Genomic DNA, 57,671 nt, shown 5'->3' with positions numbered 1-57,671 from the left:
TTCGCATCTACGAAGACCTTCACGCCGTGGCTTTCAAATACTTCGTCAGCCGTATCCAGTTCGTCAACATATTCAAGTTTGTACGCCATACCGGAACAGCCGGTAGTGCGCACACCCAAGCGCAGACCAATCCCCTTACCACGCTTTTGGAGGTAGCGTTCAATGTGCTGCGCCGCTTTCGGAGATAAGGTAATTGCCATTGTGCTTAACCTGTATGTTTGTCTTTGTAATCTTGAACTGCCGCCTTGATGGCGTCTTCAGCCAGAATAGAGCAGTGAATTTTCACCGGCGGCAGTGCCAGCTCTTCGGCGATTTGCTTATTGCGAATGTCCAGCGCCTGATCCAGCGTCTTGCCTTTTACCCATTCGGTAACCAGCGAGCTGGAGGCAATTGCAGAGCCGCAGCCATAGGTTTTGAAGCGTGCGTCTTCAATCACACCTTCCTTGTTGACTTTGATCTGCAGCTTCATTACATCGCCACAGGCCGGAGCGCCAACCATGCCGGTACCAATAGACTCGTCGCCTTTCTCGAACGAGCCTACGTTACGAGGATTTTCATAGTGATCAAGAACTTTGTTGCTGTATGCCATGATAATTTCTCCTGAAACTGTTAATGCGCTGCCCACTGAACACTGTTCAGATCGATGCCTTCCTTGGCCATTTCCCACAAGGGAGACATATCGCGCAGTTTGTCGACCCGGGACTTGATGAGTTCGACAGCGTAATCGATTTCTTCTTCGGTTGTGAAGCGGCCGATGGTAAACCGGATGGAACTGTGCGCCAATTCGTCATTGCGGCCCAGCGCACGCAGTACGTAAGATGGCTCAAGGCTGGCAGAGGTACAGGCAGAACCACTGGATACGGCCAGTTCCTTGATTGCCATGATAAGCGACTCACCTTCTACATAGTTGAAGCTGACGTTCAGATTATGCGGCACGCGCTTTTCCATATCGCCGTTCAGATACACTTCTTCGATCGTGCACAACCCGTTCCACAAGCGATCGCGCAGCGCCCGGATACGTTCGTTTTCGGTATGGCCCTTTTCCTTGGCCAGACGGAACGCTTCACCCATGCCCACGATCTGATGGGTTGCGAGCGTTCCGGAACGGAATCCCCGCTCATGACCGCCGCCATGGATTTGCGCTTCAATACGAATGCGCGGTTTACGACGAATGTACAGGGCGCCGATACCTTTGGGGCCGTTTGTTTTGTGCGCTGAAAAGGACATCAGGTCCACTTTCAGCGTGGCCAGATCAATATCTACCTTGCCGGTGGCCTGGGCTGCATCCACGTGAAAAATAATGCCCTTTTCACGGCACAGCTCGCCAATGGCTGGAATATCCTGGATGACGCCGATTTCGTTGTTCACGAACATGACTGAAATCAGTATGGTATCGGGGCGGATGGCCGCCTTTAGAACGTCCATATCGATCAGACCGTTGTCCTGAACGTTCAGGTAGGTCACCTCAAACCCCTGGCGCTCCAGTTCCCGCATGGTATCGAGCACAGCCTTGTGCTCGGTTTTCACCGTAATCAGATGCTTGCCACGTTCTTTGTAGAAATTGGCTGCGCCCTTGATCGCCAGGTTATTTGATTCGGTTGCGCCAGAAGTCCACACGATTTCACGTGGATCGGCGTTGACCAGATCAGCCACCTGCTTTCTGGCGTTTTCAACGGCCTCTTCGGCTGTCCAGCCAAAAGAGTGACTGCGCGAGGCGGGGTTGCCAAACTCTTCATAAAGCCATGGCACCATTTTCTCAACTACCTCAGGATCTACCGGGGTGGTCGCTGAATAGTCCAGATAAACGGGTAATTTAAGCATTCTATACTCCACTGATTAAGCGATAACAGATGCCAGGGCATCAGGTGTCTTTTTCATTTGTACAACCGGGGAATCGGTCTGGTGCTCAAGCTGGCGCATGCGCTGCTGATCGACCAGATCCTGCAGGGAAACTGAGTCCAGATAATCCACAACAGTACGATTTAACCGGGTCCACAGGTCATGCGTCATGCATTTGCCGCTAAGCGACCCGTTCTTACCGGTCGAACAGTCTGTCTTGCTGCCACAGCTGGTGGCGTCAATGGGCTCGTCAACCGCGAAAATAATATCTGCAATGGTGATTTCGCGAGCGAACTTGGCCAGGGTGTAACCCCCTCCGGGTCCGCGCACACTGTCGACCAGTTCGTGACGACGCAACTTGCCGAACAGCTGCTCCAGATAAGACAGGGAAATATTCTGCCGCTGGCTGATTGCCGCAAGGGTAATAGGCCCGCCATTCTGGCGCAGGGCGAGATCAATCATGGCGGTAACAGCGAAACGACCTTTTGTAGTAAGACGCATAGCGAATCCTTTGCCAATAAACCTAGTAATTTACTCAAGTATAGCAAAATCCCTAGTAAATTACTAGGGATTAATGCGATGCAATAAAAAGGTGTTGCGAAATGCCCTTCAAGAGGGGAAACGCCGGCTGGGGAGTCAATAGACAGAAGGACAACAGATTGAAACTGTTTTTTCCCGTCGATAAGTAACCGGGCATAAAACCGGGGATGACAGATTGCCTGCCTATCCCCTGGACCGATGCAGGCTGCCCTGCCCGGTCCGACGCTGAGCGCCATGCACATGCCAGCCCTTGAGCGCGACATGAGCGCTTTGGTTGCGCCTTAGGCTGCTTCAGGACATTGTTGGCCATTCCTGCCCACTTCTGCCCACTTTAATAGCAGCATTATGGCCCTGAATGGCCGATTTAGCTGCCACTTGAAGCCGCCTTAAGCTGCCTGATATTGCTTGACGCGTTTGCTGATGATCTCGAACACGCCCTGACAGGCGTCTTCCAGATAGTCGAGCATGCGCGTGAAGCTGTCCAGACCGCCATAATAGGGATCCGGCACCGTTGCCTCTTCGTAGTCGTTCGCAAATCGCATTAGCAGCATCAGCTTGTGCTGTTGCGGCTTTGGACAAATTTGCTGCAGATACGACAGATTATCCCAATCCATTGCAAGAATCAGATCGAACTCCTTGAAATCATTGGGAGTGACCTGCCGGGCGCGGCATTGGGAAATATCGTAGCCGCGCTTTCTCGACACCAATTGGGCGCGACCGTCCGGAGGATCACCAATATGGTAGTCCTGAGTTCCGGCCGAATCTGTCGTAATGGAGTCTTGCAAGCCTGCCTCTTCGACAAGGCGACGAAAGACCCCCTCCGCAGCGGGAGAGCGACAAATATTGCCCATGCATACAAAAAGAACTTTAGTGACCATAGCCATATAGTGTGATGGAAAACCCTAAGAAAGGCAAGAGTTATTTACGTTTCAATACGAGTTATATAGAGATTTTTTCTTAAAAATCAAGATGCTAAGACCCGTGATTCGAACCGTACGACGATACTTAAATCATACACGCTTTAAATTCAAGTGAAAATAGCCAAAAGCCAAATATTTAGTGCACAGCACAACTTTCATGCAATCTACGCACCAAAAAAGTGCATCGGCGAAAAACGTTGTTGCAATGCACACAAACGGCCGGTATCGCCTGCTTGCGGCGACGCCAGTTGCGCTAAATTCAGGCGTTTGCGTTGACGCTCGGATTGAATATGGGCGCCGTCAGTGCCAGGGACGTGAGCCTGGCCTGCACGTCATAAATGCGCGACGTAATCATCAGTTCATTGACACCAGTAGCCTCAATAAAGCGCTCTATTCCATGCTGTACAGTGGCCGGCGATCCAACCATGGAATAAGCCAGCTTCTGCTCGACACCGGCCTTTTCCATGGGCGTGACCAGTGCATCGATATTGTCTACCGGTGGCGGCATTTTGCCCGGCTTGCCCCGGAACAGCTGCACCGAAGCCAGTTGCATGGAAGTGTAGTGAAACCGGGCCTCTTCGTCCGTATCAGCAGCAATGACATTGATACAGGCCACCGCATACGGCTTGTCCAGGTAGGCTGACGGCTGGAACATAGTCCGGTAGACCGACAGCGCGGGCATCAGATCGGTAGGTGCAAAATGCGATGCAAAGGCAAAGGGCAGACCCAGGTGCGCGGCCAGCTGGGCGCTATACAAGCTGGAGCCCAGCAGCCATAAGGGAACGCGCAATCCGGTACCCGGTACCGCCTGCACTGCCTGCCCTGGCCGCGCATCTTCAAAATAAGCCCGCAACTCCTGAACATCTTCAGGAAAACGCTCTGCGGCAGCATGGATGTCGCGCCGCAATGCACGGGCCGTTGTCATATCCGTACCGGGCGCACGCCCAAGTCCCAGATCGATACGATCGGGATACAGCGAGGCCAGCGTGCCAAATTGCTCGGCAATCACCAGCGGCGAATGATTCGGCAGCATGACACCGCCCGACCCGACCCGGATCGATTGCGTGCCGCCCGCAATAAACCCGAGCGCAACCGAGGTCGCCGCGCTGGCAATCCCCGGCATATTATGGTGTTCGGCCATCCAGAAGCGGCGATAGCCCAGCTTTTCAGCGGTCTGCGCCAGCGCCAGGGAATGATGCAATGCTTCGCGGGTAGTTTCGCCTTCGTTGACGGGAGATAAATCTAATACTGAAAATGGAATCACAACGGCCTCGCAAAATTCTGACAGCAGGCGCCTTTGACGGGCCTGAAGGTATAAGCGCAGACGATCAGCACGCTACGCGCCTGGCAAGCGACGCAAATAAACAGCACGCGGCTGGCCGCGCCGATCTGCACGGAAAAATAGTTGACTAAGCAATAGTAATACAGGCAAGGACCCAATGCGAGAAAAACCCTGCCCTTAGCATGACTGTCCGCTACATGCCCGATGGCAGTGTTCGCAAAAACGCCTCATCTTCGTTGGTCAGCCAGCCCTTTTGCCGGGCCGCCTCGATCAGATCAGGCCGACGAGCTGCGGTGAGCGCAAGCGAGGCCTCTCGCCTGAAGCGCGCAATATTTTTGTGGTGACCCGAGGCCAGTACCGACGGTACCGGTATGCCATTAAATAGCTCTGGGCGTGTGTAGTGAGGGCTGTCCAGCAGACCAGACAGTGACGGCTGGAAAGAGTCCTGGATTGCCGAATCAGCCGTATGCAGCACATCGGGCAGCAACCTGACAACGGCATCCATGATTGCCATGGCGGCAATTTCCCCACCCGAGAGCACAAAATCACCCAAAGACAGTTCGTCGTCTACATACTGGTCGATAAAGCGCTGATCAATGCCTTCGTAGCGACCACAAAGCAGAATCGCACCCGGCGTGGCCGCAAGCGATTGGGCTACCTCCTGGTCAAAACGACGCCCTACGGGGCTCATCAGAATGACAGGCAAAGGCGATACACCCTGAGCCTGCTGATGCGAGCGCGCTGCCATCAAAGCATGCTCGAGCGGCTGACTGAGCATAACCATACCCGGCCCACCGCCATAGGGGCGATCATCGACCGTATGATGTACGTCTGTGGTGTAGTTTCTGGGGTTCCAGGTATTGACCGACCAGATACCCTGCCGATGCGCCCTGCCCGTGACGCCCGAATCGCTCACTGCCGTGAACAATTCAGGAAACAGGGTAATCACATCAAACCGCATCAAAAATCCAGTGGGAAGCGGGTAACGATGCGGCGAGCCGCTACATCCACCTGCGGCACGTGTTCGCTGACAAAAGGCACCAGCCATTCCTGAACACGCCCCTTGGCGTCAAGAAGCGGCGCCGGCTCGCCCTGGGCGTCGGCCTGATGCCGCGCAACCCGCAGCACGCCGTGCGCGCCATTATCCATCACCTCCAGGACAATACCTGCAAGTTGGCCGTCATCTTCAAGATAGACCCGACTGCCGATCAGATCGACCCAGTAATATTCATCGTCTGGCGCCGAAGGAAACAGGCTGCGGGAAGCAAAAATCGATGTGCCTTTCATGGCTTCGGCCTGATCGCGATCAGTAACACCCTCCAGGGCCGCCACCAGATCGGAGCCCTGCTCCCGCACCCGCTGCACGCCAATAGGCGTATGCGCAGACAACAGTGCGCCGTTACGTGGCGATACACGCGCCAGCCACCACTGATCAATATCCAGCAGCGCGCTGCGCTCGTCTGAATAGGGCTGGATTTTTACCATACCCTTGACGCCATAGGCAGACACAATTCGGCCAAGCTCGACCAGATCCTCGGGTAGCGTGCTCATTCCAGCTCCAGGCAATGAAAATTCAAATGATGATAAAACAAAAAAGGGCGCCACAAAAAAGGACGCCAGACCAGAGACGCTCGCAGGCTGACTTCAGCCACAAACGCGACCATCAGGCGGTTTATTGGACATCCCACTGGACGATCTAATAGACGATCCTATGGAGACAACCCATTGAACGGCTCATTGAATAGCCTGCTGGGCGATCTGTCGGACGGTTCATCAGACGAGCTGTCGGATCGGTTTATTTTACTCTAAACCGGTCTGCCCAATAGCTACAGCGCAAATGGCAAAGCCCCGGCATGAAGCCAGGGCCAGAGCCAGTACTTTTACCCGTTTGATACAGGCGCAAGCAACGCCGACGCTTGATTCAGAAGCAAACCTTAAGCAAAATCTGCTTTTGAATAAAGCTGCTTTGAACGCTTTGAATTTAAGCGTTGGCTACTTTTGCCGAGTGCTCTTTAACCAGACGAGCAACAGCAGGAGACAGCTGAGCGCCGTTATCAACCCAGTATGTAACGCGGTCAGATGCGATGCGCAGGGCTTCTGTGCCTTCTTTGGCTACAGGATTGTAAAAGCCGACGCGCTCAATGAAACGACCGTCACGACGGTTGCGCGAATCGGCAGCAACCAGATTATAGAACGGACGTTTTTTTGAGCCACCGCGGGCAAGACGAATAACCACCATAGGTAGACCTTTGTGAATGAGTTCAGGAATTCTTAAAACAGAAGATGATAGCACCAATTGCCACCACCTGCCAAGAAAATTCCGCGAATTGATCTGAAAAACCGAATTAAAACAACAGACTTAGCGTCTCTGAAGGTAATGGACAGCACCCGTCTCCGTCTCTTCCTGAGACAAAAGCGGGTTGTGCGTCTGTTTGGAAAACGCCTGAAAATCACGGATCGCATTGCGATCTGTCGTAATGATTTTCAACACTTGGCCGCTTTGTATGGTCGCCAGCGCCTTTTTTGCACGCAAGATAGGCAGCGGGCAAGTCAATCCCGACGCATCAACCACCTGAACAAATGCAACATCTTCTGACATAGCTATTTTCCTAAGATTAGCCAGCGCCCGCCCTGCAAACGATTACAGGGCGCGGGCGCCGCCGGATCCTCTGCGGCTGTTTACAGCCGCGATTCCACCCATTGCTGAACGCCGGCCACCGCACCCGGCAAGGCCGCAGCATCAGTGCCACCGCCCATCGCCATATCGGGCCGACCACCACCTTTGCCGCCGATTTGCGCAGACACATGGGATACCAGATCCCCAGCCTTCACTTTACCTGTCAGATCCTGCGTGACACCGGCAGCCACACTGACTTTACCATCGCTTTCAGTGGCCAGCAGCACAATGGCGCTTTTGAGGGTGTTCTTCAGATTATCAATGAGACCGCGCAGCGACTTGGGGTCGGCATTCGGAATGACCAGGGCCAATAGCTGCACGCCCTTGACCTGCACAGCCTGGGACGACAAATCGGCGCTGGACGCGGCCGCCAGCTTGGCCTTGAGGCGATCCATTTCTTTTTCCGCCGCACGCAGTTGTTCCTGCTGCAACCGGGTTCTTTCCACCAGATCGGCAGGATTGCTCTTGAGGATGGCAGCGGCCTGCTGAACCGAAGCATTCAGGTTCTGCACCCAGCCAAAGGCGTTGTGCCCAGTGATGGCTTCCACACGCCGCACGCCCTCACCCACACCACTCTCGGATACAATTTTGAACAGGCCAATATCGCCGGTGCGCGCCACGTGCGTGCCACCGCACAACTCGCGCGAAAAACCGATATCCAGAACTCTTACGCTGTCGCCATATTTCTCGCCGAACAGCGCCATGGCTCCGTCCGCCACTGCCTCATCAAAGGACATCACGCGCGCAGCCACATCATTGTTGGCCAACACCTCGTTATTCACGATCGCCTCTACATCCCGGATTTGCACAGCAGTAACCGGCGAGCCGTGAGAAAAGTCAAAGCGGGTTTTATCGGGATCAACCAGCGAACCGCGCTGCTGCACATGCTCGCCCAGCACTTGCTTGAGCGCCTTGTGCAACAAGTGCGTGGCCGAGTGGTTGCGCACGGTGGCAGCACGCCTGCCGGTGTCTACCTGAGCCTGAACCTGGTCCCCAACCTTGAGACTGCCCAGACTGACCGTACCGTGATGGCCAAATACATTAGCCTGGATTTTTTGTGTATCTACAACATCAAAAGCCGAGCCGAAGCCGGTAAGAACCCCGCTGTCGCCGACCTGACCGCCGGATTCGGCATAAAACGGCGTATTGTCCAGCACAACAATGGCATCCTGACCTTCCTGGACTGCATCGACCATCGTGCCATCCACATAAAGTGCCTGTACGGTTGCGGTGGTTTGCAAATGCTCATAGCCTTCGAAGCGGGTTTGCACCCCCTCGTACTGCAGGTTCGCCGCCATCTTGAACTTGCCGCTGGCCTTGGCCTGGGCCTTCTGGCGCGCCATGGCCTCATCGTAACCCGCCTGATCAACGCCGAAACCGCGCTCACGACACACGTCGGCGGTCAGATCAAATGGAAAACCGAATGTGTCGTACAAGCGGAAGGCCGTCTGGCCATCAAGCACGCCATCCTTGCCCAGCGCAGCCAGCTCATCGTTCAGGATACGCATCCCGTTGACCAGGGTTTCCTGGAAGCGCACTTCCTCCTGACGGATCACGGAAGCCACGCGCTCAGCCGATTTGGCCAATTCAGGATAGGCCTCGCCCATCTGCTGGACCAGATCAGTCACTAACTGATGGAAAAACGGTGTTGTCTTGCCCAGCTGATGGCCGTGACGCAGGGCGCGGCGAACAATACGGCGCAACACATAGCCGCGGCCAACATTCCCGGGAATGACGCCATCTACAATCATAAAACTGCAGGCACGGATATGGTCGGCAATAACCTTGAGCGAATTGTTGGACAGGTCGCTGGTGCCGGTCTCACGTGCCGCAGCCTTGATCAGGCTTTGGAAGAGATCAATTTCGTAATTGGAATGAACATGCTGCAAAACTGCAGCGATACGCTCCAGCCCCATGCCGGTATCAACACAGGGGCGCGGCAGCGGCGTCATATTGCCCTGCTGGTCGCGCTCAAACTGCATGAACACCAGGTTCCAGACCTCGATATAACGGTCGCCGTCCTCGTCGGGCGATCCCGGTGGGCCGCCCCAGACATCGGGTCCGTGGTCATAGAAAATTTCCGAACACGGACCGCAAGGGCCGGTATCGGCCATCTGCCAGAAATTGTCGGACGCATAGCGTGCGCCCTTGTTGTCGCCAATACGGATAATACGCTCTGCCGGAACGCCGATTTCCTTGAGCCAGATATCATAGGCTTCGTCGTCTTCCTGGTAGACCGTTACCCACAGTTTGTCGGCCGGCAGGCCATAGACCGTGGTCAGCAATTCCCAGGCGTAGCGGATGGCATCCTGCTTGAAATAATCGCCAAAGCTGAAGTTGCCCAGCATTTCGAAAAACGTATGATGTCTGGCGGTATAGCCGACATTTTCCAGGTCATTGTGCTTGCCGCCGGCACGCAGGCAACGCTGCGAGGTGGTGGCACGCGAATATGGCCGCGCCTCCTTGCCAGTGAATACATCCTTGAACTGCACCATACCGGAGTTGGTGAACAGCAAAGTGGGGTCGTTTCCCGGCACCAATGAAGAAGACGGCACAATGGTGTGGCCCTTCGATTCAAAAAAGTGCAGGAATTTCTGGCGGATGTCAGCGACTTTCATTGTAAGAAATGGAAGAAAAATTTGGTAACCCGTTATTATAAGATGACTTTCGACAATTGCGCGTGTCGGCACTGCAAATGCCAAAGTAATGTGTCGCTTCCTGGCCTCTGTCGCCCGCAGCACACAGAATATGAGCCACTTTGATCTGCTGCACGGTGCGTTTGTCAGGCAATCGCCTGGTACGGATGAACAAAAATTCGAACACGACGCAAGCAAAGCACATCGTGAAGCCAGGCACTTTCGCCATGCCGTATGCACACCAACCCGCTCTGTCACCGTAAAATTGGTGTATTTAATCGTTGTATTTCAAGCGCATTGGTCTGAAACACACCAGCCTGAAGAGCACCCCACCGACAGGCGCTTGCCTGTTCTGCTTATCACTTTTTCTTTTCGTGCGAAGCGCAGCAGCAATTGGCCAAAGCCACTGATGCCCGTTTGTTGAAAATCAGTGGCAGATCCCGCTCATATGGCTACACGGACACACGGGCATGTGGCCATATGAACAAAAGCCGGTGCGTCGCAGCGACACACCGGCTTCAGCTCATTACCACTTACTGCGTCAGTTATGAATGGCGTCCGCTTCCGATGTAAACGAATCGGCAAAAAACTCATCCTCGGGCAATCCGCAAAGGCCCGTGTATTCGGTGCGGGCGCTGTTGACCACGATGGGCGCGCCGCAGGCATACACCTGGTGTCCGGACAGGTCAGGATAATCCTGAATCACTGCCTTGTGCACAAAGCCGATTCTGCCCGTCCACGCATCTTGCTCCGTGGCGTCAGAAATGACCGGAACGTACGTGAAAAAAGGCAGATCGCGCGCCCACTGCAGGGCCAGATCGTTCATATACAGATCCTGCGGGCGGCGCCCGCCCCAGTAAAGCGTGACCGGACGGGTAATGCCTTTGGCAATAATGTGCTCCATCATCGCCTTGATGGGTGCAAACCCGGTGCCACTAGCCAGGAAAATAATCGGCTTATCGCTGTCGTCGCGCAAGAAGAACGAGCCCAGTGGGCCTTCGACTCGCAAAATTTCACGCACCTTCATTTGCGTTGCACCGGCACCAAAAACATGGTCTGTGAACACACCTCCGGGCAGATGACGAATATGCAGCTCAACGGGTTCAGTGCCATTAGGCGCGGTCGCCATGGAAAAGCTGCGCCGTTTGCCGTCCTTCAGAATGAACTCAATATATTGTCCGGCATAGTATCGAAACGGCTCAGTGGCGGGCAACTGCAAACTCATGGTCATCACATCATCGGCTTTTTTGTCCAGCGCCATGACCCGGGCAGGCATCTTGCGAATTTGAATGTCACTGGCCATCCGAACTTCGCGCACCTCGATATCCATATCGCTGGTTGCGTGCGCCTGACAGAAAAGCGTATAGCCGGCGCTGATATCTTCGGCCGACAGAATCTGCGCCGGAGCCGGACCGGCTTCAAATGTACCGTTAATCACTTTACCTTTGCAGGTGGAGCAGGAACCGCTGCGACAACTATAGGGCAGCACGTAGCCCGCGCTCAGGGCGGCATCCAGAATAGTCTGCCCTTCTGCTGTTTCAAATTGGTGGTTGCTGGGATGCACCGTCACTTTATATCCCACGACTCTACTCCTTGTTTGCTGCCATGACCGGCAACAGTGTAATGTTTTTCATGCGCACCACGAACAGGCGCCCCTTGCGGGCACGTTTGCCAATGTACTCGGCCAGTGCCTGCAGCGATAGCGTGTCCTCGGTCTGTTTGTTGCGATAGATGCCCGACACCACGATGCCGCCCTCGCCCACGGGGATGATCTGGGCCAGACTATCGTTGGCATCAAGCGTCATCAATTGGGTTCCGCGGCCGCCGCCAGCAAGCGATTTCACATCACCCAGGTCAACGATCAAAATTTTCCCTTTGGCGGTATACATCGCCAGATGGGTACTATTATTGAACAGTGGTATGGGGCGCAGTAAATGCTGCTCGGCCTCGACGGTGACAAACTGCTTGCCTGCTTTCTGACGGCTGATCATATCCGATAGTTTTGCGGTAAAGCCCAGTCCGTTGCTCTGCATGAGCAACCAGCGACTGTCCGCAGCGCCCGCGATAAACTGGGTAACCTGGGTGCCGCGCTCCAGATCGACCATGCTGGTGATGGGCTGGCCATCTCCCCGCGCCGACGGAAGCGTGGACACTGCTACGGAATAGACGCGGCCATTGCTGCCAAGCGCTATCAAAGTATCGGTACTCTGACATTCATAGGCCGCGTACATGCGATCGCCGGTCTTGAAGCCAAACTGCGTGTGGTCATGGCCATGGCCTTGACGCGAACGCAACCAGCCTTTTTCCGACACGATGACGGTAACCGGTTCCTGCACGATACGGGTTTCCAGTACAGCCCTTTCAGCCTCCTGGATGATTGTGCGGCGCGGGTCACCATACTTTTTCGCATCGGCTTCAATTTCCTTGCCGATCATCCGCTTGAGCGCAGACGGGTTGTCCAGCAGTTCCTGCAGTTTCTTCTCGTCATCACGCTTGTCGTTGAGTTCCTGTTCAATCTTGAACCCTTCGAGTTTTGCCAACTGGCGCAGCCGCATCTCGAGAATATCTTCAGCCTGCCTTTCTGTCAGCGAGAAGCGCGCCATCAGCGCCGCGCGCGGCTCGTCGGACTCGCGTATGGTCTGGATCACTTCATCCACGTTCAGATACACCAGCATGCGGCCTTCCAGCACATGGATGCGATCTATGACCTTATCCAGGCGGTGTCGCGTGCGGCGCGTAACTGTTTGGGTACGGAACTGCAGCCACTCTTCAAGCACGGTACGCAAATTGCGTTGCCGCGGACGACCGTCAATGCCGATGCAGACCAGATTGACCGATACCGTGCCTTCCATGCTGGTCTGCGCCAGCAGCAGATTGACAAATTCGTTGCGATCAATGCGCGAGGACTTGGGCTCGAAAACCAGTCGTACTGACGCTTCCCGTCCGGACTCATCGCGCACGGCATCAAGCATGCCCAACATGGCAGACTTGTTTGCCTGCTGATCGGGCGTCAGCGCTTTCTTGCCTGTTCGCACCTTGGGATTGGTGATTTCCTCAATTTCCTCCAGCACTTTCTGGCCCGAGGTATTGGGTGGCAGTTCCGTGATAACCAGTTGCCACTGGCCACGCGCCATTTCTTCAAACTCCCAGCGCGCCCGCGCCTTGAGCGAGCCACGACCTGACGAATAGATGGCCGCAATATCGCTGGCCGGCGTAATGATCTGGGCCCCGCCGGGAAAATCCGGGCCGGGGATCAGCGTATACAGCTCTTCATCGCTCATGCGCGGATGACGCAGCAGACCCAGGGCTGCTGCCGCCACTTCCTGCAGATTGTGCGAAGGGATTTCAGTTGCCATTCCCACAGCAATACCCGAGGCGCCATTGAGCAACATGACAGGCAGACGTGCAGGCAGCATTTGCGGCTCCTGCTGGCTGCCATCATAATTGGGAACGAAATCTACCGTGCCCTCGTCAATTTCACCCAACAGCACATCGGCAATGGGCGTCAGACGCGCTTCGGTATATCGCATTGCTGCGGCGCCATCGCCGTCACGCGAGCCAAAATTGCCCTGGCCGTCGATCAGCGGATAGCGCAAGCTGAAATCCTGGGCCATCCGCACCAATGCATCATAGGCAGCCTGGTCGCCATGCGGGTGAAACTTACCCAGCACATCGCCGACAACCCTGGCCGACTTGACCGGCTTGGCACCGGCGCGCAGGCCCATTTCGCTCATGGAATACAAAATGCGTCGCTGCACAGGCTTTTGTCCGTCACCCACGTCGGGCAAGGCGCGTCCGCGCACGACAGATACCGCATAGTCCAGATACGCCTGCTCGGCATACAAACCCAGGGTGATGGTTTCGTCTTCGGGAGGCGCTGCTTCAAACAGGTCCGTCTGGTCTTGATCACTCATTACACATCCACTTCCGCTAAATTACCTTTGTCTTCGAGCCAACTGCGTCGCTGCGCAGACTCACCTTTACCCATCAGCATATTGAACATTTTTTTCGTCTCTTCGGACGTCAGTTCGCCATACCCCACGGGCAGCAAACGCCGGGTGTCCGGATTCATCGTCGTTTCCCACAGCTGTTCGGCGCTCATCTCGCCCAGGCCTTTAAAACGGCTGATGCTCAGGCTGGCAGGTTTAACGCCATCCTTCTGCACCAATTTATCCTGGACAGCCTCAAGTTCCGATTCATCCAGACAATACAGCTTGCGCGCCGGGCGCTTGCCCTGGGCCGGAACATCTACCCTGAACAGCGGCGGCTTGGCAATAAACACAAAGCCGTTTTCCACCAGCCTGGGGAAATGACGATAGAACAGCGTGAGCAGCAGCACCTGAATATGCGAGCCGTCAACGTCGGCATCGGAAAGGATGCAGATACGCCGATAGCGCAGCCCGGAAAGATCGGGATTGTCATTGGCACCATGCGGGTCTACGCCAATGGCAACGGCAATGTCGTGAATCTCATTGTTGGCAAACAGACGATCTTTTTCCACTTCCCATGCATTGAGCACCTTGCCTCGCAGCGGCAGGATCGCCTGAAATTCCTTGTTGCGGCCCATTTTTGCAGAGCCTCCTGCAGAGTCACCCTCGACAAGAAACACTTCAGTGCGGGTACTGTCAGACGATTCACAATCGGTCAGCTTGCCCGGCAGGACTGCAACACCGGAGCTCTTGCGTTTCTCAACTTTCTGCGCGGAACGCGTACGTACCTGCGCCTGGCGAATCGCCAGTTCGGCCAGTTTTCTGCCGGCTTCCACGTTACTGTTCAGACGCAATTCAAACGAGGTTTTGGCAAAGCCGCCAACCAGCCTGACGGCATCGCGGTTGTTCAGCCGCTCTTTGATCTGCCCCTGAAACTGCGGATCCAGCACCTTGGCCGAGAGCACGAAACTGGCCCGGGAAAATACGTCTTCGGGCAGCAGCTTGATGCCTTTAGGCAGCAGATTGTGCATCTCGATGAAACTCTTGAGCGCCGTGTACAGCCCTTCGCGCAAGCCGGCTTCGTGTGTGCCGCCAGCCGAGGTGGGAATCAGGTTGACATAGGATTCACGCACCACCTGCCCTTCGGCAGTCCAGGCCACGGCCCATTCGGCGCCCTCGCCATCGGCAAAATACTCATGCGACTTATCTGCATACTGGCTATCGGCAAACACCGGCACCAGCAACTCTTCCCCCGCCAGCGATTCGGTCAGATAGCCGGTAAGCCCGCGTTCATAAAGCCATTTTTTCTGTTCACCGTTTTTTTCATTATTCAGGATAACAGTGACACCGGGCATGAGCACGGCCTTGCTGCGCAGCAAACGCAGCAGCTCGTTCATAGGAATTTGGGCGGTGTCAAAATATTTGGGATCTGGCCAGATGCGCACCCGTGTCCCGGTTTTCTTACGTGGTACGGCATCACCCAGTCGGGTCAGCGGGGCCTCTACTATCCCGCCATTGGCAAATACCAATTGGTATTCACTACTGTCGCGCCAGACGGTCACTTCCATTCGGGTTGACAGGGCATTGGTCACGGACACCCCGACACCATGCAGGCCGCCCGAGAATGCGTAAGCGCCACCGGCTTTCTTGTCGAACTTGCCGCCGGCATGCAGCCGGGTAAAGACAATTTCAACAACCGGCGCTTTCTCCTCGGGATGCAGACCGACGGGAATGCCTCGTCCGTCATCTTCGACCGTTACACTGCTGTCCGAATTGACCGTAACGGTAATTTGTCTGCCAAAACCCGCAAGGGATTCATCGGCAGCGTTGTCGATAACTTCCTGAATAATATGCAACGGATTTTCCGTGCGGGTGTACATGCCCGGGCGTTCGCGCACGGGCTCCAGGCCCTTGAGGACCCGGATTGATGCTTCGTCATAGCTTTGCTTGGCGGCCACGTGTTTCTCAATACTGTTCAAAAAAACAGACATTTTACGTGCTCAAAGCGTTTTTTGTCGCCTAATAATCACGCTTTTCGACAATCTTTATCGATAAATGGTATTCTTACATTTAACTACAGACGCATTTGGCTGCTGTTTGCCTTTCAGGAGTATCCTTTCCTTGACTGGCCCGGCTTCATACGCCGGCTTCGGAATTCAAACTGAAAAATCCATTCCGTTGCAGCTCACATCAAACCTATCCGCTTTGATCGACCTCAAATCGAGGCATTCCAAATACGTTATATTCCATTTCCGATTATTCTTGACCATTGTCACCTGAAACATTATGAGCGATCTGATCAAACACGCAACCGAGAAAACATTTGAAGCCGAAGTGCTCAAGTCGGAGCTGCCGGTGCTGGTAGACTACTGGGCCCCCTGGTGTGGCCCGTGCAAGGCGATTGCTCCGCTATTGGAAGAGGCATCCCGCGACTACGAAGGCCGTATCCAGGTAGTCAAGGTCGACGTCCAGGACCACCCGGAAGTGGCTGCCAAGTTCGGCATTCGTGGTATCCCAACGCTGATGCTCTTCAAAAACGGCGAAGCTGTGGCAACCAAAGTCGGTGCAGTCAACAAAACCCAGCTTACCGGGTTCATTGACGAATCCATTTAAGTTATTTTTTTCGCGCGGGCTCATTCGTCAGCCCGCCGCCATGACTCTTATTTCAATCCTTATCTATCCTTACTAATAAATAATGCACCTTAATGAATTAAAGGCACTGCATGTGTCGCAGCTGCTCGAAATGGCTGCTGGCCTGGAAATCGAAAACGCCAACCGCTTCCGCAAGCAGGAATTGATGTTCGCCATCATGAAGCGTCGCGCAAAAATGGGGGAACAAATCTTCGGCGATGGCGTGCTGGAAGTACTGCCTGATGGCTTTGGCTTTCTTCGCTCCCCCGAAACATCCTACCTTGCCAGCACCGACGACATCTACATTTCCCCTTCGCAAATCCGCCGCTTCAATCTTCACACAGGTGATTCGATCGAAGGTGAAGTACGTGTACCCAAGGATGGCGAACGCTATTTCGCCCTGGTCAAAGTGGAAAACGTCAATGGCGTATCTCCGGAACTGATGAAACATCGCATCATGTTCGAGAATCTGACGCCCCTGCACCCGGACGATCCCCTGATTCTTGAACGCGATATCAAAAGCGAAGAAAACAACACCGGCCGTATCCTGGATATCTTTTCGCCCATCGGCAAAGGCCAGCGCGCCCTGATCGTGGCCAGCCCCAAATCGGGTAAAACGGTCATGATGCAGCATATTGCGCATTCCATTACCACCAACTACCCCGATGCCACGCTGATCGTCCTGCTGGTTGATGAACGCCCCGAGGAAGTGACCGAGATGACCCGCACCGTGCGCGGTGAAGTGGTCGCCTCTACCTTCGATGAGCCCGCCACCCGTCACGTACAGGTTGCAGAAATGGTTATCGAGAAAGCCAAACGCCTGGTCGAATTGAAAAAAGACGTGGTCATTGTGCTGGACTCCATTACCCGCCTGGCCCGCGCCTACAATACCGTCGTGCCTTCCTCTGGCAAGGTCCTGACCGGTGGTGTCGACGCCAATGCGCTGCAACGCCCCAAACGGTTCTTTGGCGCAGCCCGAAACATCGAAGAAGGTGGTTCCCTGACGATTATCGGCACTGCCCTGATTGAAACCGGCAGCCGCATGGATGAAGTCATCTATGAAGAATTCAAGGGCACCGGTAACTGCGAAGTTCATCTTGAACGCCGCCTGGCAGAAAAACGGATTTATCCTGCCATCAATCTGAACAAATCAGGCACCCGCCGTGAAGAGCTGTTGATGAAGCCCGAGAAGCTGCAACGCGTCTGGGTACTGCGTAAATTCATTCACGATATGGACGAAGTCGAGTCAATGGAATTCATTCTGGACAAGATCAAATCCACGAAGAACAATGACCAGTTCTTCGATATGATGAAGAAATAAAAACAGCCGCATTCCAGATTGAAAAAAATACCTTCCATTGCGAAGGTATTTTTTTTGGTCATTCGCGCAGAAACGACACTCCTGACATGACCCCCAGCGCTGATCAATTGCTTGGGTCGGAATTTGCGAAATTTTGCTCGCCAGATTTTATGATTTAAGCGTATGCTATGCGCAGCATGAGCGCTCGATCATGCCTGTTTTTTTTCGTTGAAAAGGAATAAAAAATGAAAACAATCAGCAAGTCCGCATTTTTTGCAGTCGTTGCCTCAACGCTTTTCTGCTCGGCAGCCATGGCACAGACGGCAACACCCGCAAAAAAAGAAAACAGTCAGCAAAATCGCATGACTACCTGCAATGCAGACGCCAAGACCAAAAGCCTGCAAGGTGACGCTCGCAAAACCTTCATGAAGACCTGCCTGAGTGGAGACAGCACAACCAAAGATGGCAAACCCCTGACCAGCTCACAGCAGCGCATGGCAGACTGCAACAAGGATGCCAAAACTAAATCACTGACCGGCGATGCGCGCAAAACATTCATGAGCAGTTGCCTGAAAAAGTCCTGACACCAAACCTTGACCGCAAGCACAGCGGCAGCGCTCATCATGGGCGCATGCCGTTTTTTAGATAAAAAAAAGCGACCAACAATGCTATTGTCGAGTCGCCCAGAGAGAGTAATCATGATGGAGAGACTTTGAAAAAACTCCATCGAATGTTTTAGCGTCGCATGCCCAGAGGAATGCGTGCAGAATTTATTGTGGCATTTTTTGCTGTTGCTGATCCAGCATGTCCAGCGCCTGTTTGCAGCTGGACTCCAACTGAGCCTGATCCTTGATGGCAGCCATTTGCGAGCGCTGCTCATCAATCATCTGCTTCATCTGCTCAGCAGATCCACCTGCCTTCACAACCATGTCCTCGGCTTTTTTGAAGTAGTCCTGGCAAGTTTGCGGCAGGTTGCTGTCAGTGCTGGCAGCCGAATCGGCTGCAGGAGCCGGAGTATCACCCGTACCGGATGAAGACTCAGCACCCGGCGCCGCACTCGAATTGGCAGGTGCGGTTGAGGATTCTGCCGGAGCAGCCGGCTCAGGAGCCGGTGCGGAAGTGGCAGGCGCTTCGGAGGTCGCCGCAGGCGTTTCGGGTGCCGTGGAATCGGCGCCCTTGTCGCAACCGGCCAGGCCGAACAATCCTGCCACCACAGCAGCCAGAATCGCGGAACGTGTCGTATTCAGATTCATGCGTTCCCTTTCAATTATTGTGGCTGGCTGCCGCCAGAAGCCGGTGCCTCGGTAGCGGGCGCTGGTGTTGTTCCAGAATCAGCAGGTGCTGCAGGTTCAGCAGCAGGTGCCGGCGTAGCCGGTGCTTCCGATGATGCCGCTGGCGTTTCCGGCGCAGACGAATCTGCACCCTTGTCACATCCGGCCAATCCCAACAAGCCTGCCAGCGTTGCCGCCAGGGCTACAGAGCGTATTGTATGAAGTTTCATGATATCTCCCGTCTTATTGTGGCTGACTGCCAGAAGCAGGCGCTTCGCCAGAAGGCGCAGGTGTCGTGCCGGATTCGGCAGGTGCTGCCGGGTCAGCAGCAGGGGCCGCCGGCTCAGCCGCCGGAGCCGGTGCTGCCGGCGCTTCAGACGTTGTACCCGGTGCTTTGGGTTCAGTCTCATCGCCACCGTTGTCGCATCCGGCCAGACCTACCAAGCCAGCGAATACCGCCGTCAAAACCATTGATCGTGTCGTATTGAATTTCATGACTTAACCTCTTTATTTGAATTGCGAAATCAGTACAAACCATTATTCGCACTTTCACGCTAAAGGTCATTACAGAACGACTATAAAGTGCTTGTATTTGTAACAAATGCAATTTTTTCGGGCAGCGGTCAATTTGGCTATCTGCTTGATTTGGCTTGCAAAAGGCTGAATGCTGCAGTTTGCTGGTGTCTTAATATTTAACGTTTTGCACCGGCATCAGGCAACCTGATTGTGTGCAGATGCGACTGAAAATGGCTTTGAGAGACGCATCTGCATTCGTAAAAAAGACGTCATTCGTCCCTTGCCGCGCGTTTTTTGCGGCAGGAACGAACGCAAAGACGATCAAACAATACGTACGTTCAACTGGCCCAGCCCGTCCACTTTGCCGACCAACTCATCACCAACAGTGACCGCGCCAACGCCTTCGGGCGTACCGGAGAAAATCAGATCGCCAGGCTGCAGTTCGAACAATCCCGACAAATAGGCAATGGATTCAGGAATGGACCAGATCAGCGATGCAATCGTGCTGCTCTGACGAGTCTGCCCATTGACATCCAGCGAGATTGCAGCCGAGTCGATGCCCGTAACCGTTGCGGCCGGATGTACGGGGCCGATCGGGCCCGACAGATCGAATGCCTTGCCCACTTCCCAGGGTCTGCCCTGCTTCTTGGCCTCGCCCTGCAAATCGCGACGGGTCATGTCCAGGCCCAGCGCGTAACCGAAAACCATTTGCGCGGCCTCCTCTACCGACACGTCCTTGCCCCCTTTGCCAATAGCGACGACCAACTCCATTTCATAATGCAGGTTGGCGGTTTTGGACGGATACGGCATTTGCCCTGTCTGCCCGTCGGCGATAGGCAGTAACGCATCCGCTGGCTTGCAGAAAAAGAAAGGGTCCTCACGACCGGTAAAGCCCATTTCCTTTGCATGCTCGGCGTAATTGCGTCCTACACAGTAAACACGACGCACCGGAAAGCGTGCATCGCTACCGGCAATGGCAAGGGAAACAATCTCGGGGGCGGCAAATACATATGTCATAGCAGTCTCTTAAATAGTCTTGGTTATCGTTGATCAATAAAACGTTGCGGCAGGCTGGCGTAGATGCCTTTGTGCGCGCCATCAAAAAAAGGGCCCGGTCGTGTACTGCCGTGCCCTTTTTAAAAGTGGTTGGAAACCAGCGGATTATTTACCTTTCTGGAATCGCTCGATACTGCTGGTGATCTCTGCATGCGCCGCGTCGATCCCTTCCCAGCCTTTGACCTTGACCCACTTGCCTTTTTCAAGATCTTTGTAATGCTCAAAAAAGTGCTGGATGCGCTGCAGATCCTGCTCAGGCAAATCAGTATGTGCCTTCAGGGTGCTATAGGGAGGGTACAGCTTGTCGACCGGGCGGGCCAGCAATTTGGCGTCACCGCCGGCTTCGTCATCCATTTGCAACACGCCCAGGGCGCGGCATTTGATAACCGATCCGACAGCAATGGGAAACGGCGTAATGACCAGCACATCGACCGGATCACCATCATCAGACAGCGTGTCTGGAATATAGCCATAGTTGCACGGGTAGTGCATGGCCGTCATCATGAAGCGATCTACAAACACCGCGCCGGTGTCTTTATCCACTTCGTATTTAACCGGATCGGCATTCATCGGAATTTCAATTACAACATTGAATTCTTCCGGCGTCTTGGAACCGGCCGGGACATTTTTCAAGCTCATAGTCAACTCTTCTGGTTACTGTGGTTACGATTGTCGTGCTTAGGATTTTTCATTCAATTCATCCGTCCTGATACCGGGGATGGGTGCACTGTCGAAGTACTCATCATCGGCTTCCGGCCGTTTGGCATAGATCGTTTTTTCGGATGGTTCATCTGCACGCTCCTGCTCGATTTGCTGTTCGGCACGCTTGCGGTCAGGCGGGCCGTCCGGATCCATCCGCGTATCGGCTGCCGGCAGGTATTTTTCTCCTGTCACTGTGGGCAGCATGGAGATGGAGGCCGAGGCAAAACGCCAGTGCTTGACTGCTTCGGCTGGCTTGCCCAGGCGGTCGTAGAGCGCACCAAGCAAGGTGTGCGTGCGCGGATCTTCACGCAGCTTGAGGCTGCGTGTCAGATAGCGTTCGGCCTGCCCCCACAACTGCGCGGCCAGGCATAAGAAACCGAGCGCATTGAGCAGATCAGGATTGTTTTCATCTTTCTCAAGCCATTGCTGCGCCTTGGTCAGGCGTGCATTAACCTGTTCGGCTGGACACTGGACATAAGCGTTGAGCAGCCGGGAGTCAATATGTTCCCGCAGCGATGCTTCCAGTATCTGCCCGGCAGTATCGGGATGGCCAGCGGCCTGCGCTTTCTCGGCAGCAGCCAGCGCGATTAGCGGCATGGCCTTTTCAGCCGTGCTGAATGACTTCCAGGTATTGGCCCAACTGTCGCGGGTGGTCGCTTTCATGACTGCCGCACCAGCATGCTCAATAAGACGCTGGCCCTCGAAACTATCGATGGTTCCTTTCCTGTTCAGCACACGCGCTACCTGCAACAATTTATCCTGGTTACCAATTTGCTTGTAACCGCGCAGCAGCAGTTTCTGGATATGGTCCTGATTAGCACCTCCGGCCTTCGCCAATGGCTCGAGTAATGCCAGCGCCTGTTTGGATTCGCCCTGCTCCAGCAGCATTTCGGCACGGATGGTGGCGGCCGCATCCTGCATCCTGGGGTTGCCCTGCGCCTTGGACTGCGCGGTCAGAAGCAACGCATCCCTTTCGGCATAGCGCGACTGGTTGTGCGCCGCCTTGGCCGCCGCCAGACTGGCGAGCGCCTGCCTGCCACTGTCACGACTGCGATTGAGCAGACGGGTCAAATCCTTCTCTGCCGGGCTGCTTCGCCCTTCCAGCAATTCAACCCAACCCCGTTCCAGCAGATCATAGTCCTTGCGGGTGTGCCGGCGCTGATTCCAGTTACGCCATCGCGTTGGCGCGTCCATCAGCACACCGATAAATCGAAAAATCAGGTAAAAAATGAAAAAGGCAATGACGATGAAGACCAGGCCGGCAGCCAGCGACACCGTGCGGCGCTCATCGCCGGTCACAACCATGAAATAGCCGCTGGAATCACGCAGCAAGAGCGCGGCAGCAACAGCGACAGCAAATAGGACAAGTACTTTCAAACTGGTTCGCATGCATTACTCCTGTCCGGGATTCATGGATTTAAGCTGCTTGCGGGTTTCCTGGACCGCCTTCACGCTCTGCGTAATTGGCGGCAACTGCTGCCTGACACCAGCCTGAAGCAGTTGCTGAAGCTGGGTCAGCACCTGTTGCGTCTCAACAGAATCCTGATTGAAACTTTGTCTGATGCCCTTGACGACGGTTTCAAGCGATGAAGTCCAAATGCCCTGCTGTCCATTGAGCAACGCCTGCTGGGCAAAATGCAAATGTTGCTTCAGATTTGCCCGCAACTGGGCAGCCTGATCGACCGTGAGCAACACCTGATTTGGATCGGCCAGTTTTTCCACTCTCACAATTCCGCCAAGGTCAGAGCGCAAGCCTTCCCAGGCAGCAACCGGCCAGGTTTTTACTTCGTTCCAGGCACGCTCATACCAAACATCAGAGGAGGCGACCGCGTTCGTATCGTTCGCGCCTGCCGCTGGGGCAGCCACATCCGAAGACTCTCCCGCCATGGGTTTGGCGCCCGCCTGATCAGGGGTCAGCATCGGCAGTGCATCAATTTTTACAGACAATGCCGCTACTTGAGCAAATTGCGCATCCACGCCAATCGTCGGCGCGGACTTCAGGGTAACGATATCGGCTGCCAAAGCGCCGCGTAACCCTGCCAGCACCGGTGCATCGGCCTGATCGATAGCCTTGATTGCCGTCTCCAGCGAAGCCATGGCATTTTCAACGTTGCCGGCAATGGCAAGCTCATTCTGCGCCATAGTAATCAGGCGACTTACATCATTGACCACAAACAGCGCTGTCTCGTCCCGCGAGGCTTGCAGACGGGTCGATTGCAATTGCTGAAGTTGCTTCTGTGACGACTCCAGCTGATCGCGCAACGCAATGATCTGCGCCGACTGGCGATCAAGCTGATCGCGAATGTCCGCTGGCAAGGAGCCGTTAAAACCACCCGTGCCCGAACCCGCCGTTGACGGGGTAGCGGACGCTTGCGGTGTATCTACAGTCGTTGCCGGCGTACCTGCTGCGGATGTGGCCGTAGCAGCCGCCTCTTGTGCAGAAGCATCGGTTGACGCATCACCGGATGACTTGTCACTGCTCGTAGTCCCTGCCGATTGCGCGGTTGAGTTATCGGTAGCCTCAGCTCCCGTCTGGGCTGACTCGCTATTGGTTGCTGCCGGGCCCACGGGCGTACTGCTTGTACTGCCACTGGCCTTATCCTGAGCGCTCGAGGCGGGATCGGCAGCCGATACCCCCTCGCCTGCACCATCGGCACCGACCTGGGTATCACCATTTGTCGTGGCGGGCGTTTTGCCGGCACTCTGGGCCGACTCGGCATCGCTCGCCGTGTCTGATTGTGAAGAACTTGATGAATCTGATGAATCAGCAGTTGTATCTGCGGCAGGCGTCTGGCCAGGTTGCTCGGTGGCGGACGCCGGCGCCTCTGCAGGTGAGCCCGAAGGTTCACTCGCAGTCTGACTGTTGCTTTCGGGCTCTGATTGATTGTTCTGGGCATAGTAATAACCGCCAGCAGCAATGGCAGCGACAACCACAAGCGCCCCGATCAAGGGCCCTTTCGTACCTTTGCCGTTGCTCTCGTCCTTGCCTTTATCAATGGGAGGAATGGCGCCGCCTGCAGCGCCAGAACCGGACTTGCCTGCGCTTGCAATGTCGGCATGACCTGCACGTGCTGTCGTTTTCTCGGCCGTGCTTTTCTCGTTTGCCAGTTCCACATCCGTCACTGTATCCGACGCTGCGCTGCCTGGCTGCGCATGCGGGCCGGCCGCTCCCGGTTTTTTTTCATTTTCCGTATTTCGCGCGTCGTCCTGTTTTTTTTCCATGTTTTTCAATTCCTTACTATCCAGAAAACCAATACACCGCTTGGCGATACGTTCGTGAAAGATCTGTACATTGTAGTGGATTACAGCAGGCTTTTATTCCGAGATTGTAACGGTGTGGAAAATTGCATCTTCCTGCGGCAAGGCCTGTACGATGCGTAGTGTGCTGGCGTTCCCTGCTGGCAGTTTTTGCTGCCAGGCCTGCTTAAGACTATCGACCTGCCCAGCATGGGTGACCACGAAGGTCGTGGACCCGGCAAGCGGATCCGGATTTATTTGCGCCGTAGCCAGATTGTCGACAAACGCGTCTATTCCCTGTGGGCTGGTCAGTACCACATATTTTTTTTCTGCCGGATCGGCAAACAGGCTGCTCATCTGGCGCTGTTGCTGGGCATCCCACTGTTTGGCATCCCGTTTATATAGGGGCAGGCGCGTGACAGCAAGCGACAGGTCCTGCAATTGCCGGCCAAGCCCTGGGTTGCCGGCGATGCCGCATACAATCAACACGGACTGCAGGCTGGCAAAAACGGCACTGGCCTTCAATCTGGTCAGAAAACCAGTGGAATCGTAAGACTGATTGTCGGCAGGACACAGGATCTGCTGTTGCGCAACCCCCTGGCGCAGCAGCGCCTGTACGGTCCCTGGGCCTACGCAGCCGGCACGCTGAGCTTGTGGCCATTGCATGCCGTGCTCAGTTAGCACATCAAAAAAGCAATCAACAGCAAAGCCGCTGACAAAAAACACCAAATTGAATGTGGCTGGATCAGGAACCGGGCCTGTAACGGCGATACGCTGCAACGTCAGGGCCGGCAGCGCGACAACGCGCAACCCTGCCTGCTCAAAGCGCAGTTGCAGTGCCTGATTTTTTCCTTGTGGTCGCGTAAGAATGACCGTTGCGCGCGGATGATGCACGACCTGGGCTCACACCTTGTCGGCGTCGTTCTGTGATGCCTCGTGCAGTGCCGCCAGTATCTCGTCGGCCCCCTGCTCCCGAAGCGCTTGCGCCACCTCGATGCCCAACTGGTCGGCGCCTTCGGCACTGGATGTCCGAGTACTGCGCAATACACGCGAGCCGTCGGGCGTCGCCACCAGCGCATTAAGCGTGACCGCATTGTCTGTCAGAGTAGCGTAGGCAGCAATCGGCACCTGGCAGGATCCGCCCAGCGTCCTGGATACAGCACGTTCGGCGGTAACACAGGCGGTGGTTGCCGGGTTGGCCAGACCAGCCAGCATTTCCAGCAACTGCGCGCGTCCTTCCAGCGCCTCAATACCCAGCGCTCCCTGTCCTGCGGCAGGCAGACTCTCGGAGACCTCCAGCCGCGATGCAATCCGCTCACCCAGTCCCAGACGCTGCAAGCCTGCAGTAGCCAGTACGATAGCATCGTAGTCGCCGTTATCCAATTTGGACAGGCGGGTGTCCAGATTGCCGCGCAGGGGTTTGACCACCAGATGCGGATAGGCTGCCCGAATCTGCGATTCACGGCGCAGGCTGGATGTTCCCACTACAGCGCCGGGGGGTAGCTCGCTGAGCTGATGATAGGTCGTCGATACAAAGGCGTCGGTCGGATCAGCCCGCTCCAGGATCGCAGCCAACACAAAGGGAGACTGCAGATCAACCGGCACATCTTTGAGCGAATGCACGGCCAGATCTGCCCTACCGTCTAGCAGCGCAGTTTCCAATTCCTTGATAAACAACCCCTTGCCACCTATCTTTGACAACGTACGATCCAGAATCTGATCGCCTTTTGTGGTCAGTTCCAGAAGTTCGACCTGCAACTGCGGGTAATGGGCCAGGAGCAGTTCCCTAACGTGATGCGCCTGCCAAAGGGCAAGGCGGCTGGCACGGGTTGCGATGGTCAGTTTTTTAAGTTCGGTCACGCGGGGTTCCTGCTAAATAAATTTAAAATCACGAATCAGGGGCAAACGCGGGCAATGAGGGCCAAGATAAAGATTACGGCCTGGCTGACACCCGCACAACACAGGCATGGATGTCAAACCTTTGCCCACGCCCCTTTACTATCGCAAATAGTTAATGGCTACGGTAACGACTATACCGATCACTGCCAGAATAAGCAGACCTTGCAAGATGCTGCGTTTGGGTTTTTCTTCCATGGTGTCAGACCTTCATACGAGTGGCAGACCTGGCGTCTGCGAACATGCAAAACAACAAACCCCGCCGGGGCACAAAGCCTGGCGGGGTTGCCTACCGAAGCAACCGGATCAGGACAGCATCCGGATTGTCTCGGACTATCTGTGAGTTCGGGTTAGTGCGTTTCAGTTACCTGCGACTTGCCCTTGCGGGAAGCCAGCCATTTACCCAGACCAACAACCAGAATTATGCCAACGACTTCTACTGCAATCTTAACAGTTTGCGGTGCCGGTCCGCCATTGAAGAATGTTCTTTCAGTAAATACGTCAGTAATCAACATGCCGCCGGCCAGCCAACCCAGCAGACCTGCACCCAGCGTAATCACCAGCGGATACTTGTCGATCAGTTTGAGCACCAAGGTGCTACCCCAGATAATAATTGGCACGCTGACAATCAGACCGAAGGCCACATAGGCTACTTCATGCCCTGGCGTGGTTTTCTGCGCAGCAGCGGCAATGGCAATGACATTGTCCAGGCTCATGACAAAGTCGGCAATCAGGATGGTTTTGACCGCAGTCCAGACCGAAGTGCCACCGGCAACATTGCCATGCTCATCTTCCTCGGGAATCAGCAATTTGATGCCGATCCAGATCAGCAGCGCGCCGCCAACGATTTTCAGATAAGGAATTTCCAGCAGCTTCAGTGCGAAAGCGATCAGAATCACCCGCATAATGATGGCGCCGAAAGTGCCCCAAAGAATGCCCTTCATGCGTTGCGCTTTTTCCAGATTGCGGCATGCCAAGGCAATGATGACGGCGTTGTCACCACCTAAAAGTATGTCAATGAGAATAATCTGGAATATTGCGGTCCAGCTCAGGGTCTGAAAAAACTCAAGCATAATGAAAGATCACCTCTGTTAGATTTGTATGATATGCAAGTGGGCCAGGCGTTTGTCGAATGCCCTCTGATGTGCCGGCACCTGCATCGTATCGCACCGCGCATTGGACGCGCAGCAACACAACGGACGCAACCTGCTCGACCATCCGAGCCGCTACGGTTCGGTGTGATTGGCGAGACGGTATAAAAAAAGGGCACTTGCGCGCCCTTTCCTGCTCCAGACTGCGAGCAATTATAAAACAGAGTATTCAGTATGACGTCAGTTTTTTTGTACGAGTCACAAAAATTTTGCCCAGCACAACAACCAGAAGCGCACCTGCAATACCCATGGCAATGGCCAATTGATGGTGCGTCAGGTGCGCCAGCGACGCCCAGCTCTCGGTACGAGGCTCAATCACAGGGTCGCCGACAAACATCTCACCAGCAATATAACCGAGCAGCGCCGCGCCCAGCCATACGATAAGCGGAAATTTTTCAATCACGCTCAGCAGCAAGGTACTGCCGAAAATGACTAGAGGAATACTTAGCGCGAGACCGATAATAAGTAGCGTGGTATCGCCATGGGCCGCAGCAGCAACTGCAACCACGTTATCCAGGCTCATTACCAGGTCGGCAACCAGGATGGTGCGAATCGCGCTCATCAATGTAGCGTGGGACTTTTCATGCCCGCCTTGCTCGTCGTCCGAATTGACCAGCGATACCCCGATATAGACCAGCAGCACCGCACCGATAATTTTCAGGTAAGGAAGCATTAGCAGTTTGGCTGCGACCAGCGTGAGAATGATCCGCATCACGATGGCTGCACCAGAGCCGATCGCAATTGCCTTTTTCTGCTGATTTTCCGGCAACGTTCGGGCCGCCAGTGCGATTACAACCGCGTTGTCACCCGAAAGCAAAATATTTACCCAGACGATTTCCAGCAGGGCGAGCCAGAACGCCGAAGAACCTATATCCATAGTGAACCTTCCAAAGAGACTTAAAAATGAGAAAATGTTGTCTGTGTTATCACCCGCGATAGTGCTTCGGGTACCTTTTTATTCGTGCCATCATTCTATGAATCTTTGCTTACAGCGCCCTGACTTGAGAACACACCACAAAAGAAAACGCCCCTGAAATCACAAAAACACACTTGTGATTTTCAGGGGCGTTTCAGCAGTTATCGCCTGAATTGAGCGATAAGCTACGACGAACTTACAGTACTGACTTGAGCAACTTGCCCATTTCAGATGGATTACGCGTGGTGCGAATACCGCAAGCTTCCATGATTTCCAGCTTGGCATCTGCCGTATCGGCGCCGCCGGAGATCAGCGCGCCGGCATGACCCATGCGTTTTCCAGGAGGTGCAGTGACACCCGCGATAAAGCCAACAATCGGCTTTGTCATATTATCTTTGGCCCATTCAGCGGCGTTGACTTCGTCAGGTCCGCCAATCTCGCCAATCATGACCACTGCGTCTGTTTCAGGATCTTCATTGAACATTTTGAGGATATCAATGTGCTTGAGTCCGTTAATCGGGTCGCCACCAATACCGACGGCACTGGACTGACCCAGACCCAGCTCGGTCAACTGCGCAACGGCTTCGTACGTGAGTGTGCCTGAGCGGCTGACTACGCCGATGCGGCCTTTTTTGCAGATGTGAGCTGGCATAATGCCAATCTTGAGTTCATCGGGCGTGATCAGGCCAGGGCAGTTAGGCCCCAGCAGCAGCGTTTTCTTGTTTTCCTGGCGCATACGGTTGCGAACGGCCAGCATATCACGAACAGGAATACCTTCGGTAATGCAGATAACCAGATCCAGGTCTGCCTCTACCGCTTCCCAGATCGCATCGGCAGCCCCTGCCGGTGGAACATAGATAACAGACACGTTGGCGCCAGTTTGCGCCTTTGCATCCTTGACCGAAGCGTAAATAGGCACGCCTTCGAAATCTTCGCCTGCGCGCTTGGGATTGACGCCAGCAACAAAGGCTTCTTTACCATTGGCGTAATCGCGGCACATACGTGTGTGGAACTGACCGGTTTTGCCGGTAATACCCTGAGTGATGACTTTGGAGTCTTTATTGATCAGAATTGACATGAAAAATTCCTTGCTTACTTAACGGCGGCTACGACTTTGGTCGCGGCTTCAGCCATGGTATCGGCGCTGATGATTGGCAGTCCGGACTCGGCGAGCATTTTTTTGCCCATCTCTTCATTGGTACCCTTCATGCGTACAACCAGAGGGACCGAGAGGTTAACGGCCTTGCAGGCTGCGATGACGCCTTCGGCGATAACATCGCAGCGCATAATGCCGCCAAAAATGTTCACAAGAATCGCTTTGACTTCCTTGTTTTTGAGCATGATCTTGAATGCTTCGGTGACCTTTTCAGCGGTCGCACCACCACCCACATCCAGGAAGTTGGCGGGCTCTCCACCAAACAGCTTGATCGTATCCATGGTGGCCATGGCCAGGCCGGCACCATTTACCAGGCAACCGATGTTGCCATCCAGTTGAATGTAGGCCAGGTCAAACTTGCTGGCTTCGATTTCAGCAGGATCTTCTTCGTCCAGATCGCGATACTCAACGATCTCAGGGTGACGGAACAATGCATTCGAGTCAAAGTTGAATTTGGCATCAAGTGCGACGATATCGCCTGAACCGGTCAGGATCAGCGGGTTGATTTCAGCCAGGGAAGAGTCGGTATCCCAATATGCCTTGTACAGTTTCTGGAATTCGACGCCAGCCTTCTCGACCGACGCTTCGGGTACGCCAATACCACGCGCCAGTTCCCGCGCTTCGTCATCTGTAAAGCCCTGGGCCGGATCAACAAACACTTTCAGGATTTTTTCCGGTGTTTTTTCGGCCACTTCTTCAACGTCCATGCCGCCTTCGCTGGATGCCATGACGCATACGCGCTGGCTATTGCGATCGGTCACAATGCCAACGTAATATTCTTTCTTGATATCCGCGCCTTCTTCAACCAGCAGACGGTTCACTTTCTGACCCGCAGCACCGGTCTGATGGGTAACCAATTGCATACCCAGGATTTCGGAAGCCAGCTGGCGCACTTCATCAATGGACTTTGCCAGTTTCACGCCACCGCCCTTGCCGCGGCCACCTGCATGAATCTGCGCCTTGACAACCCAAACCGGGCCACCGAGCTTCTCTGCGGCGGCAACCGCCTCATCTACGGAAAATGCGGGGATGCCGCGAGGCACCGTCACGCCGAATTTTTTCAGCAGCTCTTTGCCTTGATACTCATGGATCTTCATGTATTACCTATTAGCGTAGGATAAAAAAACAAATGCTCAGCGTTGCGCGAGCACACGAATTGAGACTGTTTGAAGCCTGTACAACAATCATGACTGCCTGACCCTGCGTTTACCACCCTCTTGCGGGTTGACATACCACTCTGGATAAAACTCCCGGACCACCGGGGAAGTGAGCGCCAGCGCGTGACACCCTTCCAGCTGGAAGGGCTTTTTCCCGGTTTGCTCAGCCTGTTCGCGGCGCTGCGCCGACAAACTCTGTACAAACACCGTAGGCAGCAGCACAACCAGCTCAGACATATGCGTACAGCCATCGACACGACCGAAGCGGTCACGTACCGCCGCCCGGAATTGACGCAGCAGATGCAGCCCGACCAGACCACGGTATGCCTCCTCAATGGCCATACAGGCCGAATCGTAAGGTGCTGCCTGATATTTGGCCCGAACATCGGTAATCATCCCCTCTGGTGTAACCAGCAGAATGATCGTCATATCGTGCACCGGGTCGCCTGCCAGATGCATTGCACCAAGTTTGGTAGGAAAGTCGTAAGCTTTGACATCGACCAGATGCGCTTCAAGCTCCCAGAGAGAATCCTCCCGGAGATAGGCATCCATAGTGATACGACGGGTGTGAATTGGCTTGCGCGCCGAAGAACCCAGAGACATGTTCGAACGATAGAGGAGTAATTGGTCAGTAAACCGATAAAGTATAGCGTACTCCCTTGCGCGCTCGCCCACAAAAAGGCCGTATATGCGAAATTTTGCTGCAAAGCAAAAATAGTATAAAGCGCAGCCCAACACACTCGGACAAGAACAAACGGCGCCAGGCAAAAAAAACACGGAGTGGCGGCAAGCCGCAATCTCCGTGGAAAAGGTTGGTAAACAGTACGCGTTCAAATCACAACGCGGTATTCATTTGACAACGCGATATGCTTTTAAACCGCGGCGCGCAATGCCTGGGCGGCATTAACCATCTCAATCAGCGCGCTGCGCGTCTCGGGCCACTGGCGGGTTTTCAGACCGCAATCGGGATTGACCCATAGTTGCTTGCGATTTAAGCGATTGGCCGCCTTGTTCATTAACTGGATCATCCACTCCCGATCCGGGACGTTGGGTGAGTGAATATCATAAACGCCGGGTCCGATATCGTTTGGATAGTTGAAGCGTTCAAATGCTTCGAGCAGCTCCATGTTCGAACGGGAGGTTTCAATCGTAATCACATCGGCATCCATTGCGGCAATGGACTCGATAATGTCGTTAAACTCCGAGTAACACATATGCGTGTGGATCTGCGTTGTGTCCTGTACGCCCGAAGTGCTCACCCTGAAGCAATCGACCGCCCAATCCAGATAGGCTTGCCAGTCTGCCTTGCGTAGCGGCAGTCCCTCGCGAAAGGCGGGTTCATCAATCTGAATAACGCGGATGCCGGCTTTTTCCAGATCCTGGACCTCGTCGCGCAGTGCCAACGCCAATTGCAGGCACGTTGCCTGGCGCGGCTGATCGTCACGCACAAAAGACCATTGCAGCACCGTGACCGGACCCGTCAGCATTCCTTTCATGGGCTTGTCGGTCAGCGACTGGGCAAAAGCGGTCCACTCTACCGTCATGGGAATCAGACGAGCGACATCCCCGTAAATGATGGGCGGTTTAACGCAACGGGAGCCGTAGCTCTGCACCCAGCCATTCTGTGTGAAAGCGAAACCGGCCAGCAGCTCGCCGAAGTACTCCACCATGTCGTTGCGCTCGGGTTCCCCATGAACCAGGACATCCAGCCCCGCTTCTTCCTGGAACCGGACCACTTCGCGAATTTCCTGGCGAATGGCTTCCTCATATTTGGTATCGCTCAGCGCGCCAGCCTTCCAGTCGCGACGAACCTTGCGGATTTCCGGCGTTTGCGGAAAGGAACCAATGGTGGTTGTGGGAAAATCGGGCAGGCCCAGCGCCTCGCGCTGTTTAACAATGCGTTCGGCAAAGGGGGTACGCTCGCGCGCAACTGACGCCGCAGCAGCCACGCGTTCGATCACAGCTGGGTTATGAATCCTGCGCGATACTTTACGATCGGACAGCGCAGCACGCTGCCGGGCAAGCGCAGCATCCTGCGCGTCGGTGACCGCGCCGTTCAATGTTGCAGCCAGCAGGCTCAGCTCATCAAGCTTCTGTACAGCAAAAGACAGCCAGCTTTTGATTTCTTCATCCAACTGGGTTTCTTCGGCCAGATCTACCGGTACATGCAGCAGCGATGATGCCGGCGCCAGCCACAGCTGTTCGCCCAGTTGCGCCAATGCCGGACCGAGCAAAGCGGCTGCCTGATCCAGATCGGTACGCCATACATCCCGGCCACTAATGATACCGGCTGACAGTACGCGGTCGGCGGGCCAGCCAGGCAGCACACGAGCGAGTTGCTGCGGTCCGCGAACCAGGTCTAAGTGTACCCCTGCCACGGCGAGCGAGGATACCAGTTCCATATTGTCGGCAACATCGCCAAAATAGGTTGCCAGCAGAATTTTCACTGGCGTTGTGGCCAACTCCGCATACACCTGCCGGTAGACATCTTGCCAGGCCGGTGGCAGATCCAGCACCAGCGCCGACTCGTCCACCTGCACCCATTGCACGCCCAGTTCAGCCAAGCGAGTCAGCACTTGCTTGTAAACTTGCAGAAGTTGCGGAACCAGCGCCAATTTACGCTCGTCTTCTACACTGGAAAACGATTCGCCCTTGCTCAGCCACAGATAGGTCAGCGGGCCAGGTATAACCGGCTTGACCTTGTAGCCTGATGCCTGAGCCTGGGCAACTTGATCAAACAGGCTCGAGCGCGCCAGATAAAATTGCTGGTCGGCAGCCAGCTCCGGAACAATGTAGTGGTAATTGGTATCGAACCATTTGGTCATTTCACATGCGGCTGCCGGTTCACCGCTGGGGGCACGGCCACGCGCCATTCTGAACAGCGTATCCAGATCGACAGGTGCATTCTTCGGATGGTTAAAGCGTGGCGGCACAACGCCCAGCGTGGTTGACCACTCAAGTATATGGTCATACCAGGCGAAATCGCCCACCGTCACGAAAGCATTACCCGCAGCTTGCTGAATTGCCCAGTGACGTTCGCGCAACTGCCTGCCCGTCTCGATCAATTCCGCTTCGGTCGACTGCCCCGCCCAATACGCCTCCAGCGCCTTTTTCAATTCCCGTTTTACGCCAATGCGTGGAAAACCCAGGTTATGTGTCAATGCCATATGTAATCTCTTTTAATAGTATTGCACAGCCACTTCCGTTTCCGATTCCAGAGCGAAGCGGCCTCGCAGGTGAGCTGATTCAGTTAGTAGGTAGATTGTGCCGCGCCTGGAAAATGAAGACAGCTCAAATTCATTAATATAATATTAGAAAAATTCATAATCAAATATAACTCATTGATTCTTAACGTTATTTTTCATACTGATATGCTTATAAGTAATGAGGTCACTGCGAAAGGCGCCGGATGGACGCTTTCTTGATACCATGCAGGTATAAATGAAAAATTCTCACGCAAGCACTCTTTACCATGATTGAAATTAAACATCTTGAAACGCTGACGGCTATCCGTGAAGCAGGCAACCTGCAGGATGCCGCCGAACGCCTGTCGGTGACGCAGTCGGCGCTTTCGCACCAGATCCGCGAACTGGAAAGCAGGCTCAATCTGAATCTTCTGAATCGCCGCACGCGCCCTGCCCGCTTCACCACGGCTGCATTGCGTCTGTTGACGCTGGCCGACGACGTCCTGCCGCGTATACGCAGCGCCGAGCGCGAAATGCAGAAGCTGGCAGCGGGCAGCACGGGCCGCTTGTACCTGGCCATAGAATGCCATTCCTGTTTCCAATGGCTGATGCCCACGCTGGATGCATTTCGGTTGCAATGGCAGGATATTTCACTGGATCTGTCCGCTGCCTTTTCCTTCGCACCCATTCCCGCCCTGATGCGCGGTGATCTGGATCTGGTCATCACCTCTGATCCCGTACCGAATGACTCGGTAGAGTATGTGGCGCTATTTAAGTATGAACTCGTACTGGCAGTGGCAGCAGACAATCCACTGGCCCGCAAGCGCTTTATCAAGCCGGCAGATCTGAGCAACCAGGTCCTGATTACCTACCCCGTGGAAGAAGAACGACTGGATATCTTCACTGCGTTCCTGGATCCTGCGGGCGTAGAACCAGCCTCCATACGCAAGTCGGAATTAACGCCGATGATTATCCAGCTGGTCAACAGCAATCGCGGCGTGGCAGCGTTACCGAACTGGGCGCTCACCGAATATCAAACGCAGGACTGGCTCAAAATCGTACATTTGGGAGAAGCGCCCGGAATCTGGCGCACGTTGTATGCCGCCATCCGCACGGAAGACTGCCAGACCCCCTATGTTCAGGCGTTTGTGGAGCTGGCCAGGGAAATCTCGTTCAAGCATCTGTCAGGCATTCGTATGGCTTCGTGAAGGCCCGGACAGTCCATAGTTGTTAAATGCATACGCAAATGAATTTGTGGGTTGCAATCCTTGGCACCATGGATATATATTTCCCTTAGGGAAAAAATATTGCTATGCGCAAAAACATCAATTTTTTCTATGTTGCAGCGTTTCGCAATACTTTCTGTTTAATTCTTTAAAAGGCAGGAGCAGAGGGAAATGGCCGTCGGCAGTCAACATTCAGCATCGGTGGATCATCTGAGCAAACTTGCTGCAACGGCAGGTGTAACGATCAACGGAGATGCACCGTGGGACCTTCGTCTCACAGATAACAGAGCAGCAGATCGCATTCTTGCCCAGGGAAGCATGGGCCTGGGTGAAAGTTATATGGACGGTCAATGGGAATGCGACCAGATTGATGAAATGATTACCCGCCTGCTTAGGCATCGCATCGATGACAAAGTCAGAACCGCCGCGACCTTCTGGCATGTGCTGCGTGCCCGTTTTGTGAACAACCAGACCCGCTCCAAAGCCTGGGAAGTGGGCGAGAAGCACTATGACCTGGGCAACGAGTTTTTCCGGGATATGCTCGATACGCGCATGACCTACACATGCGGCTACTGGGATAATGCCAGCACACTGGATGAGGCGCAGGAAGCCAAACTTGATCTGGTATGCCAGAAACTGGGACTCAAGCCAGGCATGACCGTGCTGGATATCGGATGTGGCTGGGGCAGCTTTATGCGCTTTGCCGCGGAACGTTACGGCGTGCACTGCACCGGCATCACTATTTCCAAAGAGCAGGCCGAATATGGACAAAAAATGTGCGAAGGCCTGCCGGTACAGTTTTTATTGCAGGACTATCGTGACCTGACCGGACAATATGATCGCATTGTCAGCCTGGGCATGTTTGAGCACGTCGGGCGCAAGAATTACCGTACGTACTTTGAAGCGGCCCGCAAGAACCTGAAAGAAGACGGGCTATTTCTTATGCACTCCATCGGCGGGAAGATTCGCGATCACGATCCCGATCCGTGGATTCACAAATATATTTTCCCCAACGGGGAAATTCCTGTGATTGGCCAGGTTGCTGACCATACGCAAGGGCTGTTTCTGATTGAAGATCTGCACAATTTTGGCGCCGATTACGACAAAACGCTCATGGCTTGGCATGCCAATTTTGAAAAACATTGGGACAAGCACGCATCGCAATATTCCGATCGCTTCTATCGCATGTGGAGATATTACTTGCTCATTTGTGCCGGCTCATTCCGCGCGCGCGACAACCAGCTATGGCAGTTTGTCCTGTCGCCCAACGGAGTGCCTGGTGGTTATCGACGACCCAAACTCTAGACGCAACACCAACGGCTAGTGACAAAAGCCCGTGGATGTGTGGTTGGCACAAAATCCCGGGACGCCGCTATGGCCATTGTCTGACTGCGGCCGCTTGGTTTATTTGATTTTGGTTGTTTGATTGTGTGTATTTGATTACGACTGTCTGATTACGACTGTCTGATTGCCGTTATTTGATCACACTTTGACCGTGGCTATTTGAATGCTGCTTTGAATGCTGCTACTTGTATGCTGCTATTTGAATGCGGCCATTTACTGGAGCTATTTAACTACCGCTATCTGACCGCATTGAGCATGCAAGTTAATCGTCTGACGGCGCACGGATGATCTTTCTTACAATATCTGCGGAGAAGCCGCGGCTAAGCAGAAAGCGCATTTGTTTGGCATATTCCTGGGGAGTGGCATAGGCCTCTCCCTTGAATTTTTTTTCCCAGACCACTTTGGCACGCTCGTATTCGGAGCCATGTAAATTGTGAAGCGCAGCATTGACATCATCTTCAGAAAGGTGATGTTGCCGCAATTTCGCGGCAATACGCATTGCCCCCCATTTTTGCGAAGCGACATTCGCCGTCGCCTGTAGAAAACGACTGTCAGATTGCCAGTTTTCTTTCTTCAGGCGCAGCATTACCGCATCAAGCTCTTCCGGGCTTTCGGCGTGAGGGGCGAGTTTTTTTCTAAGCTCGTATTCCGAATGCTCGCGCCTGGACAGATACGAAATACCACGGGCAAGCAAACTACGACCCTGGCCGCGCCTGCCCTGCCCTTGGGAAAAATCACTCATCAGCTTCCGCGGCTTGAGCAACATCTTCCGGATCGGCGACAAACTCCTGGGCGCGCGCGATAACACCCATATTCTCGCGTACCCGGTTTTCAATTTCCACAGCCATTTCCTTGTGCTCTTTCAGGTAATCGCGGACATTGTCCTTGCCCTGACCAATGCGAGTGCCGCTGTAGCTATACCAGGCGCCTGCCTTGTCTACAACACCGGCCTGCACGCCCAGATCGATCATCTCGCCCTCGCGCGAAATACCGGCGCCGTACATAATATCGAACTCTGCCTGCTTGAACGGCGGTGCAACCTTGTTCTTGACCACCTTGACACGCGTTTCATTGCCGACAACCTCATCGCCTTTCTTGATAGACCCAATACGGCGGATATCCAGGCGAACCGATGCATAAAATTTAAGCGCGTTACCACCCGTTGTGGTTTCTGGGCTACCGAACATGACGCCAATTTTCATTCGAATCTGGTTAATGAAGATAACCATGCAATTGGTACGCTTGATGGATGCGGTCAGCTTACGCAACGCCTGGCTCATAAGACGCGCCTGCAAACCGGGCAGGCTGTCGCCCATATCCCCTTCGATTTCTGCGCGAGGCACCAGTGCGGCAACCGAGTCAATAACAATCAGGTCGACGGATCCGGAGCGCACCAGCGCATCGGTAATTTCCAATGCCTGTTCACCGGTGTCGGGCTGGGAAATAAGCAGATCTGCCAGATTGACGCCCAGTTTGGAGGCGTACTGTACGTCCAGCGCATGCTCGGCGTCGATAAACGCGCAGGTGCCACCGATTTTCTGCATTTCTGCAATGACCTGAAGCGTCAGCGTGGTCTTACCAGAAGATTCCGGCCCGTAAATTTCCACAACACGGCCACGCGGCAACCCACCTACGCCCAGCGCAATGTCGAGCCCGAGAGAACCAGTGGAGACGACCTGGATGTCGTGCGAAACTTCGTTATCGCCGTAGCGCATAACAGAGCCTTTGCCGAACTGCTTTTCGATTTGAGAGAGTGCTGCGCTGAGTGCCTTGGCGCGGTCGGCGCGTGCGGCTTTGGATTGCTTGTCGTCCATGGAGGGTCCTTGTGACTAAATAGAGAAACCTGATATCGCAATATATAGACAAACTGCTTATGAATAAAGACGTGAATACCGTAAGTACAGTATTTTGACACAGGCTGGCCTGGCTATAAACCGCTATGCCAACCAATGGGCCAACCCGCAAACCGCCCCTAACTGCTGATCATGGAAACGCACTGTGCAAGGAAGATAAATGTCTTGTTTTCACACTCACCTGCCTCATACATGTACCTGATCAAAGCGATCCATCACAAATAACCCATACAGATTATTCATTAGAGATCTTCTATTAGAGACCTTCCATTACAGATCATCCTTTAAAGACCACCCTTACGGATCCCTTTACAGATCATTCATTACAAGATTCGTACATATTGTGATAATCGGATATTATCGCATTAAATTATACTGTATATTTAGCCAGTATAATCATATTATCTGCATTTTTTTATGAGTTGTTAGTTCTTTACCAATCCGATTCAGGACATTGTCAGAGCATACGCATTATATTTCGTTCCTGATGATGACGAAATGACAAGTTTCAATCCCCTTTTGAAGTTTCGTCAGCATTGTCAGTGCTACACCCCGTAAGTTTTACGTAGCACTGAAACCCGTATTAACCTGCCTTCGGGCAGGTTTTTTTTGACCTGTTCCAACACATCGGCAAACCATCTGTCGCCAGATGCAACAGGCCTGCGGCAAAAGCAGACGACGCTCGCACCGGCTGCCCGGCCTCATACAAACAGCCCCTCGCCTATTATATCGAATGGCGTAAAGTTTTCGGCGGCAAGGCAGGCACCCGGCGCATGTGCGACAACGATAGCCGGTACAATAAATACTTTTGGCGTAAAAGTATGTGGTTTAAGAATCTGAGTGTTTACCGGCTGGCTGCCGACTGGAAACCCACGCAGGAAGAGCTTGAAGACAAGCTGGCAAAAGCCGCTTTCGTTCCGGGCAATAAATCTGATATGAACAGCATGGGGTGGGTGCCTGCTCGGGAAAACGGTATGCTCGCTCACGCGCTTAGCGGCCAGTACCTGCTGTCGCTACGCATTGAAAAGAAACTGCTGCCCGCTACCGTCATTAATCAGTTTACCCGTGTCCGCGCACAGGAAATCGAAGAGCAGCAAGGATACAAACCTGGCCGCAAGCAAATGCGTGAAATCAAGGAGCAGGTGACCGACACCCTGCTGCCTAAGGCATTCAGCATATTCCGTGATACCCGCGTATGGATCGACACCCAGAATCATTGGCTGGTCATCGACGCCGCCTCGGCAACCAAGGCCGACGAAGTGATTGGTGCACTGGCCAAAGTCATTGATCCGCTGCCGCTCAAAAGCCTGTACACCGAACAGTCACCCGCGGCCGCCATGACCGAATGGCTGCTTGCTGACGAAGCGCCTGCGATGTTCTCGGTCGACCAGGATACAGAGCTGCAATCATCTTCAGAGAACAAGGCGACTATTCGTTACGTTCGCCAGAGCCCCGAAAAGGAAGATGTGCAAAAGCATATCCAGTCAGGCAAGCAATGCACCAAGCTGGCGCTGACCTGGTCGGATCGTATTTCATTTGTATTGAGCGACAATCTAATCATCAAACGTATTGCGCCGCTGGACATCCTCAAGGAAAATCAGGATATGTCAGCCATGGATGAAGAAGAACGCTTCGATGCCGATATGACGCTCATGACCGCCGAGCTGGCTGGGCTGCTGGGTGCGCTGGTCGAAGCATTGGGTGGCGAAAAACAGACTGCCAAATAAACACCGCAGTTTGACAAAAGGGGCCCACAAAGCCCCTTTTTTGACAACCACTTTTAGCGTGCTATTGGTCATATTGAAACGGCGGCAGTTCAGCTATGTGGCAGCCTGAATATTTGGTAACAGGTAGCATTGGCAAGCCGCAGTCCGCCACTTGCCTTGCCGCTGGCCCAGTTGCCCCATCCCGATCGCCGACCGAGCTATCGGCTGCTTACTGCAGATTGATCGTGATGGTATAAGGTACCGGCGTCGCTTTGTGAGCAATGGCAGCCTGTTCCTGACGTGACTCCATGTCGGTCTTGAACAGAACCCGCAATTCGTAAAGTCCTTCAGACGGAATAATATATTCGGTATCGCGCTGCAACGAATAAGCTTCCTGGCCAAACAGCGCCAGATCAATGGAAGCATCCCCCTTCAAATTGACTTTCAGTTTCTGATCTTTGAAAGCACGGAACTGATAGGAAGAATACCCTGCCCCCAGAATATACCCGGTGTACATAATGGCATGCTCGTTAAGCGGAAAGCGAACGCTCTGCGTCATATTGGTGAGCGAATTGATGAGCGCTTCGTTATGCTTTTGCTCAGCCTCCTGCTTGGCGGGAACCGGCTGTGCAACAGTCTCGACGACCTGCTGCTCGATATATCCGACAATAATGACACTCAAAACCGTCACCAGGGCAATGAGCGCAATGAATTGTTTACTGAAAGAGTTCACACGCATTTTTTGTCAGATCAAACTTGTTGAAAAACGGACTGTATCATAACCTGATTTATAGGCAGCTTAAACCGCCACCGTGGCCCGAATGAAATATTGATTATGGTTGCTTATAAAGGTATTGCTGCACCGGTAGCTGTCAGCGCAACAGCACCATTTCCTTAAGACGAGTCAGTTGATCCCGGGCCGCCGCCGCCTGTTCGAACTCCAGATTGCGGGCGTGATCCTGCATCTGTTTTTCCAGCCGGCGAATCTCTTTGGCCAGCGCCTTTTCATCCACCAGCAGCGACTCAAGACGGATATCTTCGGCAGTGAGTGCCTCGGGAGCATCCTGGATTACACCGTCGATCATTTCGCGTACCGACTTGCGCACGCCTTGCGGCACAATACCGTTCTCAGTGTTGAACGCAATCTGCAGATTGCGACGCTTTTCGGTCTCATCCATGGCGCGGCGCATGGAGTCGGTAATGCGATCGGCATACAGGATGGCCCGGCCGTTCAAATTCCGTGCTGCACGCCCAATGGTCTGGATCAGACTGCGTTCGGAACGCAGAAAGCCTTCCTTATCGGCGTCCAGAATAGCCACCAGAGAGACCTCGGGAATATCCAGTCCTTCGCGCAGCAGGTTGATGCCCACCAGAATATCGAAATGGCCCAGGCGCAGATCGCGAATAATTTCAACCCGCTCGACCGTATCGATATCCGAATGCAGATAACGCACTTTCATGCCACTTTCGGTCAGGTAATCGGTCAGATCCTCTGCCATGCGCTTGGTCAGTGTGGTTACCAGCACCCGATCGCCGACCGCAATACGCAACTTGGCCTCACCCAGCAGATCATCCACCTGGGTGAGCGCCGGACGCACCTCGACCATGGGATCGACCAGGCCAGTGGGTCGCACCACCTGTCGCACTATATTGTCGGAATGCTCATTTTCATAATCTGCAGGCGTGGCCGAGACAAATACACTTTGCCGGACACGCTGTTCGAACTCTTCCATCTTCAGCGGCCGGTTGTCCATCGCCGACGGCAGACGAAAACCAAACTGCACCAGGGTCTCCTTGCGCGACCTATCGCCGCGATACATGGCGCGCAACTGCCCCATCATCCAGTGGCTCTCGTCAAAGAACATGAGCGCGTCTTGTGGCAGATAATCGATCAGCGTCGGAGGTGGATCGCCGGGCGCCGCGCCAGACAAATGGCGGGAGTAGTTTTCGATCCCCTTGCAAAAACCCAGCTCCTGCAACATTTCGATGTCGAACCGGGTGCGCTGTTCGATGCGCTGGGCCTCAACCAGCTGGTTATTGTCCACAAAGAATTTGGTGCGATCGCGCAGCTCTTCCTTGATGGTTTCAATGGCCCGCAACACCGTATCGCGCGGGGTCACATAATGTGAACTCGGATAGACGGTAAACCGGGGAACGCGCTGGCGGATTTTACCGGTCAGCGGGTCAAACAGATCAATACTCTCGAGCTCGTCATCAAACAGGCTCAGCCTGACTGCCAGCTCGGCACTCTCTGCCGGGAAAATGTCAATCACTTCACCGCGCACACGGAACGTGCCCCGCGTGAAATCAATATCATTGCGCTCGTACTGCATGGACACCAGGCGCGCCAGGATCTCCTGACGCGGCGTGCGATCACCGGTGCGAAGCACCAGCACCATGGCGTGGTAATCTCCCGGGTTACCAATACCGTAAATGCAGGAGACCGTACCGACAATAATGGTGTCGCGCCGCTCCAGCAGGCTTTTGGTTGCCGACAGACGCATCTGTTCTATATGTTCGTTAATGGACGAGTCTTTTTCAATGAACAGATCGCGCGTGGGCACATAGGCTTCGGGCTGATAGTAATCGTAGTAAGACACAAAATATTCCACCGCATTGCGCGGGAAAAATTCCCGAAACTCCGAATACAACTGGGCTGCCAGTGTCTTGTTCGGGGCCAGCACCAGCGCCGGACGACCCATGCGGGCGATAACATTGGCCATAGTGAAGGTTTTGCCCGACCCGGTGACGCCAAGCAGCGTCTGGTACATCAGGCCGTCTTCGATCCCTTGGGTCAGGGCGTCGATTGCGGCGGGCTGGTCGCCCGCAGGCGGATAAGGCTGGTATAGCTGAAACGGGCTGTCGGCAAATTCGATAAATCCGGCTTCGCTCATAGATTGTGCATCCAGGGGTTAATTTGGCACTGATTTAGGCGTACAATCATTCATTATCCACCTTATTTGACCTTCCCTGCAACCTTACTTCTGTATATAACGATGACCACTCTTTTCAATGCCGTCGAGCTCGCCCCCCGTGATCCCATTCTGGGTTTGAATGAACAGTACAACGCTGATACCCGTGATACCAAGGTAAATCTGGGTGTAGGCGTGTATTACGATGACAACGGCAAGATTCCACTGCTCAAGGCAGTTCAGGAAGCCGAAAATCAGCGCGTCCAGGCGCACGCGGCACGCGGCTACCTGCCTATTGAAGGCATCGTCAATTACAACAAGGGAGCGCAGGAACTGCTCTTCGGCAAGGAATCAGCCGTCATTACCGAAGGCCGCACCCTCACCTTTCAGGCACTGGGCGGTACAGGCGCACTGAAAATTGGCGCCGACTTCCTGAAGCAGCTGCAACCGGATGCAACCGTTTATATCAGCGACCCAAGTTGGGAAAACCACCGTGCGCTGTTCGAACGTGCCGGTTTCAACGTGCAAACCTATAGCTATTATGATGCGGCTACTCACGGCCTGAATTTTGACGGATTCGCGGCCGCGGTCAAAGCCATGCCGCAAGGGTCCATCATCGTGCTGCATGCCTGCTGCCATAACCCAACCGGTGTCGACCCGACCCTGGAGCAATGGCAGCAGATCGCCACCCTGGTCAAAGAGCGCAACCTGGTGCCCTTCCTTGACATCGCTTATCAGGGTTTTGGCGAAGGCTTGCAGGAAGACGCAGCCGTGGTGCGCCTGTTCGCCGATCTTGGCATGTCCATGTTCATCAGCTCCTCCTTCTCCAAATCCTTCTCTTTGTATGGCGAACGTGTGGGCGCGCTCACAGTCGTGACAACCAGCAAGGATGAAGCCACGCGTGTCCTGAGTCAGATCAAGCGGGTTATCCGCACCAACTATTCCAACCCGCCTACCCATGGCGGAATGGTGGTGGCGCAGATCCTGAACACGCCGGAATTGTTCGCCCAGTGGGAAAGCGAACTGGCGCAGATGCGCGAACGCATTCGCGATATGCGCAAGCAGCTCACTGACAAACTGAATGCCGCTGGTGTCAAACAGGACTTCAGTTTTGTTATGTCCCAGCGCGGCATGTTCTCCTATTCGGGCCTGACCAAAGAGCAAGTAGAGCGTCTGCGCAACGAGCATGGCATCTATGCCGTCAACAGCGGCCGGATCTGCGTTGCTGCGCTCAATAGCCGCAATATTGACAGCGTGGTAAAGGCGATCGCCGCCGTACTGTAATCAGTGGCTACGCAAATCCGCGGCCTGCGGGCAATTTGTCAATGAAAACGCTTGCCAACCGCCGGTGAATGCGTCAGAATACGGACTGTATATACATACAGTCCGTTTTTTTATCTGTCTCTTTCATTCCGGGGAATCATGAGCCTGAAACTTACCGCGCGCCAGCAGGAAATTTTGAATCTGATCAAAGCCGCCGTGGACCGTACCGGCTTTCCGCCAACCCGTGCAGAGATTGCCGCGGCGCTGGGATTCAAATCGCCCAATGCTGCGGAAGATCATTTGCGCGCGCTTGCTCGCAAAGGGGCTATTACGCTTACAGCGGGGGCCTCGCGCGGTATCCGTCTTGTCGAAGATGCCGAATCAGCAGCAGGCGCGTCGTCAGGCAGCACCTCAGCCAGTGTCGGCGTTTCTCTGGCAGACAGTTTGCGTCAGCTGATACTACCCGTGGTTGGCAAGGTGGCAGCCGGTAACCCCATCCTGGCCACAGAACATATCCATCGCGAACTCTCGGTTGACCCGTCCCTCTTCGAACAGCAGCCCGATTATCTGCTCACCGTCAAGGGGCAGAGTATGCAAAACATCGGCATCATGGATGGCGATCTGCTCGCCGTCAAACGCTCGCCAGACGCCCGCAATGGCCAAATCGTCGTTGCCCGCATTGATGATGAGGTAACAGTCAAGCGCTTTAACCGCCGGGGTCGTGTTGTCGAACTGCTGCCGGAAAACGACGATTTTTCCCCCATTATTGTCTCAGACGAAAATGATTTTGCCATCGAAGGGATTGCAGTCGGGCTGATCAGGCCGCATAATCTGCACTGATTCCCTTTCGGTGCCGCTATGAATGCCTGGCAGTATTTCAAAAAAGACTTCTCCACGTCGGCGGCCATTGCAGGACTGATTACCGTCCTGGTTTCCCTGACCGGGCCGGTAGCCATTATTATTCAGGCGGCCAAGGCTGGCGGGCTCAGCCAGATGCAACTTACCAGCTGGATCTGGGCCATGTCCATCACCAGCGGCGTATGCGGCCTCTGGCTCAGCATCCGCTATCGCACGCCCATCGTCTGCGCTTTTTCCACCGGCGGTGCGGCGCTGCTTATCGATGCCCTTCCCCAATATTCCTACAACGATATTGTTGGCGCGTATATATTTGCCGCACTCCTGGTTGTGTTGCTGGGCATCAGCGGCCTGTTTTCCCGCCTGATGCAGCATGTACCCCGCAGTATTGTCTCGGGCATGCTGGCCGGCATCCTGTTTGCATTTGGCGCTCATCTGTTTGTATCGCTGCAACAGGCCCCGACGCTGGTGCTGCCGATCATTCTGGCGTACCTGGTCACCAAGCGCGTCATACCGCGCTATGCGGTACTGGCGGCACTGCTTACCGGTATCGCGGTGTGTGTCGCGCTGGGGCAGCTGAACACGCAGGTGCTCAGCTTCAGCCTCGTGGTCCCTGAGTTTACGATACCGGGCCTGTCAGTACCGGCGCTTGTCGGTGTCGGTATTCCACTGGCCTTTGTCGCACTGGCCTCGCAATACGCACCGGGCGTTGCCGTCCTGCAGTCCAGCGGATATCACCATACGCCGATCTCACCGCTTATTACCACCACTGGCATCTCGACCGTTCTGTTTGCCCCTTTCGGCCTGCACGGCACCACGCTGGCCGCGATCACCGCTGCAATATGTACCGGCCCGGAATGCCATCCTGATCCGCAACGACGTTATGTGGCAGGTATTGTGTGCGGCGTATTCTATATATTTTTCGGTTTGTTTGCGACCGTGGTGACCACGCTATTTATTGCCATACCGGAAACATTTGTTGCCTCTCTGGCCGGCCTGGCTTTGCTGGGCGCCCTCTCCTCGGGACTGGCCGGCGCCATGGCTGAGGAATCAGAACGTGAGGCCGGCGTCATCACGTTTCTGATGACCGCATCCGGCGTCTCGTTCTTTGGCGTCGGCTCGGCATTCTGGGGCCTGATTGCCGGCGTGGCTGCCTATGCCATTCTGGTGTGGCGGCGTAAACCGCGCAAGGCAGCGGCATAATGCGACCAGCTTATAACCCGGATATTGGCTGCTTTTTGGGTAGTGGCCGCTTTCTCATTACATCAATTGGGCACGGCACTGGTTATACTGGGTTGTGTAACGCGCCGCCCGCTCCCTGACAATTTCGGCCGTACGCATGAGCCAGGCTTTCGCCTGATAGCTTTGGTTGCGATAGCCACTCCAACCCTCATGATAATTCAAATACTGTCCGTAGGCATCCCATTTGGACGTGCCGTTAAGCACCTGCGCCTTGGACATATACCAACCCATGAAATCCAGTGCATCTTCAAAGCTGTCGCGGCTGGCACTCTGGCCGGTTTCGCGCTCGTAATCGCCCCACACCTCGTCTTTGGCCTGCGCATATCCATAGGCTGAACTGACCCGCCCCCAGGGAATAAACCACAGCAAATAGTTTTTGGGAGGCTTCGCATCGTGTCGATACGACGATTCCTGGTACATCATGGCAAAGGGCACCGGGATGGGCACGCCCCATTTGTTCTGCATGGCCAGCGCCGCAGTGCGCCACTGCGGTTTTTCCTGAAATATCGCGCACAGATCTTCCGCATTTTTCGGCGGCGCTGTAGCGCAACCAGCCAGTGTTACAACACCGGCCAGCATGCCGATTGTAAATATTGTTTTCAATTGCAGCATGGGTTAATTACCTTAATCGCCTATTTGCAAATATTGTAAAGAATATATTCTTGAATCGGAAAAAAATCATCTAGAATGGGCATCATCCTAATTTAGGGTTAGGCACCATTATGGCTTATCTGAACCGCTCCGGTATTTACTTCAATACCTTTATCATCATTCTGATTGCGGTCTCGCTCGCATTCCTGAGAATGCTCGTACCCTTTTACGGCGCAATCTTCTGGGCAATTGTCCTGGCTGTACTGTTTCGTCCACTGCAACTGTGGATACTGGAACGCATGCCTGGCAGAAACACCAGTGTATCGATCATCACACTTATTATCTGCCTGCTGATTGCCATCATTCCACTGATACTGATCTCCATCTCGCTGATCAACGAATCGCTGTTGTTCTATCAGCGTATAGAATCAGGCCAATTTAATATCGCCGAATACATCCGGCAGGTATCAGATGCACTGCCCACATCGGTCCGTGATTTTCTGGCCAGGTTCGAAATTTATAACCTGTCTTCACTTTATGCCAAAATTTCATCTGGCATGATGCAGGGCAGTAAGTATCTGGCCACGCAGGCCCTCGATATTGGCCAGAACTTCTTCGCATTCCTGGTTGAATTCTGCATTATGCTGTATTTGCTGTTTTTCCTGCTCAAGGATGGACCGGCGCTCACAAGCCGTATCAAAAACCTGATTCCACTGACCGACGATCACAAACAGTTTCTGTTCCAGAAATTCAATACAGTGGTGCGGGCAACAGTCAAGGGCAATGTGGTCATCGCGGCGGTGCAGGGTGTACTCGGCGGTATGATTTTCTGGATCCTGGGAATTCAGGGCGCGCTGCTGTGGGGCGTGATCATGGGCTTCCTGTCTCTGCTGCCCGCCGTGGGTGCGGCCATTGTCTGGCTGCCCGTTGCCGTGTACTTTTTGATTACAGGTCACTTGTGGAATGGCATTATCCTGGTGCTGTTCGGCTTTTTGGTCATCGGCCTGTCGGACAATATTCTTCGCCCGTTGCTGGTGGGAAAAGACACGAAAATGCCGGATTATCTGGTTCTGATTTCCACGCTCGGGGGCCTTTCCCTGTTTGGCCTGACCGGCTTTGTGATCGGCCCGCTGATTGCCGCCATGTTCATCGCCATTTGGGATTTGTTTCCTGCAGCGGTCAATCTGAACGATAAAAACAAGGCGGTACCAGCAACACACCGCCGCCCGCCCCCACCTGCAAAATAGCTGGAATTGTTTCTTAACATACTGTTTTTATTAGTAAATTAATGCCGCAGCTGAAATTTTGGTTGCGGCATTCTTTGTCTGTATAATGGATTTTCCAACTCACTACAGACGGAGGTCCTCGGTATGTTCCCTGAATATCGTGATTTAATATCCCGGCTCAAAGAAGAAGACGCCAATTTCAAGCGCCTTTTCAAAAAGCATAATGATCTGGACCAGGAATTACAGAATCTTGAAACACAGGATTTCAGTGAAAAACATACTGAAATCGAGAAAAAGAAAAAAGAAAAACTACAGCTCAAGGATCAGCTCTACAGCATGCTGAAGGAAAGAGCGGCCACCTGATCCGCAACATCACGAAACGGGGTGCAACGCCCCGTTTTCGGTACAGTCGTAAAATAGGCAGCAAACACTGGCCGCATCAAGCACCGATATTATTGGCAAATCTATATTGGTAAATTCTCATTAACGAATATTCACTGCCGAATTCCTCTTTCCGAAGATCTGCTTACGAACATTCATGACCAATGGCGCTGGAGCGTTTTTCTGCGCTATTGGCTTGGCTTGGCTTGGCTTGGCTTGGCAGTATGGTATCTGACAGAACACCCAATGCGCTACGGCTACATTGATTCCCCTGACCCACCCTCACCGAATGGGCGACCAACGCATGGTTGTATATTGTGAAATGTGCTGCGTACTGATGTAAGAATGCTGGGCGTGCTTTGTACATGATCGGGCTTGAGCCCACGGTGCAGCCCCTTGCACCACTATGCTCCAGCTTGCCCCGCTGGAAAGGGTTGCGTTCGCATCGCCACCGGTTACCGGCGTTCTGTCAATCCTGCAAACTCACCTGCCAGTTTGCCTCCTGAATTCGCGCATCAAGCTCGCGTAACGACCTGGCCAGCAAGTCTGCCTGTTTCTGTATGCTTGCCACATCAATAGTGCTTTTAAACCGCACCTCTGAACGAGTAACAACCGATCGTGAGATCGTGCCCGCTTGCGCCAGCTCAATATAGGTCGCGTGACGCTGCTTAAGAACATCACGCTCTGCCAATGCCTCTGTCATGGTTTTACCCGCGACATTTGTCACCGAATTGGTTTGATTGATACGTCGAATCAGTTGTACCAGCTCGGCGCAAAGCGCATCGTACTGCGCCAACAGCATATGGGGTTCTTCAGCCGGCGACTCTCCTTCCTGCACAGCAGCATTACGCAACAGACGCGCCTTGAGCTGCGCCAGACGCGTCTGGCTATCGGCTCGTAACGCCAGGGCTTCGGCCAGTTTCATCTTTCATGTTCCTCTTGTACAACCTGTATAACCTTACGAATCGCACCCGCAAGCGGCAGATGGCTCACCCGACAGGTGGCAAAAAAATTCTAGCACAATATGCCTTCTCTTGACCACTAACCTGGAGTCAGGCACTTTGCCAACAGCAAGGATGCCAGTGGCATATACGCGTTACGGATCTGGATGGACGACAGAAGCGACCACCGTCGCTCCTACAATGATGAACATCGGACAGACAGTGACTCCACGCCGTACGCAAAATCTACCCGGCGCCACATTACAGCGGGAATTGCGGTGTTGATTGGCGATCAAACTGCATGTAAGGCCTTTCCCGATAAAAATACTCTCACTGGCCGTTTATTGCCCTTGTTGCCGGTTGCTCCTCACGATACGTGCATCTGCGAGCATAGGCAATGATTAAAGCGTTTATTTAGATGCGTGCGCATCTGAGGCGGGCATAGATGCAGCGGCTACAAACATACACAGTGTGTTGCTTGGTATTGCTTTTTGATGCTGTGGGCAATGTTCGTAACTGATTTTTTGAACTGTATTTTTACAGGATCGTTTATGCAGCCAGCTCGCTACGAGCTTATGCAGCTTATCTTGGAATAGTTGATTTTTTTGATAAAGCGGCCAATGTTGGCGCTGAAAAATACAGAGAAGTAGTACCTGTAAAATAACTGGAAATTACTGCTAATAAATATGACCGTTTTCATAACAATCATAAAAAAGCAGTGGTGCCCAAGGGGGGACTCGAACCCCCACACCCGAAGGCACATGGACCTGAACCATGCGCGTCTACCAATTCCGCCACCTGGGCAAAACAGAAAACTGTCGTTTACTGTTGAAGAGCTAAGACAAGGATTATATAGACTCCCCAAAAAAAACACCAGTGGGTGCCCCCGCTTTCTTGAAAAAACTTACGAAAAAGCGTGGATTGTTGTAAAAATACTTCAGGCCAGACGCAGCACCTGCCTGGATACGCCTTGAAACGGCACAAATCCCAAGCACCCGCCTGCGTACCCGAGCTCGTAGCAAGCTTCACTTTCTCATGCTGGCACAGAGCACGCGCATGGTCCTGAAAGCAATAGCATATGTCATATAATCAATGATGACACGCAGCGCCCGTTAACAGCGCGCCCTGCACTTCTTTTTCACTGCTCAACCTTTTTTTCTTTTGCCAACATGACAACCCTTTCCAACGCTTCTCGGTTCCTGCAGCGATTCATCGCAGCTGCCATTAGTACCACAATCATCCCCCTGGCTGCAGCTGCTGAGTTTCCCGAAAAGGCCATCCGGCTGTCGGTCGGTTATCCTGCTGGTGGCCTGAGCGATGTAGTTGCGCGCAAACTTGCTGAGAAAGTTGCCGATACGCTCAAGGTGCCGGTCATCGTGGAGAACCGCCCTGGCGCCGGCGGCACGATCAATATCGCCGAAGTCTCCCGAGCCAAGCCTGACGGCTATACACTGGCCTTTTCAGCCACCAGCCCGCTGACATTGACGCCGTACTTCTCCAAAGTCAATTACGCTCCAGAGAAAGCCGTCACATCGGTGATCGGCATCATGTATTCTCCAGTCGTTCTGTTGGGAACGCAAACGCTGCAGGCCAGCGATTTCAACGGCTTCATCAAGACAGCAAAACAGGCGCCAGGCAAGCTGCGTTGGGCAACGTCAGGGATGGGCACAATCGGGCATATCATGTTCGGCCAGATCTCTCACGACGCAGGGCTGGACATGAACCTGATTCCCTATAAAGGTGGCAGCCAGCAAATGAACGATGCGCTGGGGGGACAATTCGAAGTGTTCTCCACCAATGTTTCCGCTACCTTGATAGAAAACATCAAGGCAGGCAAACTGCATGCGCTGGCGATTGGCGCCGAGCAACGCATCGAGGGCCTGCCCGAGACGCCCACATTCACAGAACTGGGGCAGCCCAAGGCAAATCTGAAATCCAATTTTGGTATCGTCGCGCCGGCCGGTACACCAACCACGGTGATCGAGAAACTGAACAAAGCGTTCGACGCGGCATTGCAAGATCGTGATATAGCAGACAGCCTGCGGCAATCGGGCAATATCCCCAGTGGCGGCACAGCTGCGGTCTTTCAGCGAGTTATTGATGAAGAGTCGCGTAATAATCGGGCGATTATCCAGCAGGCCGGATTGGCGGCCAATTGATCGTCACATATTAGCCAACGACTATAGACTGATAAATAAAACCGGGTGAATTAACCGCTATATATCGGCCAGCAGAACGTGTCTGATTTGTTGTTGGACCTGATTCACGTGCCGCGCCAGATGTCGACGTTTCGGAATATCGATATTGATTTCTCTAAAAGATCAATTTCTTAAATAATCATAGATTGCTTATCGATATTCTGTTTTTCTATAAATTGATAATTTACAAGTTTTGGTCTTCATAAACTGATACCAGACAAAGTGCTGCTGTGCCAAGCCCTGTCTCAGGTGCCGATCGGCATTCAGTTTTAAACACACCCGTCATTCGGTATTGAATTTTCCATCCCGTTGATCATTAAGTTTTGAGCTGTGGGCACTACCATCGTCCACCACTCAAGTTTGTATACCCCTGATATCTCAGAGTTTTCCGACCCACTAGCTGTGAACCAAACAAATCGACGCGCCCTATTTCGAGTGTCCAAGTGCGTTACGCCGGTCCCCTTCCACAGGCAAAAGGATCATCTGCGCAAGCTCGGACAGTGAATGCCCTTCCAGTCGGGCCAACAGGACTTGCTCTGAGTCGTGCATGGCCTGGACGATAAATCTATTGACAGCGCCTTCCACCGGGCATTGCGGATTGTCATCAGCCGGAGCAATGGCAAAGACCGCACTGTGAGGAATAGCTTCATACACATCCCTCGCGGTTGTACTGCTCAAATCTTGCAAGAGCGACCACCCTCCATTACGTCCTCCTACCGAAGTGACAAGACCAGCGTCGCGCAGAGTGGCCAAGGTCCGACGTACTACTACCGGGTTGGTGTGCAACATCTTGGCGAGGTTTTCGGACGTCGTGGTGCCACCACGCAAATGCATGTGAATCAGCACATGAAGTAAACGGGCAAGGCGGGTGTCGTGTGCCATGAGGAACTCAAAATATTGCGTAACAATGATAGTTACGATAACATACTTCCATCCTAAACTTTGAGTGAGAGGCATTGATGAGCAATCGAAACCAGCGGTACGTAAAGGCCAACGGGCTCAGGCTTCACATCACCGAGGAAGGCGAAGGCCCTTTAGTGCTTCTCTGCCATGGTTTCCCTGAGACAGCCTACGCTTGGCGACATCAATTGTCCGCCCTTGCCGAAGCTGGCTTTCGAGCGGTAGCGCCCGATTTGCGCGGCTACGGCAACAGCGACAGTCCGCCCGACCCCGCAGCGTTTACTACCTTGGATGTGGTAGGCGACCTCGTTGCCCTTATGGATGCCGAAGGCGCGCGTGAAGCGGTGATTATGGGAGGAGATTGGGGCGCAACGATCGCTTGGCAAGCAGCACAGCTACGCCCCGATCGATTCCGTGCCGTAGTTGCGTTAGGTGTACCGATGATGGGACGCGCACCGGCCCCACCAAGTCAGATATTCCCACAAGCCGCGACGGCGATCTTCTACACGCACTACTTCAGTCAGCCAAACGTAGCCGAACAGGAGTTCGATAGAGACCCCGCTTCAACCCTCCGGAAGATCTACTTCGCTGCGTCTGGAGACGCTGGGCCACGAACAGATCCAAACACGCCCAATCCGTTTGGGATGGTGGCTCGTGGGCAAGGACTGCTGGACTCGCTTCCAGATCCCACGACACTCCCATCCTGGCTCGAACAAGCCGATCTGGATATCTTCGCGGAAAGCTTTCGGGGGAGCGGCTTTCGAGGTGGACTGAACTACTACCGGAATCTGGATCGGAATTGGATGTTGCAAAGCGCTTTCGCAGGAAAGCAAATCGAGGTACCAGCACTCTTTCTTGTAGGCGAGCGGGATACAGGTCTAGCGATCCCGGGAATGGACCAAATCATCAAGGCGATGCCCCAACTTGTGCCTCAATTGCGTTCCGCTAAGGTGATTCCAGGCGCGGGACACTGGTTGCAACAGGAGGCGCCTGGAGAAGTCAACACAGCGCTCGTCCGGTTCTTACATACCCTCTAGGGCAGGTCTGAACAGCTGCGCCATTGGCAACGACAATTTCACGCCGCATTCGGGATCAAATTCGGCGCGGCAATGATCATGATCTCTACGATCATGCCGGCACCCAGGATCTGGCTCTTACGGCGCAAGTGCGGATCGAGGCCTCGTCGCGGAAATAATCCGGAGTTGGCGCGTTGCAATGCCACCCTCTTCAAAACAACCTTCTGATCTTGATATTTTCCGAACTACAACTGTCTAAGCAAGAGATTGTCCAGAGCGAGCCCTGTTAGTAATCACGGTTTACTTTCTTCGCAAAAGAAGAAAATCCATTTTTTCGGTGACATTTGCTTTTTCACACTTAATTTATTCAAGTGAAAAAACAAACCATCGAGAAATAATGGATTTCGTTTCAAAGTAGCTAGAATCTGATTCTAAGAAAACTTCGACACCAGACGTACCGGTGCCGCGTTTAAAGACGGTGCGACTAAAGATAGCGCAGAAATGTGCCGCGTTCTGCCGCCCTATTTGCCCGCCTGGTGAACAAGGGACAGCAGGCCGGCCGCCAGGGTAAACAAGCCGGCAAACCCACGGTTGAGGATCTTCTGCTGTTTTGCCGAATGCATCAAGCGCAAGATTTTGGCTGCCAGCCAGGTATAGGCGCTCATGACGATGACATCCACCACCGTCATGGTAATGCCCATCACAAGGTATTGCTGCGCAAGCGGCGCACGCGGATCAATAAACTGGGGCAGTACGGCAAGCAGAAACACCATTGCCTTGGGATTGCTCATGTTGACCAGAAAACCGCGCAATACCAATCGGTGCGCGGGCACATTTGGCACCCGGGCATCCAGCTGGATTACGCGCACCGGCGCCCGCCACTGTTGCCAGGCCAGATAAAGCAGGTAAAAAACCCCGAACCACTTGATTAGCGCAAAGGCCCAACTGGTGGTTGTAAGCAATACGCCTACGCCGGCGGCAACAATCGAGATTTGCGTCGCCAGCGCCAGTTGCAGGCCCAGAATATTCCAAAGCCCAAGGCGCACGCCATGATTGACGCCAGTAGACATGGAAGCAATCGCGCCCGCGCCGGGCGAAATGCTGATAATCCAGCATGCCAGGAAAAACGCTGACCACAATTGCCATGACATAATAAAAATCCTTCAAAAAGGCGAAACATACAGACGGTCACCGGCAGACAGCCCACGTTGGCCCTTGGCCAGCGGGTGCTGCAATGACAGCAACAAAAAAATTTGAAAAATAGAAAACGTTACAAGACTGGTTGCGAACCCACAAAGGCGGCAAAAACCCGGGAAACGGCTGCAACCCAGGTCAATTACATGTCGATAACATAGATGCAGCAATAAGCGGCCGTGAGCGGCCAGCTTCGACCAGAACCAATATTATAAATCAATCTGTCTATTTTATTCCGGGCTTATTTCGGACGCATCAGATTGTCGGCAACACGGCGCTTTTAACACGTCTTCGAAACATGCCGTATTCTGGCTGCCATGATGCCGTTTTCTACCCGCCATGATCGCAATTGCGTCGGCGCGCATTACCTGCTGCAGCGCGGTTTTTTCCGTCGCCAGCCCGCCGCCGCGCCGGTGGTCAGCGTATCCATTGCAGATTGCTGTGCTCCGAGCACAAAGTAACGCAAACACGCCAGCAAAAAAATCCATAATCCAGATCATATTATTTATCAAAACTGAGGTAACTAAATTACACTTAGGGATACTTCAAAAAATCAGGCATTATCAGGAGATATCATGCAAAAAGGCGCGCCAAAAGGGTTGTTGGCTATCATCACAAGCGTAATGACGTGTCTGGCTTTGACGCCCGCCGTCCACGCGCAATCGGCCGATGAAATACGTATCGGCGAAATCAATAGCTACAAGATTTTTCCTGCTTTTCTGGAACCCTATAAAAACGGCATGGTATTGGCGGCCGAACAAGCCAATCAGGACGGTGGCATCAATGGTCGCAAGTTGAGAATCATTATCCGCGATGATGCCGGCAACCAGGGGAATGCCATCAAGGAAGCACAGGCGCTCGTCAGCCGGGACAAGGTGCATGCGCTGACCGGTGGCTTTTTGTCCAATATCGGACTGGCGCTGGCCGATTTTGCGGCGCACCGAAAGGTGTTTTACCTGGCCAGCGAGCCGCTGACCGACAAACTGGTCTGGGCCGACGGCAATGACTATACCTACCGTCTGCGCGCTTCTACCTATATGCAGGTAGCCATGCTGGTGCCTGAAGCGGCCAAGCTCAATAAAAAGCGCTGGGCGATCGTCTACCCCAATTACGAGTATGGACAGTCGGCTGCCGAGACCTTCAAAACCCTTTTGAAGCAGGCGCAACCAGATGTGCAATTCGTCGCAGAGCAAGCTACCCCACTCAATAAGGTCGATGCCGGCAATGTTATCCAGGCGCTGGGCGAAGCCAAGCCCGATGCCATTTTCAATGTACTGTTTGGCCCTGATGTCACCAAGTTTGTCCGCGCCGGCACCACCCGCAAGTTCTTTGAAAACATGCCGGTCGTCAGCCTGTTGACAGGGGAACCCGAATATCTGGACACGCTGGGAGCCGATACACCAAAAGGCTGGATTGTTACCGGTTATCCATGGCAATTTATCGATACGCCTGAGCACAAGGCCTTTCTTGATGCCTATCAGAAACGATTCAACGATTATCCACGGCTCGGTTCCATCGTCGGCTATATGGCCATCAAGTCACTCGCAGAAGGATTTCGCAAGGCAGGTGCGACCGATACAGAGGCAATCCGCAAGGCATTCGCCGGTCTTGAAGTCGTCTCGCCGTTCGGCCCGATCTCCTATCGCCCGCAGGATCATCAATCGACCCTGGGCGCATATGTCGGCAAACTGGACGCCAAGGACGATCGCGGCATCATGACAGACATCCGCTATATCGACGGCGCTACGGTTCAGCCTGATGATGCGCAGGTTGCCAAAATGCGCCCCGCCAAGTAGCGGTGTGCGGCACGCAATGACTCCAGCAGCAAGAGACGATACCCGGCTCCACCACATGGACCTGCAGCCACGCCGTTACAAGTTTGGACACTGTACTGAAACCGGTGCCATGCCTCGCGCTGCCGCATATGGCCCGGACAATCCGGGAATACAGCGGTGCCTGGCTGGCGGCGCACCCTGTGCACAGGACCACCCATGGATCTGAGCGGATTTGCAGTTCTGTTTCTTAATGGCCTGGCTGGTACCTCATCGCTATTCATGGTCGCTTGCGGACTATCGCTGATTTTTGGCGTCAGCCGTATTGTCAACTTTGCCCATGGGTCGTTATATATGTTCGGCCTGTACTTTGCCTACAGTCTGGCCACATCTTATTTGCCTGCGGGCCCCGTCGGGTTCTGGCTTGCCTTGCTGCTTGCCGCACTGCTGGTCGGCGCGCTGGGCGCCATTATAGAACTGCTGGTGCTCAGACGCATCTATCAGGCACCGGAACTATTCCAATTGCTTGCCACTTTTGCCCTGGTCCTGGTTCTTAGCGATCTGGCGCTGTGGCTGTGGGGTCCCGAAGATCTGCTGGGTCCGCAGGCGCCGGGCCTGGCCAGTTCTATTCCTATTTTCGGTCGGCAATTTCCGACCTATAACTTGCTGCTGATTCTGATCGGCCCGCTCGTGCTGCTTTTGCTCTGGCTGCTGCTCAATCGCACCCGCTGGGGCACGCTCATCCGCGCGGCGACGCAGGACAGGCAAATGCTTGAAGCGCTGGGCGTTAATCAGAGCTGGCTGTTCACCGGCGTATTCGCACTGGGCGCATTCCTTGCCGGACTGGGCGGTGCGCTGCAACTTCCCATTGAACCGGCCAGCCTGACCCTGGACATGTTGACAATCGGCGATGCGTTTGCCGTAGTGGTGATCGGCGGCATGGGCTCCATTCCCGGCGCATTCGTTGCCGCGTTTATTATTGCCCAGGTCAAGGCGTTGTGCATCGGGCTGGGGACCGTGCAGCTGGCCGGCATTGAAATTGCCCTTCCCCAAC

53 protein-coding genes and 1 tRNA gene (2 of these 54 running past the window's edge) are annotated in these 57,671 nt (G+C 54.0%); 15 read left to right on the top strand and 39 right to left on the bottom strand.

Annotated elements, in window-relative coordinates; translation table 11 throughout:
- The 14 genes from iscA to EV681_RS09600 form a co-directional block, all read right to left on the bottom strand.
- Nucleotides 1-200, bottom strand: the 5' portion of a protein-coding gene (iscA, locus tag EV681_RS09665) for an iron-sulfur cluster assembly protein IscA (protein ID WP_128394312.1). It extends 124 nt beyond the left edge of the window; the window shows 200 of its 324 coding nt (coding positions 1-200); its start codon is at nucleotides 198-200; its stop codon lies beyond the left edge, outside the window.
- 5 nt (nucleotides 201-205) lie between these two features.
- Entirely contained in the window at nucleotides 206-589 is a 384-nt protein-coding gene (iscU, locus tag EV681_RS09660; protein WP_014750524.1) for a Fe-S cluster assembly scaffold IscU, read from the bottom strand.
- A 20-nt stretch (nucleotides 590-609) separates the two neighbouring features.
- Nucleotides 610-1,821, bottom strand: coding sequence for an IscS subfamily cysteine desulfurase (locus tag EV681_RS09655; protein ID WP_128394313.1), 1,212 nt, complete (start codon nucleotides 1,819-1,821; stop codon nucleotides 610-612).
- A 15-nt stretch (nucleotides 1,822-1,836) separates the two neighbouring features.
- Complete coding sequence (locus EV681_RS09650) at nucleotides 1,837-2,340, bottom strand: Fe-S cluster assembly transcription factor (RefSeq protein ID WP_014750522.1); 504 nt, start codon at nucleotides 2,338-2,340, stop codon at nucleotides 1,837-1,839.
- A gap of 425 nt (nucleotides 2,341-2,765) precedes the next feature.
- A complete protein-coding gene (locus EV681_RS09645) occupies nucleotides 2,766-3,257 on the bottom strand; it encodes a low molecular weight protein-tyrosine-phosphatase (protein ID WP_014750521.1) in 492 nt (163 codons plus the stop codon).
- A gap of 301 nt (nucleotides 3,258-3,558) precedes the next feature.
- Complete coding sequence (locus EV681_RS09640; RefSeq protein ID WP_130303808.1) at nucleotides 3,559-4,563, bottom strand: LLM class flavin-dependent oxidoreductase; 1,005 nt, start codon at nucleotides 4,561-4,563, stop codon at nucleotides 3,559-3,561.
- A 211-nt stretch (nucleotides 4,564-4,774) separates the two neighbouring features.
- Entirely contained in the window at nucleotides 4,775-5,542 is a 768-nt protein-coding gene (trmD, locus tag EV681_RS09635) for a tRNA (guanosine(37)-N1)-methyltransferase TrmD (protein WP_130303807.1), read from the bottom strand.
- Nucleotides 5,542-6,132 (bottom strand): ribosome maturation factor RimM, encoded by a 591-nt coding sequence (rimM, locus tag EV681_RS09630; protein WP_130303806.1) that lies wholly within the window; start codon nucleotides 6,130-6,132, stop codon nucleotides 5,542-5,544. Before rimM ends, trmD begins: the two co-directional genes overlap by 1 nt.
- Before the next feature lie 430 nt (nucleotides 6,133-6,562).
- Nucleotides 6,563-6,820 (bottom strand): 30S ribosomal protein S16, encoded by a 258-nt coding sequence (gene rpsP, locus EV681_RS09625; protein ID WP_128394572.1) that lies wholly within the window; start codon nucleotides 6,818-6,820, stop codon nucleotides 6,563-6,565.
- A gap of 120 nt (nucleotides 6,821-6,940) precedes the next feature.
- The gene (locus tag EV681_RS09620) at nucleotides 6,941-7,180 is read right to left on the bottom strand and encodes a sulfurtransferase TusA family protein (protein ID WP_128394317.1); all 240 of its coding nucleotides are present in this window, start codon (nucleotides 7,178-7,180) and stop codon (nucleotides 6,941-6,943) included.
- An 80-nt stretch (nucleotides 7,181-7,260) separates the two neighbouring features.
- Nucleotides 7,261-9,876, bottom strand: a complete 2,616-nt coding sequence (alaS, locus tag EV681_RS09615; RefSeq protein ID WP_130303805.1) for an alanine--tRNA ligase — start codon at nucleotides 9,874-9,876, stop codon at nucleotides 7,261-7,263.
- A 559-nt stretch (nucleotides 9,877-10,435) separates the two neighbouring features.
- Nucleotides 10,436-11,476, bottom strand: coding sequence for a CDP-6-deoxy-delta-3,4-glucoseen reductase (locus tag EV681_RS09610; RefSeq protein ID WP_130303804.1), 1,041 nt, complete (start codon nucleotides 11,474-11,476; stop codon nucleotides 10,436-10,438).
- Nucleotides 11,477-11,480: 4 nt separating this feature from the next.
- Nucleotides 11,481-13,808, bottom strand: coding sequence for a DNA topoisomerase IV subunit A (gene parC / locus EV681_RS09605; protein ID WP_130303803.1), 2,328 nt, complete (start codon nucleotides 13,806-13,808; stop codon nucleotides 11,481-11,483).
- Nucleotides 13,808-15,814, bottom strand: coding sequence for a DNA topoisomerase IV subunit B (locus tag EV681_RS09600; RefSeq protein WP_128394321.1), 2,007 nt, complete (start codon nucleotides 15,812-15,814; stop codon nucleotides 13,808-13,810). Before EV681_RS09600 ends, parC begins: the two co-directional genes overlap by 1 nt.
- 295 nt (nucleotides 15,815-16,109) lie before the next feature.
- Between EV681_RS09600 and trxA the strand changes: the two genes are divergently transcribed.
- From trxA to EV681_RS09585, 3 genes are all read left to right on the top strand, one after another.
- On the top strand, nucleotides 16,110-16,436 hold the full coding sequence (trxA, locus tag EV681_RS09595) for a thioredoxin (RefSeq protein ID WP_014750513.1): 327 nt from the start codon (nucleotides 16,110-16,112) through the stop codon (nucleotides 16,434-16,436).
- A gap of 82 nt (nucleotides 16,437-16,518) precedes the next feature.
- Nucleotides 16,519-17,775: a transcription termination factor Rho gene (rho, locus tag EV681_RS09590; protein ID WP_128394322.1), complete on the top strand. Its 1,257-nt coding sequence runs from the start codon at nucleotides 16,519-16,521 to the stop codon at nucleotides 17,773-17,775.
- 224 nt (nucleotides 17,776-17,999) lie between these two features.
- Nucleotides 18,000-18,338 (top strand): PsiF family protein, encoded by a 339-nt coding sequence (locus EV681_RS09585; RefSeq protein WP_207227023.1) that lies wholly within the window; start codon nucleotides 18,000-18,002, stop codon nucleotides 18,336-18,338.
- Nucleotides 18,339-18,524: 186 nt separating this feature from the next.
- Here the strand turns inward: EV681_RS09585 and EV681_RS09580 are convergent, their stop codons facing one another.
- From EV681_RS09580 to metE, 15 genes are all read right to left on the bottom strand, one after another.
- Nucleotides 18,525-19,007, bottom strand: a complete 483-nt coding sequence (locus EV681_RS09580; RefSeq protein ID WP_128394323.1) for a DUF5339 family protein — start codon at nucleotides 19,005-19,007, stop codon at nucleotides 18,525-18,527.
- Nucleotides 19,008-19,021: 14 nt separating this feature from the next.
- Nucleotides 19,022-19,255, bottom strand: coding sequence for a hypothetical protein (locus EV681_RS09575; protein ID WP_128394324.1), 234 nt, complete (start codon nucleotides 19,253-19,255; stop codon nucleotides 19,022-19,024).
- Nucleotides 19,256-19,268: 13 nt separating this feature from the next.
- Complete coding sequence (locus EV681_RS09570) at nucleotides 19,269-19,520, bottom strand: hypothetical protein (protein ID WP_128394325.1); 252 nt, start codon at nucleotides 19,518-19,520, stop codon at nucleotides 19,269-19,271.
- Between the two features lie 342 nt (nucleotides 19,521-19,862).
- Nucleotides 19,863-20,558 carry a fumarylacetoacetate hydrolase family protein gene (locus tag EV681_RS09565; RefSeq protein ID WP_130303802.1) on the bottom strand — a complete coding sequence of 232 codons (696 nt, stop codon included), beginning with the start codon at nucleotides 20,556-20,558 and terminating at the stop codon, nucleotides 19,863-19,865.
- A gap of 144 nt (nucleotides 20,559-20,702) precedes the next feature.
- On the bottom strand, nucleotides 20,703-21,236 hold the full coding sequence (gene ppa, locus EV681_RS09560) for an inorganic diphosphatase (protein WP_128394327.1): 534 nt from the start codon (nucleotides 21,234-21,236) through the stop codon (nucleotides 20,703-20,705).
- A 39-nt stretch (nucleotides 21,237-21,275) separates the two neighbouring features.
- Nucleotides 21,276-22,688 carry a heme biosynthesis HemY N-terminal domain-containing protein gene (locus EV681_RS09555; RefSeq protein WP_128394328.1) on the bottom strand — a complete coding sequence of 471 codons (1,413 nt, stop codon included), beginning with the start codon at nucleotides 22,686-22,688 and terminating at the stop codon, nucleotides 21,276-21,278.
- A gap of 3 nt (nucleotides 22,689-22,691) precedes the next feature.
- Complete coding sequence (locus EV681_RS09550; RefSeq protein ID WP_128394329.1) at nucleotides 22,692-24,521, bottom strand: uroporphyrinogen-III C-methyltransferase; 1,830 nt, start codon at nucleotides 24,519-24,521, stop codon at nucleotides 22,692-22,694.
- A 93-nt stretch (nucleotides 24,522-24,614) separates the two neighbouring features.
- Entirely contained in the window at nucleotides 24,615-25,430 is an 816-nt protein-coding gene (locus EV681_RS09545; protein ID WP_128394330.1) for a uroporphyrinogen-III synthase, read from the bottom strand.
- A gap of 9 nt (nucleotides 25,431-25,439) precedes the next feature.
- The gene (hemC, locus tag EV681_RS09540; protein ID WP_128394331.1) at nucleotides 25,440-26,396 is read right to left on the bottom strand and encodes a hydroxymethylbilane synthase; all 957 of its coding nucleotides are present in this window, start codon (nucleotides 26,394-26,396) and stop codon (nucleotides 25,440-25,442) included.
- A 386-nt stretch (nucleotides 26,397-26,782) separates the two neighbouring features.
- Complete coding sequence (locus EV681_RS09535) at nucleotides 26,783-27,505, bottom strand: TerC family protein (protein ID WP_128394332.1); 723 nt, start codon at nucleotides 27,503-27,505, stop codon at nucleotides 26,783-26,785.
- A gap of 247 nt (nucleotides 27,506-27,752) precedes the next feature.
- Nucleotides 27,753-28,460 carry a TerC family protein gene (locus EV681_RS09530; protein WP_128394333.1) on the bottom strand — a complete coding sequence of 236 codons (708 nt, stop codon included), beginning with the start codon at nucleotides 28,458-28,460 and terminating at the stop codon, nucleotides 27,753-27,755.
- 235 nt (nucleotides 28,461-28,695) lie between these two features.
- Nucleotides 28,696-29,577, bottom strand: a complete 882-nt coding sequence (gene sucD, locus EV681_RS09525; protein ID WP_014750504.1) for a succinate--CoA ligase subunit alpha — start codon at nucleotides 29,575-29,577, stop codon at nucleotides 28,696-28,698.
- A 14-nt stretch (nucleotides 29,578-29,591) separates the two neighbouring features.
- Nucleotides 29,592-30,752 carry an ADP-forming succinate--CoA ligase subunit beta gene (gene sucC, locus EV681_RS09520; protein WP_128394334.1) on the bottom strand — a complete coding sequence of 387 codons (1,161 nt, stop codon included), beginning with the start codon at nucleotides 30,750-30,752 and terminating at the stop codon, nucleotides 29,592-29,594.
- An 87-nt stretch (nucleotides 30,753-30,839) separates the two neighbouring features.
- Nucleotides 30,840-31,415 carry a DUF2889 domain-containing protein gene (locus EV681_RS09515; RefSeq protein ID WP_128394335.1) on the bottom strand — a complete coding sequence of 192 codons (576 nt, stop codon included), beginning with the start codon at nucleotides 31,413-31,415 and terminating at the stop codon, nucleotides 30,840-30,842.
- Nucleotides 31,416-31,684: 269 nt separating this feature from the next.
- Nucleotides 31,685-33,979, bottom strand: coding sequence for a 5-methyltetrahydropteroyltriglutamate--homocysteine S-methyltransferase (metE, locus tag EV681_RS09510; RefSeq protein WP_128394336.1), 2,295 nt, complete (start codon nucleotides 33,977-33,979; stop codon nucleotides 31,685-31,687).
- A gap of 305 nt (nucleotides 33,980-34,284) precedes the next feature.
- Between metE and EV681_RS09505 the strand changes: the two genes are divergently transcribed.
- A complete protein-coding gene (locus tag EV681_RS09505; protein ID WP_128394337.1) occupies nucleotides 34,285-35,205 on the top strand; it encodes a LysR family transcriptional regulator in 921 nt (306 codons plus the stop codon).
- Between the two features lie 189 nt (nucleotides 35,206-35,394).
- Complete coding sequence (gene cfa / locus EV681_RS09500; RefSeq protein WP_128394338.1) at nucleotides 35,395-36,528, top strand: cyclopropane fatty acyl phospholipid synthase; 1,134 nt, start codon at nucleotides 35,395-35,397, stop codon at nucleotides 36,526-36,528.
- 301 nt (nucleotides 36,529-36,829) lie between these two features.
- On the opposite strand, the gene recX is transcribed toward cfa, so the two are convergent.
- Nucleotides 36,830-37,333: a recombination regulator RecX gene (gene recX, locus EV681_RS09495; RefSeq protein WP_128394339.1), complete on the bottom strand. Its 504-nt coding sequence runs from the start codon at nucleotides 37,331-37,333 to the stop codon at nucleotides 36,830-36,832.
- Entirely contained in the window at nucleotides 37,302-38,381 is a 1,080-nt protein-coding gene (gene recA / locus EV681_RS09490; RefSeq protein WP_128394340.1) for a recombinase RecA, read from the bottom strand. The genes recX and recA overlap by 32 nt, the downstream gene beginning before the upstream one ends.
- 860 nt (nucleotides 38,382-39,241) lie before the next feature.
- On the opposite strand from recA, the gene EV681_RS09485 reads away from it, so the two are divergent.
- Nucleotides 39,242-40,147 (top strand): recombination-associated protein RdgC, encoded by a 906-nt coding sequence (locus EV681_RS09485; RefSeq protein WP_128394341.1) that lies wholly within the window; start codon nucleotides 39,242-39,244, stop codon nucleotides 40,145-40,147.
- A 208-nt stretch (nucleotides 40,148-40,355) separates the two neighbouring features.
- Here EV681_RS09485 and EV681_RS09480 read toward each other — a convergent pair whose 3' ends face one another.
- Together EV681_RS09480 and uvrB are read right to left on the bottom strand one after the other, a co-directional pair.
- Complete coding sequence (locus tag EV681_RS09480; protein ID WP_014750496.1) at nucleotides 40,356-40,865, bottom strand: hypothetical protein; 510 nt, start codon at nucleotides 40,863-40,865, stop codon at nucleotides 40,356-40,358.
- A 133-nt stretch (nucleotides 40,866-40,998) separates the two neighbouring features.
- Nucleotides 40,999-43,020 (bottom strand): excinuclease ABC subunit UvrB, encoded by a 2,022-nt coding sequence (gene uvrB / locus EV681_RS09475; protein WP_128394342.1) that lies wholly within the window; start codon nucleotides 43,018-43,020, stop codon nucleotides 40,999-41,001.
- A 102-nt stretch (nucleotides 43,021-43,122) separates the two neighbouring features.
- Here uvrB and EV681_RS09470 point away from each other — a divergent pair, with 102 nt between their 5' ends.
- The 3 genes from EV681_RS09470 to EV681_RS09460 all read left to right on the top strand — a co-directional run bounded on the left by EV681_RS09470 (nucleotide 43,123) and on the right by EV681_RS09460 (nucleotide 46,359).
- Nucleotides 43,123-44,322 (top strand): amino acid aminotransferase, encoded by a 1,200-nt coding sequence (locus tag EV681_RS09470; protein ID WP_128394343.1) that lies wholly within the window; start codon nucleotides 43,123-43,125, stop codon nucleotides 44,320-44,322.
- 138 nt (nucleotides 44,323-44,460) lie between these two features.
- A complete protein-coding gene (gene lexA / locus EV681_RS09465; protein WP_128394344.1) occupies nucleotides 44,461-45,141 on the top strand; it encodes a transcriptional repressor LexA in 681 nt (226 codons plus the stop codon).
- Nucleotides 45,142-45,159: 18 nt separating this feature from the next.
- Nucleotides 45,160-46,359, top strand: coding sequence for a benzoate/H(+) symporter BenE family transporter (locus EV681_RS09460; RefSeq protein WP_130303801.1), 1,200 nt, complete (start codon nucleotides 45,160-45,162; stop codon nucleotides 46,357-46,359).
- Nucleotides 46,360-46,416: 57 nt separating this feature from the next.
- Here the strand turns inward: EV681_RS09460 and EV681_RS09455 are convergent, their stop codons facing one another.
- Nucleotides 46,417-47,010, bottom strand: coding sequence for a transglycosylase SLT domain-containing protein (locus tag EV681_RS09455; RefSeq protein WP_130303800.1), 594 nt, complete (start codon nucleotides 47,008-47,010; stop codon nucleotides 46,417-46,419).
- Nucleotides 47,011-47,120: 110 nt separating this feature from the next.
- Here EV681_RS09455 and EV681_RS09450 point away from each other — a divergent pair, with 110 nt between their 5' ends.
- Together EV681_RS09450 and EV681_RS09445 are read left to right on the top strand one after the other, a co-directional pair.
- On the top strand, nucleotides 47,121-48,236 hold the full coding sequence (locus EV681_RS09450) for an AI-2E family transporter (protein WP_128394347.1): 1,116 nt from the start codon (nucleotides 47,121-47,123) through the stop codon (nucleotides 48,234-48,236).
- 123 nt (nucleotides 48,237-48,359) lie between these two features.
- Complete coding sequence (locus EV681_RS09445; protein ID WP_014750489.1) at nucleotides 48,360-48,578, top strand: HP1242/YdcH family protein; 219 nt, start codon at nucleotides 48,360-48,362, stop codon at nucleotides 48,576-48,578.
- Between the two features lie 487 nt (nucleotides 48,579-49,065).
- Here the strand turns inward: EV681_RS09445 and EV681_RS09440 are convergent, their stop codons facing one another.
- Nucleotides 49,066-49,521, bottom strand: a complete 456-nt coding sequence (locus tag EV681_RS09440; protein WP_128394349.1) for a DIP1984 family protein — start codon at nucleotides 49,519-49,521, stop codon at nucleotides 49,066-49,068.
- A gap of 735 nt (nucleotides 49,522-50,256) precedes the next feature.
- A tRNA-Leu gene (locus EV681_RS09435) sits at nucleotides 50,257-50,341 on the bottom strand.
- Between the two features lie 365 nt (nucleotides 50,342-50,706).
- Between EV681_RS09435 and EV681_RS09430 the strand changes: the two genes are divergently transcribed.
- Nucleotides 50,707-51,696 carry a Bug family tripartite tricarboxylate transporter substrate binding protein gene (locus EV681_RS09430; RefSeq protein WP_128394350.1) on the top strand — a complete coding sequence of 330 codons (990 nt, stop codon included), beginning with the start codon at nucleotides 50,707-50,709 and terminating at the stop codon, nucleotides 51,694-51,696.
- A gap of 465 nt (nucleotides 51,697-52,161) precedes the next feature.
- On the opposite strand, the gene EV681_RS09425 is transcribed toward EV681_RS09430, so the two are convergent.
- Nucleotides 52,162-52,617: an Rrf2 family transcriptional regulator gene (locus EV681_RS09425; RefSeq protein WP_128394351.1), complete on the bottom strand. Its 456-nt coding sequence runs from the start codon at nucleotides 52,615-52,617 to the stop codon at nucleotides 52,162-52,164.
- Nucleotides 52,618-52,694: 77 nt separating this feature from the next.
- On the opposite strand from EV681_RS09425, the gene EV681_RS09420 reads away from it, so the two are divergent.
- A complete protein-coding gene (locus tag EV681_RS09420; protein WP_130303799.1) occupies nucleotides 52,695-53,672 on the top strand; it encodes an alpha/beta fold hydrolase in 978 nt (325 codons plus the stop codon).
- Between the two features lie 500 nt (nucleotides 53,673-54,172).
- Here EV681_RS09420 and EV681_RS09415 read toward each other — a convergent pair whose 3' ends face one another.
- Both EV681_RS09415 and EV681_RS09410 read right to left on the bottom strand, forming a co-directional pair.
- Nucleotides 54,173-54,802 carry a LysE family transporter gene (locus EV681_RS09415; protein ID WP_128394353.1) on the bottom strand — a complete coding sequence of 210 codons (630 nt, stop codon included), beginning with the start codon at nucleotides 54,800-54,802 and terminating at the stop codon, nucleotides 54,173-54,175.
- 273 nt (nucleotides 54,803-55,075) lie between these two features.
- Nucleotides 55,076-55,333: a hypothetical protein gene (locus EV681_RS09410; RefSeq protein WP_130303798.1), complete on the bottom strand. Its 258-nt coding sequence runs from the start codon at nucleotides 55,331-55,333 to the stop codon at nucleotides 55,076-55,078.
- 135 nt (nucleotides 55,334-55,468) lie between these two features.
- Between EV681_RS09410 and EV681_RS09405 the strand changes: the two genes are divergently transcribed.
- Complete coding sequence (locus EV681_RS09405) at nucleotides 55,469-56,641, top strand: ABC transporter substrate-binding protein (protein ID WP_130304058.1); 1,173 nt, start codon at nucleotides 55,469-55,471, stop codon at nucleotides 56,639-56,641.
- A gap of 195 nt (nucleotides 56,642-56,836) precedes the next feature.
- Nucleotides 56,837-57,671: the 5' portion of an ABC transporter permease gene (locus EV681_RS09400; protein ID WP_130303797.1), read on the top strand. Its footprint extends 1,085 nt past the window's final position; only the first 835 of its 1,920 coding nucleotides appear in the window; its start codon is at nucleotides 56,837-56,839; its stop codon lies off the right edge, out of view.

This window comes from Advenella incenata, from assembly GCF_004217095.1.
GTDB lineage: Bacteria > Pseudomonadota > Gammaproteobacteria > Burkholderiales > Burkholderiaceae_B > Advenella > Advenella incenata.
The sequence above is the reverse complement of the archived record's forward strand: the minus strand, read 5'-3'. Positions and strand labels throughout refer to the sequence as shown.

Coding starts and splice junctions, on each gene's coding strand:
- EV681_RS09470 (WP_128394343.1), top strand. CDS start 43,123: ATGACCACTCTTTTCAATGCCGTCGAGCTCGCCCCCCGTGATCCCATT.
- trmD (WP_130303807.1), bottom strand. CDS start 5,542: ATGCGGTTTGATGTGATTACCCTGTTTCCTGAATTGTTCACGGCAGTG.
- iscU (WP_014750524.1), bottom strand. CDS start 589: ATGGCATACAGCAACAAAGTTCTTGATCACTATGAAAATCCTCGTAAC.
- EV681_RS09440 (WP_128394349.1), bottom strand. CDS start 49,521: ATGAAACTGGCCGAAGCCCTGGCGTTACGAGCCGATAGCCAGACGCGT.
- sucC (WP_128394334.1), bottom strand. CDS start 30,752: ATGAAGATCCATGAGTATCAAGGCAAAGAGCTGCTGAAAAAATTCGGC.
- EV681_RS09485 (WP_128394341.1), top strand. CDS start 39,242: ATGTGGTTTAAGAATCTGAGTGTTTACCGGCTGGCTGCCGACTGGAAA.
- parC (WP_130303803.1), bottom strand. CDS start 13,808: ATGAGTGATCAAGACCAGACGGACCTGTTTGAAGCAGCGCCTCCCGAA.
- EV681_RS09480 (WP_014750496.1), bottom strand. CDS start 40,865: ATGCGTGTGAACTCTTTCAGTAAACAATTCATTGCGCTCATTGCCCTG.
- EV681_RS09600 (WP_128394321.1), bottom strand. CDS start 15,814: ATGTCTGTTTTTTTGAACAGTATTGAGAAACACGTGGCCGCCAAGCAA.
- EV681_RS09460 (WP_130303801.1), top strand. CDS start 45,160: ATGAATGCCTGGCAGTATTTCAAAAAAGACTTCTCCACGTCGGCGGCC.
- EV681_RS09645 (WP_014750521.1), bottom strand. CDS start 3,257: ATGGTCACTAAAGTTCTTTTTGTATGCATGGGCAATATTTGTCGCTCT.
- uvrB (WP_128394342.1), bottom strand. CDS start 43,020: ATGAGCGAAGCCGGATTTATCGAATTTGCCGACAGCCCGTTTCAGCTA.
- EV681_RS09505 (WP_128394337.1), top strand. CDS start 34,285: ATGATTGAAATTAAACATCTTGAAACGCTGACGGCTATCCGTGAAGCA.
- EV681_RS09415 (WP_128394353.1), bottom strand. CDS start 54,802: ATGTCATGGCAATTGTGGTCAGCGTTTTTCCTGGCATGCTGGATTATC.
- EV681_RS09580 (WP_128394323.1), bottom strand. CDS start 19,007: ATGAATCTGAATACGACACGTTCCGCGATTCTGGCTGCTGTGGTGGCA.
- EV681_RS09405 (WP_130304058.1), top strand. CDS start 55,469: ATGACGTGTCTGGCTTTGACGCCCGCCGTCCACGCGCAATCGGCCGAT.
- rpsP (WP_128394572.1), bottom strand. CDS start 6,820: ATGGTGGTTATTCGTCTTGCCCGCGGTGGCTCAAAAAAACGTCCGTTC.
- trxA (WP_014750513.1), top strand. CDS start 16,110: ATGAGCGATCTGATCAAACACGCAACCGAGAAAACATTTGAAGCCGAA.
- EV681_RS09550 (WP_128394329.1), bottom strand. CDS start 24,521: ATGGAAAAAAAACAGGACGACGCGCGAAATACGGAAAATGAAAAAAAA.
- alaS (WP_130303805.1), bottom strand. CDS start 9,876: ATGAAAGTCGCTGACATCCGCCAGAAATTCCTGCACTTTTTTGAATCG.
- EV681_RS09455 (WP_130303800.1), bottom strand. CDS start 47,010: ATGCTGCAATTGAAAACAATATTTACAATCGGCATGCTGGCCGGTGTT.
- EV681_RS09535 (WP_128394332.1), bottom strand. CDS start 27,505: ATGCTTGAGTTTTTTCAGACCCTGAGCTGGACCGCAATATTCCAGATT.
- EV681_RS09445 (WP_014750489.1), top strand. CDS start 48,360: ATGTTCCCTGAATATCGTGATTTAATATCCCGGCTCAAAGAAGAAGAC.
- EV681_RS09425 (WP_128394351.1), bottom strand. CDS start 52,617: ATGGCACACGACACCCGCCTTGCCCGTTTACTTCATGTGCTGATTCAC.
- EV681_RS09585 (WP_207227023.1), top strand. CDS start 18,000: ATGAAAACAATCAGCAAGTCCGCATTTTTTGCAGTCGTTGCCTCAACG.
- EV681_RS09565 (WP_130303802.1), bottom strand. CDS start 20,558: ATGACATATGTATTTGCCGCCCCCGAGATTGTTTCCCTTGCCATTGCC.
- cfa (WP_128394338.1), top strand. CDS start 35,395: ATGGCCGTCGGCAGTCAACATTCAGCATCGGTGGATCATCTGAGCAAA.
- EV681_RS09570 (WP_128394325.1), bottom strand. CDS start 19,520: ATGAAATTCAATACGACACGATCAATGGTTTTGACGGCGGTATTCGCT.
- EV681_RS09530 (WP_128394333.1), bottom strand. CDS start 28,460: ATGGATATAGGTTCTTCGGCGTTCTGGCTCGCCCTGCTGGAAATCGTC.
- EV681_RS09555 (WP_128394328.1), bottom strand. CDS start 22,688: ATGCGAACCAGTTTGAAAGTACTTGTCCTATTTGCTGTCGCTGTTGCT.
- EV681_RS09575 (WP_128394324.1), bottom strand. CDS start 19,255: ATGAAACTTCATACAATACGCTCTGTAGCCCTGGCGGCAACGCTGGCA.
- recA (WP_128394340.1), bottom strand. CDS start 38,381: ATGGACGACAAGCAATCCAAAGCCGCACGCGCCGACCGCGCCAAGGCA.
- rho (WP_128394322.1), top strand. CDS start 16,519: ATGCACCTTAATGAATTAAAGGCACTGCATGTGTCGCAGCTGCTCGAA.
- metE (WP_128394336.1), bottom strand. CDS start 33,979: ATGGCATTGACACATAACCTGGGTTTTCCACGCATTGGCGTAAAACGG.
- lexA (WP_128394344.1), top strand. CDS start 44,461: ATGAGCCTGAAACTTACCGCGCGCCAGCAGGAAATTTTGAATCTGATC.
- rimM (WP_130303806.1), bottom strand. CDS start 6,132: ATGAGCACGCTACCCGAGGATCTGGTCGAGCTTGGCCGAATTGTGTCT.
- EV681_RS09430 (WP_128394350.1), top strand. CDS start 50,707: ATGACAACCCTTTCCAACGCTTCTCGGTTCCTGCAGCGATTCATCGCA.
- recX (WP_128394339.1), bottom strand. CDS start 37,333: ATGTTGCTCAAGCCGCGGAAGCTGATGAGTGATTTTTCCCAAGGGCAG.
- ppa (WP_128394327.1), bottom strand. CDS start 21,236: ATGAGCTTGAAAAATGTCCCGGCCGGTTCCAAGACGCCGGAAGAATTC.
- sucD (WP_014750504.1), bottom strand. CDS start 29,577: ATGTCAATTCTGATCAATAAAGACTCCAAAGTCATCACTCAGGGTATT.
- EV681_RS09420 (WP_130303799.1), top strand. CDS start 52,695: ATGAGCAATCGAAACCAGCGGTACGTAAAGGCCAACGGGCTCAGGCTT.
- EV681_RS09620 (WP_128394317.1), bottom strand. CDS start 7,180: ATGTCAGAAGATGTTGCATTTGTTCAGGTGGTTGATGCGTCGGGATTG.
- EV681_RS09450 (WP_128394347.1), top strand. CDS start 47,121: ATGGCTTATCTGAACCGCTCCGGTATTTACTTCAATACCTTTATCATC.
- EV681_RS09650 (WP_014750522.1), bottom strand. CDS start 2,340: ATGCGTCTTACTACAAAAGGTCGTTTCGCTGTTACCGCCATGATTGAT.
- EV681_RS09655 (WP_128394313.1), bottom strand. CDS start 1,821: ATGCTTAAATTACCCGTTTATCTGGACTATTCAGCGACCACCCCGGTA.
- EV681_RS09515 (WP_128394335.1), bottom strand. CDS start 31,415: ATGTCTCTGGGTTCTTCGGCGCGCAAGCCAATTCACACCCGTCGTATC.
- EV681_RS09410 (WP_130303798.1), bottom strand. CDS start 55,333: ATGGATTTTTTTGCTGGCGTGTTTGCGTTACTTTGTGCTCGGAGCACA.